The organism is Rhodococcus sp. 14-2470-1a, assembly GCF_002259425.1.
Lineage (GTDB): Bacteria > Actinomycetota > Actinomycetes > Mycobacteriales > Mycobacteriaceae > Rhodococcoides > Rhodococcoides fascians_E.
In genome coordinates, this window is the sequence record NZ_NPFZ01000016.1 from 230687 (window position 1) to 271934 (window position 41248).

At 65.1% G+C, this 41248-nt stretch carries 34 protein-coding genes (1 of these 34 only partly in view); 22 read left to right on the top strand and 12 right to left on the bottom strand.

Features of this window, described 5'->3' with window-relative positions; genetic code table 11:
* Window positions 1-488: the 5' portion of a histidine phosphatase family protein gene (locus CH292_RS09340; RefSeq protein ID WP_019665319.1), read on the bottom strand. It extends 79 nt beyond the left edge of the window; the window shows 488 of its 567 coding nt (coding positions 1-488); the start codon lies at window positions 486-488; its stop codon lies beyond the left edge, outside the window.
* A 77-nt stretch (window positions 489-565) separates the two neighbouring features.
* Here CH292_RS09340 and CH292_RS09345 point away from each other — a divergent pair, with 77 nt between their 5' ends.
* Window positions 566-1741, top strand: a complete 1176-nt coding sequence (locus tag CH292_RS09345; protein WP_019665318.1) for an acyl-CoA dehydrogenase family protein — start codon at window positions 566-568, stop codon at window positions 1739-1741.
* 10 nt (window positions 1742-1751) lie between these two features.
* On the top strand, window positions 1752-2849 hold the full coding sequence (locus CH292_RS09350) for an acyl-CoA dehydrogenase family protein (RefSeq protein ID WP_020113079.1): 1098 nt from the start codon (window positions 1752-1754) through the stop codon (window positions 2847-2849).
* A 54-nt stretch (window positions 2850-2903) separates the two neighbouring features.
* Here the strand turns inward: CH292_RS09350 and CH292_RS09355 are convergent, their stop codons facing one another.
* Complete coding sequence (locus CH292_RS09355) at window positions 2904-3698, bottom strand: alpha/beta fold hydrolase (protein ID WP_019665316.1); 795 nt, start codon at window positions 3696-3698, stop codon at window positions 2904-2906.
* A 190-nt stretch (window positions 3699-3888) separates the two neighbouring features.
* Here CH292_RS09355 and CH292_RS09360 point away from each other — a divergent pair, with 190 nt between their 5' ends.
* Complete coding sequence (locus tag CH292_RS09360) at window positions 3889-4794, top strand: phosphodiesterase (RefSeq protein ID WP_094654537.1); 906 nt, start codon at window positions 3889-3891, stop codon at window positions 4792-4794.
* Between the two features lies 1 nt (window position 4795).
* Here CH292_RS09360 and CH292_RS09365 read toward each other — a convergent pair whose 3' ends face one another.
* The 3 genes from CH292_RS09365 to CH292_RS09375 form a co-directional block, all read right to left on the bottom strand.
* Complete coding sequence (locus CH292_RS09365; RefSeq protein ID WP_094654538.1) at window positions 4796-6226, bottom strand: stealth family protein; 1431 nt, start codon at window positions 6224-6226, stop codon at window positions 4796-4798.
* A gap of 229 nt (window positions 6227-6455) precedes the next feature.
* Window positions 6456-6815, bottom strand: a complete 360-nt coding sequence (locus CH292_RS09370) for a VanZ family protein (RefSeq protein WP_094654539.1) — start codon at window positions 6813-6815, stop codon at window positions 6456-6458.
* A 10-nt stretch (window positions 6816-6825) separates the two neighbouring features.
* The gene (locus CH292_RS09375) at window positions 6826-7458 is read right to left on the bottom strand and encodes a trans-aconitate 2-methyltransferase (RefSeq protein WP_019665312.1); all 633 of its coding nucleotides are present in this window, start codon (window positions 7456-7458) and stop codon (window positions 6826-6828) included.
* Between the two features lie 85 nt (window positions 7459-7543).
* Between CH292_RS09375 and CH292_RS09380 the strand changes: the two genes are divergently transcribed.
* Window positions 7544-8023 carry a phosphoribosyltransferase gene (locus CH292_RS09380; protein WP_094654540.1) on the top strand — a complete coding sequence of 160 codons (480 nt, stop codon included), beginning with the start codon at window positions 7544-7546 and terminating at the stop codon, window positions 8021-8023.
* Between the two features lie 40 nt (window positions 8024-8063).
* Here the strand turns inward: CH292_RS09380 and CH292_RS09385 are convergent, their stop codons facing one another.
* A complete protein-coding gene (locus CH292_RS09385) occupies window positions 8064-9128 on the bottom strand; it encodes an NADPH:quinone reductase (RefSeq protein WP_094654556.1) in 1065 nt (354 codons plus the stop codon).
* A gap of 33 nt (window positions 9129-9161) precedes the next feature.
* On the opposite strand from CH292_RS09385, the gene CH292_RS09390 reads away from it, so the two are divergent.
* Window positions 9162-9674: a DUF664 domain-containing protein gene (locus CH292_RS09390; protein ID WP_094654541.1), complete on the top strand. Its 513-nt coding sequence runs from the start codon at window positions 9162-9164 to the stop codon at window positions 9672-9674.
* Between the two features lie 29 nt (window positions 9675-9703).
* Here the strand turns inward: CH292_RS09390 and CH292_RS09395 are convergent, their stop codons facing one another.
* Window positions 9704-10204, bottom strand: coding sequence for an SRPBCC family protein (locus CH292_RS09395; protein ID WP_094654542.1), 501 nt, complete (start codon window positions 10202-10204; stop codon window positions 9704-9706).
* Complete coding sequence (locus CH292_RS09400; protein WP_094654557.1) at window positions 10201-11022, bottom strand: SDR family oxidoreductase; 822 nt, start codon at window positions 11020-11022, stop codon at window positions 10201-10203. The genes CH292_RS09395 and CH292_RS09400 overlap by 4 nt, the downstream gene beginning before the upstream one ends.
* Window positions 11023-11094: 72 nt before the next feature.
* Between CH292_RS09400 and CH292_RS09405 the strand changes: the two genes are divergently transcribed.
* Window positions 11095-12117 carry an iron-siderophore ABC transporter substrate-binding protein gene (locus CH292_RS09405; protein ID WP_020113067.1) on the top strand — a complete coding sequence of 341 codons (1023 nt, stop codon included), beginning with the start codon at window positions 11095-11097 and terminating at the stop codon, window positions 12115-12117.
* Between the two features lie 5 nt (window positions 12118-12122).
* Here the strand turns inward: CH292_RS09405 and CH292_RS09410 are convergent, their stop codons facing one another.
* A complete protein-coding gene (locus CH292_RS09410; RefSeq protein WP_020113066.1) occupies window positions 12123-12590 on the bottom strand; it encodes a GbsR/MarR family transcriptional regulator in 468 nt (155 codons plus the stop codon).
* A gap of 35 nt (window positions 12591-12625) precedes the next feature.
* Entirely contained in the window at window positions 12626-14104 is a 1479-nt protein-coding gene (locus tag CH292_RS09415) for a cryptochrome/photolyase family protein (RefSeq protein WP_019665292.1), read from the bottom strand.
* A gap of 57 nt (window positions 14105-14161) precedes the next feature.
* Here CH292_RS09415 and CH292_RS29285 point away from each other — a divergent pair, with 57 nt between their 5' ends.
* From CH292_RS29285 to CH292_RS09460, 10 genes are all read left to right on the top strand, one after another.
* Entirely contained in the window at window positions 14162-14296 is a 135-nt protein-coding gene (locus CH292_RS29285; protein WP_256977988.1) for a hypothetical protein, read from the top strand.
* Between the two features lie 52 nt (window positions 14297-14348).
* Window positions 14349-15089 carry a GNAT family N-acetyltransferase gene (locus CH292_RS09420; protein WP_019665290.1) on the top strand — a complete coding sequence of 247 codons (741 nt, stop codon included), beginning with the start codon at window positions 14349-14351 and terminating at the stop codon, window positions 15087-15089.
* Between the two features lie 62 nt (window positions 15090-15151).
* Entirely contained in the window at window positions 15152-16822 is a 1671-nt protein-coding gene (locus CH292_RS09425) for an alkaline phosphatase (RefSeq protein WP_037182497.1), read from the top strand.
* Window positions 16823-16914: 92 nt separating this feature from the next.
* Entirely contained in the window at window positions 16915-17757 is an 843-nt protein-coding gene (locus tag CH292_RS09430) for a rhodanese-related sulfurtransferase (RefSeq protein WP_020113064.1), read from the top strand.
* Window positions 17750-18646, top strand: coding sequence for a pseudouridine synthase (locus CH292_RS09435; protein WP_094654543.1), 897 nt, complete (start codon window positions 17750-17752; stop codon window positions 18644-18646). The genes CH292_RS09430 and CH292_RS09435 overlap by 8 nt, the downstream gene beginning before the upstream one ends.
* A gap of 95 nt (window positions 18647-18741) precedes the next feature.
* Window positions 18742-19101 (top strand): hypothetical protein, encoded by a 360-nt coding sequence (locus tag CH292_RS09440; RefSeq protein WP_094654544.1) that lies wholly within the window; start codon window positions 18742-18744, stop codon window positions 19099-19101.
* A complete protein-coding gene (locus tag CH292_RS09445) occupies window positions 19091-20620 on the top strand; it encodes an ATP-binding protein (protein ID WP_256977989.1) in 1530 nt (509 codons plus the stop codon). The genes CH292_RS09440 and CH292_RS09445 overlap by 11 nt, the downstream gene beginning before the upstream one ends.
* Complete coding sequence (locus tag CH292_RS09450; RefSeq protein WP_019665284.1) at window positions 20617-21276, top strand: response regulator transcription factor; 660 nt, start codon at window positions 20617-20619, stop codon at window positions 21274-21276. The genes CH292_RS09445 and CH292_RS09450 overlap by 4 nt, the downstream gene beginning before the upstream one ends.
* Window positions 21273-22772, top strand: coding sequence for an SLC13 family permease (locus CH292_RS09455; protein ID WP_094654545.1), 1500 nt, complete (start codon window positions 21273-21275; stop codon window positions 22770-22772). Before CH292_RS09450 ends, CH292_RS09455 begins: the two co-directional genes overlap by 4 nt.
* A 28-nt stretch (window positions 22773-22800) precedes the next feature.
* Window positions 22801-24021 (top strand): glycerate kinase, encoded by a 1221-nt coding sequence (locus CH292_RS09460; protein WP_019665282.1) that lies wholly within the window; start codon window positions 22801-22803, stop codon window positions 24019-24021.
* A gap of 146 nt (window positions 24022-24167) precedes the next feature.
* Here CH292_RS09460 and CH292_RS09465 read toward each other — a convergent pair whose 3' ends face one another.
* On the bottom strand, window positions 24168-29636 hold the full coding sequence (locus tag CH292_RS09465; RefSeq protein WP_094654546.1) for a carboxyl transferase domain-containing protein: 5469 nt from the start codon (window positions 29634-29636) through the stop codon (window positions 24168-24170).
* Between the two features lie 801 nt (window positions 29637-30437).
* Here CH292_RS09465 and CH292_RS09470 point away from each other — a divergent pair.
* The 3 genes from CH292_RS09470 to CH292_RS09480 all read left to right on the top strand — a co-directional run bounded on the left by CH292_RS09470 (window position 30438) and on the right by CH292_RS09480 (window position 37043).
* Window positions 30438-35135, top strand: a complete 4698-nt coding sequence (locus tag CH292_RS09470) for an AAA domain-containing protein (protein WP_094654547.1) — start codon at window positions 30438-30440, stop codon at window positions 35133-35135.
* Between the two features lie 71 nt (window positions 35136-35206).
* Window positions 35207-35857 (top strand): NAD(P)-dependent oxidoreductase, encoded by a 651-nt coding sequence (locus CH292_RS09475; protein WP_026347816.1) that lies wholly within the window; start codon window positions 35207-35209, stop codon window positions 35855-35857.
* Window positions 35850-37043, top strand: a complete 1194-nt coding sequence (locus CH292_RS09480; RefSeq protein WP_094627444.1) for a metallophosphoesterase — start codon at window positions 35850-35852, stop codon at window positions 37041-37043. Before CH292_RS09475 ends, CH292_RS09480 begins: the two co-directional genes overlap by 8 nt.
* On the opposite strand, the gene CH292_RS09485 is transcribed toward CH292_RS09480, so the two are convergent.
* Window positions 37040-37915: an aldo/keto reductase gene (locus tag CH292_RS09485; protein ID WP_094627443.1), complete on the bottom strand. Its 876-nt coding sequence runs from the start codon at window positions 37913-37915 to the stop codon at window positions 37040-37042. The genes CH292_RS09480 and CH292_RS09485 overlap by 4 nt on opposite strands.
* A gap of 46 nt (window positions 37916-37961) precedes the next feature.
* On the opposite strand from CH292_RS09485, the gene CH292_RS09490 reads away from it, so the two are divergent.
* From CH292_RS09490 to CH292_RS09500, 3 genes are all read left to right on the top strand, one after another.
* Window positions 37962-38837: a Cof-type HAD-IIB family hydrolase gene (locus tag CH292_RS09490; RefSeq protein WP_094654549.1), complete on the top strand. Its 876-nt coding sequence runs from the start codon at window positions 37962-37964 to the stop codon at window positions 38835-38837.
* Window positions 38834-39364 carry an LpqN/LpqT family lipoprotein gene (locus tag CH292_RS09495; RefSeq protein ID WP_094654550.1) on the top strand — a complete coding sequence of 177 codons (531 nt, stop codon included), beginning with the start codon at window positions 38834-38836 and terminating at the stop codon, window positions 39362-39364. The genes CH292_RS09490 and CH292_RS09495 overlap by 4 nt, the downstream gene beginning before the upstream one ends.
* 69 nt (window positions 39365-39433) lie before the next feature.
* On the top strand, window positions 39434-40762 hold the full coding sequence (locus CH292_RS09500) for a hypothetical protein (RefSeq protein WP_094654551.1): 1329 nt from the start codon (window positions 39434-39436) through the stop codon (window positions 40760-40762).
* Window positions 40763-41248 lie beyond the last annotated feature (486 nt).

Consider the following 41248-nt stretch of genomic DNA (forward strand, 5'->3'; position numbering starts at 1 on the left):
CCCGCGTTGAGGATCCGTGGGGACGTGACGCCCCGGATGGCGTCGAGAATGCCGCGGATGACTCCGCCGTGCGCGACGGCGATGACCGAGGACTCGGGATTCGCGGCCGCGATCTCGTCGACCGCGCGCACTCCGCGGACGATCATGTCGCGTCGTGGCTCGAGGCCGGGATACATCCCGTGCGGCCAGTGGGAGTACGCGTCGTAGTCGGTGAACCCCTCCGCGGCGCCGAAGTGACGTTCGGCGAGATCGGGGTAGGTGGCGGTGCGGGAGATACCGAGGTGCGAGCCGATGATGTCGGCCGTCTCGGCCGCACGCGAGAGCGGTGAGGAGACCAGCAGGTCCCACGAGTGTTCGGACAGTTCGTACACGGCTTCGCGGGCCTGTGCGCGTCCGGTGTCGTTGAGTGGGATGTCGGAACTGCCCTGGAGACGGCCGTGAAGATTCCAGTCGGTTTCTCCGTGCCGGACCAGTGCCAGAAAAGTCATAGTGAAGAGAAGATTATCGCAGTTACCGCAGAGTACGGTCGAAGAGGACATACGTGGTCGATATCGGAGGCACCCCTATGAATCTTGCCCTGACAGAGGAGGAAGCCGCATTTCGCGACGAGATGCGGACGTTCTTCACCACCGAGATTCCCGCGGAGATCCGCGAGAAGAACCGGGTGGGCATCGAACTGAGCCGTGAGGACATGGTGACGACGATGCGAATTCTCAACGCCAACGGCCTCGCGGTCCCGCACTGGCCCAGCGAGTTCGGTGGCAGGGATTGGACGGCAGTACAGCATCACATCTGGCTCGACGAGATGCAGCTGGCATCGGTTCCCGAGCCGCTCGCGTTCAACGCGTCGATGGTCGGGCCGGTCATCGCGACGTTCGGTTCGCAGGAACAGAAGGAGAAGTTCCTCCCGAAGACCGCGAATCTGGACATCTGGTGGTGTCAGGGATTCTCGGAGCCGGAGGCAGGTTCGGACCTCGCGTCGCTGCGGACGACGGCACTGCGTGACGGAGACGACTACATCGTCAACGGGCAGAAGACGTGGACGACGCTGGGGCAGTATGCGGATTGGATTTTCGCGCTCGTGCGGACGAATCCTGATGCGCCGAAGAAGCAGGCAGGTATTTCCTTCCTGTTGATCGATCTGCAGACGCCGGGCATCACGGTGCGCCCGATCAAGTTGATCGACGGCAGCGTCGAGGTCAACGAGGTGTTCTTCGAGAACGTGCGCGTTCCCGCGGAAAACCTTGTGGGCGAGGAGAACCAGGGCTGGAGTTACGCGAAGTTCCTGCTGGGGAACGAGCGGACGGGTGTCGCCCGCGTCGGCCACACCAAGGTTCGGCTCGAGCGCGCGAAGGAGTACGCGGCGGCGACGAAGGTCGGCGAGGGTACGTTGCTCGAGGACCCGCTGTTCGCGGCGCGGTTCGCGGAGCTGGAAAACGAGGTTCTGGCACTGGAACTGACTCAGCTGCGATTGGTGTCGAGTTCCGCCGACGGCAAGCCCAACCCGGCGTCGTCGATTCTGAAACTCCGTGGTTCGGAATTGCAGCAGTCCGCGACGGAGGTGTTGATGGACATCGCCGGTCCGGATTCGTTGCCCTACGAGGCCGGTGACGACATCGAGAGTCCCGGCTGGGCTCAACGTTCGGTTCCGACGTATCTGAACTATCGCAAGGTCTCCATCTACGGTGGCTCCAACGAAGTTCAGCGGCAGATCATCGCGTCGACGATTCTCGGACTGTGAGGGTAGGGCAATGGATTTCGAACTGAACGAAGAACAGAAACTTCTCCGCGACACCACGCGTGAGGTGCTCACCCGCGCGTACGACACCGAGAAGCGCAACAAGATCGTGGCCGCTGATCCGGGGTGGTCGACGGACGTGTGGAAGCAATTGGCCGAGGTGGGGTTGCTCGGGTTGAGCTTCAGCGAGGACGACGGCGGCATGGATGCCGGTCCGGTCGAGATCATGGCCGTCATGACCGAGGTGGGTCGACGGCTCGCCCCGGAGCCGATTCTCGACGCCGTCCTCCTTCCCGGTGGGCTGATCTCCGCGGTCGGTTCTGCCGATCAGCGCAAGCGGGTGCTGCCGGGGGTTTCGGAGGGATCGACGTTGCTTGCGTTCGCGCACAACGAAACCGGCAGCCGGTGGCCCGACGTCGAGGTGAAGGTCGCTGCGACGGAGGACGGTGGATCCTGGTCTTTGAGTGGGGTCAAGAATCCGGTTCCGCACGGCGGTTCGGCGAACGTGATCGTGGTCAGTGCGGCGCTTCCGGGCGGCGGAACGGGACTGTTTCTGGTCGACGGTGACGCAACGGGTCTCGAGCGGAAGAGCTACGTGACGCACGACGGCGGCCGGGCGGCGCAGCTGTCCTTCACCGACGTCGCGGCCGAGCCGTTGGGTGACGGATCGGACGCGAGTGCTGCGATCGTTGCTGCCGAGGTCAAGGCGCAGGCTGCCCTGGCGGCCGAGGCTGTCGGCGCGATGGAGGAAGCGCTGCGTCTGACCACCGATTATCTGAAGCAGCGCAAGCAGTTCGGCGTTCCGCTCGCCAAGTTCCAGGCCCTCACGTTCCGCGCCGCGGACATGTACGTGCTGCTCGAACTGGCGCGCAGCATGTCGCTGTACGCGACGATGAACCTGGCCGACGACGTGGTCGATCAGACGGTGGCGTCGCGCACGAAGCTGCAGATCTCGCGGTCGTCGCGCAAGATCGGGCAGGAAGCGATCCAGTTGCACGGTGGTATCGGCGTGACCGCCGAGTACCCGGTGGGTCATTACGTGTCGCGGTTGACGGCGATCGAGCACACCTTCGGTGGTGCGGACGAGCACCTGCGCATTCTGTCTCGCTGATCCCTACGTGCGCGGAAATGCAGGCCCTGGCCTACATTTCCGCGCACAGCGGAGTCAGGACGCGTCGACGATCAGGTCGACGACTGCACCCGGGTTGGACACGAGGATCGCGTGCGAGCCCGGGACCTCGGTGATCTCTGCGCCTGCGCGTTCGGCCATGAACTTCTCCGAGGCCGGCGGAATGATCTGGTCCTGCTGGGGGATCAGTGCGTAGCTCTTGGTGTCCGCCCAGGACGGCGGTTCGCTCGGCTCGATCAGGGCGGTGGCCGCGATCGACTTCTGGCTCGCGATCATCTTCGCCGCCTGCTCGTCGCTGACGTCGGGAGCGAAGTACTGCTTGAACAGACTCGGCGAGATGTAGCCGTCGACGTTCTTGCCGAGGATGTTGGTCGAGTCGTCGACGATGCCGAGGCCGAGCACCGGCGGCAGCAGCGATGTCAGACCGAAACGGAACGGGTCGAGTGCCAGCGCGGCGGGTTCGCCCGCGGCGGGTGCGAAGGCCGCGACGTACACCAAGGATTCCACGTTCGACGCGTGCACGTTGGTGATGACCGAGCCGCCGTAGGAATGCCCGACGAGCACTACGGGCCCGTCGATGCCCTGGACGACCTTCTCGACGGCTGCGGAGTCGTAGCCGGGCCCACGGAGCGGGTTGTCCGGAACGACGACGTCGTATCCCCGAGCGCGTAGGTCTGCTGCGACGCCGTCCCAGCTGGAGGTGTCGGCGAAGGCGCCGTGGACGAGCACGACGGTGGGCAAGTCCTGCGCAGCTGCGGTTCCTGTGCCGAGCAGCAGGCTTGCTGCCAGTGCCGCGGTGGCAGCGGCGACTTTGGATCGAGTGAACTTCATGGGCGGGATCCTCTCGTAGGGAGTGGACCCAAATCTAGGCCACTGCGCCGGTGCCGGGACTCCCGGCAGATGTTCGTTCCATGTTGGTGTGACGTACCCGCGCTATTTTCCTCTGGAGTCTTGGCTAGGGTTGAGGAAGAGGACCACGCGATCAGCGTGCCCACCACGGCCGATCGGAAGCGAGTTACCGATGAAGGCTCGGACGGCGGAGTATCCACGCCCGAATCACTGCTTGTTGCACGTCAGCGATACCCATCTGGTTGCCGACGGAGATCTGTACGGCGCAGTGGACAGTACTGCCAGGTTGACCCGTCTTCTCGCCGACGTCGAGGCGTCCGGTGTTCGCCCCGACGCGTTCGTCTTCACGGGGGATCTGACCGATCGAGGGGAGCCGGGCGCGTACGACACCTTGCGCCGCCTCGTCGAACCCGTTGCCGACGCCTTGGGTGCGACGGTCGTCTGGGCGATGGGCAATCACGACGATCGGGCGACGTTTCGGTCGCGGCTGCTCGATCAGGAGCACGCGTCGGGGTCGGTCGATCGTGTCCACGACATCGACGGCCTCCGCGTGATCACCCTCGATTCGACGGTCCCCGGCGCACATCACGGTGAAGTGACGGCCGCGCAGTTGGATTGGCTCGCCGATGTTCTCGCCACCCCGGCCGAGTTCGGGACCATTCTCGCCATGCATCATCCTCCGGTTCCGACGGTGCTGGATCTGGCGGTGCTCGTCGAACTGGTCGATCAGCACAGGCTGGCCGACGTGGTCCGCGGCACCGATGTTCGGTCCATCATCGCCGGGCATCTGCATTATTCGACGACGGCGACGTTCGCCGGAATTCCGGTGTCGGTAGCGTCGGCGACGTGTTACACCCAGGACTTGAGTGTGGAGCCGGGCGCGATCCGCGGCCGGGACGGGGCCCAGGCGTTCAACCTGGTGCACGTCTACGACGACACCGTCGTGCATTCGGTGGTGCCGATAGGCTCGTACGACACCGTCGGCGAGTACGTCTCGGCCGACGAGGTCGCAACGCGGCTCGACCGCGCGGGCGTGACGATTGCCGACAGCACTCGCCACTCGAGAGTGGACGTCTAGTTCACTCGGCCCGAGCCGAACTTTCCCACGGCGCGACGATGGGGAAGTAGCGGTCGAGGAACTCGGTGACGCGATGGGTGCGCACTTCGAGATCGACCTCCGGAAAGCTGCCGTCGTTGAGACAGAAGAAGTCGACTGCGCGTTTGGGCAGCATCGATTCCATCCGGTGGAGACCGGCGTATGCCGTGGTGTCGATGTAGGTGACCTTCGCGTCGCGTTGCACCACCGCTCGGCCGCTCATCAAGGCGTAGTAGTGGTAGAGCGAGTTCGTCACCGAGATGTTGGTGCTCGCACGGAACACGCTGGCCGCGGTGGACGCGAACTCGTCGGGAAACTCGTTCTCCATCTCCTGCATGACGCTCTTGCGCAACGGGGTCGCTGCGTGTTCGAGGTGGCGGGTGGTCGTCATGCCGAATCGGTCCTGTAGGAGCCGACGGTTGACGCGGGCGGCGTTCTCGAATCCGCTCCGGTCGGCGTCGTTGTAGCCCAGTCCGATTCGGATGGGGGCTTCGATGAACATGCTGATGCCGCCGGGGGAGAAGAACATCTGCGGTCCGACGGGTCGACCGAAGAACATGTCGTCGTTGGAGTAGAGGAAGTGCTCGGACAGTCCGGGGATGTGGTGCAGCTGGCACTCGACGGCCTGTGAATTGTGGGTCGGCAGTACGGACGTGTCGACGAAGAAGGTCTCGCTCGGCACGAACGTGACGCGTGGATCGTCGGCGAGCCACGACGGCCGGTCGGAGTCGGTTGCGACGAAGATTCGCCTGATCCACGGTGCATACATGTGGATCGATCGGAGGGCGTACTTCAGCTCGTCGATCTGACGGAAGCGTGCGGCGGACGCGTCCCCCTCGCCGACGACGTAGTTCTGCATGCGCTTCGCGCGTTGAGCCTGGAATTCCGCCGACGAACCGTCGACCCAGGAGAACACGATGTCGATGTCGAAATTGATGTCGGACGCGTGGTCGGCGAACATGTTCTCGATGGTCGGCCACGTCTTGCCGAACCGGTCGACGGTGCCGCGTACCGCTTCCTCCGGTTTGATCGTTCGGCGGGTCAGAGAGTTCTCGACGGGCAGAACGATGTCCGACGCCGAGATGTCCCACAGTTCGATCTGTACCGCGGTGGACGCGCCGTAGTTCAAACCGCTCGTCGGTTCTGCGCGGGGTCGGAACAACCGGAAGATTCGTGCGTAGGGTGAGTCGTCGAGTCCTCCGTCGGCGACGAGCACTGCCTTGCCGCGTTTGAGGTCGACGGTCTTGCAGTAGAACGGCTCGGCGGTGCATGCCGCCACCAGAGCGTCCCGAAGAGCAGAGCGACGCGAATCGTCGATGGCGACGACCGGCCGTTCGTCGTTTCCTCGCACCAGGAGGTACGGGATCGCTGCGTCGTCGAGCACGGCCCTGACGAACAGAAGATCCTCGACCATCGCCTGGTGAGGCGTCGTCGAGGTGATCTTCAGTGCGAACCGACCGCCGAACGGAACGATGTCCGCGCGGCCGGTGAGGCGTGCAGTCGTATCGGCCGACGCGCCGAGGACGGGTTCGTCCGAGTCCTGCTCGGGAGGAACGAGGTAGATATCGTGCGGAGCGGACGTCGAGGTGATGGTGAACCTTCCGGAGGTGGCGTGCGAGCCGAGGACCCCCGGAGCAGTGTGCTCAGTGTATAGCCGACCGGGCCGGAAGGACGCGGACGGCGATCAGCAGGCCTGCGCAGACGCCGAGGACGTCGAACACCGCGTCGAGTGCCGACCCGCTGCGCCCCAGTGGAAGCAGAGCCTGGAGGACCTCCGACGCCGCCGCGAACGCCACCGTCCAGGCGAGGGTCACCCGCACGGTGATACCGGCGAATCGCGACGAGTACGCCAGCGCCGCGAACAGGAGGAAGTGAATGACCTTGTCGCTGTGCTGAAAACCACTGGGCACGCCGGACGCCGGTGTGAACAGGATGATCATCGCCGCCGACAGCGACACGGCCAACGGGGCGTAGTACTTCAGCGGCATGTACTTCAGCGGCATTCGGTCGAGTCTAGGTGCGTTCCGTCGGCTGGGAGCGACGCAGGAGGACCACCGTGTCGGTGCGCTCGGCGGGTGTGCCGTCCGGGTCGATTCCGGGACGGGCGCGGTCCTCGGCGACGACCGTCGTCCACTGGTCCTCGTCGAAGAGGGCAGTGATGGTGTCGACGTCGAACAGCATCTGCGCGTGCTGGTGGTGCGACGCGAGGTGGTCGTTGGGGCTGTGCCCGACGATCAGCAGGTGCCCGCCGGGGGCCACCGCGGTACCGAAACGCTGGAACGCGGGGCCGACCTGATGGGGAGGCAGTTGGAAGAAGTGCGCAGTGACGAGGTCGTACCGTTCCTCGGGCTCCCACGTCAGCAAATCGCGGTGCAGCCACGTGATGGTGCGGTCGCCTTGTGTCTCTCGGGCGCGCTCGATGGCAACCGCCGAGATGTCGGCGCCGGTCGTCGTCCACCCGTTGTCGGCCAGCCAGCGTGCGTCGCCGCCCTCGCCACTGCCGATGTCGAGCGCAGTTCCCGGGATGAGCTCGGAGGCCTCGGTGATCAGGACTGGGTTGGCGTTCCCGCTCCAGCGCTGCGCCTGCTCGGTGTAGAGATTGTCCCAGAAGGCCTGATCGAACACGGGCTCGTCATGTGTGTGCATGGGTCCAGGATGCAAGCCTCCTTGTCATTTCGCAACACTGTTTGCTGTTTCGGCAAGACTTTGTCGATCGGCCTACGCTTCGTGCATGACAGACGGAGGACGCGAAGTCCTGACCTGGGAGACGTTCGGAACCGCATCTCGTGAGCTGACGCGGTCGATTGTGGACAGCGGGTTCGAGCCCGAAATCGTGATTGCGATCGCTCGCGGCGGTTTGATCCCTGCAGGCGCCATCGCGTACGCGATGGGCGTCAAGGCCGCGGGCACGCTGAACGTGGAGTTCTACTCCGACGTCGAGGAGACGCTGCCGGACCCGGTGGTTCTGGAGCCGCTGTTGGACACCGATGCCATCGTCGGCAAGCGATTGCTCGTGGTCGACGACGTCGCGGATTCCGGTCGCACACTCGCACTCGTCGTCGAGCTGCTGAAGAAGCACACGGACGAGGTGAAGTCCGCGGTGATCTACACCAAGCCGCAGTCGATCATCGCGCCGGATTTCTCCTGGCGCGAGACGGACCTGTGGATCAATTTTCCGTGGAGCTCGTTGCCCGTCATCACCCCTACGTGAGTGGAATGTAGGCCCTGGCCTACATTCCACTCACATAGGCTCAGAGGTCTATCAACACCTTTCCGACGGTGCCGTTTTCCACGGCATCGTGGGCAGCTGCGGTGTCTGCCAGGGAGAAGCGGTGCAGAGGTAGGCCCGCGTCCTCACCCACCTCGAGGACGCCGGCTGCAGCAGCGGCTGTGACGTCTTCTTCGGCGGCTTTCAGCGCGTCTGCACCGACGGTGTAGAGCAGCACGAACTGGTAGCGGGCGTTGGTCACCATGTTCGGCCGAATGTCGAGGGTGAAGCTGTCGCCGCCGTTGTTGGCGTATATCGCGATCGATGCGCGGTTCGCGGCGACGGCGGCGTTCAACTCCGCGTTCTGCGCGGGCGCGACCTCGACGATCAGGTCCACTCCGTTCGGTGCGATCGCGCGGATTTCGGAGGCGGCGTCGCCGGTCTTGTAGTTGACGACGTGGTGGGCTCCCGCGGCTGTCGCGAGGGCGGCCTTCTCGGGTCCGCTGACGGTGGTCACGACGGTTGCTCCTGCCCATCGGGCCAGCTGGATCGCCGCGTGCCCGACGGCTCCGGCGCCACCGGCCACGAGGACCGTCTTGCCGTCGAGGGCGGAGGGGTGCAGTCGTGTCGGTCCGTCCTCGGAGACCGTCAGGGCGCGGTGAGCGGTCATCGCGGGTACGCCGAGGGATGCGCCGACGTCGAAGGAGACGTTCTCGGGTAACCGGACGACGTGGTCGGCGGACACGACGGTGTACTCCTGGGCGGTGCCGGAGGGGCGTTGGTACTGGGAAAGATAGAGCCAGACGCGGTCGCCGTTGGCGAGGCCTTCCACTCCCGGTCCGGTGGCGTCGACGGTGCCTGCGCCATCCTGGTTGGGGGAGACCTCGTCGAAGGCGAGTTCGCCGGTCGCGCCGCTTCGGTTCTTCCAGTCGGTGGGGTTGACGCCGGAGACGGCGACCTTGACGCGCACTTCGCCTGGTCCGGGTTCGGGGATGTCGCGGTCCTCGAGGGTGAGTACGGATGAGTCGCCGGTCCGGGTGTACCTGATTGCCTTCATGCTCGGTGCAACGGGCGCACGGGTGACGGAAATTCCGGCGACAGAATTCATCGTGGGGTATGCATGAGATGTGCCGACGAAAGGATGCTCGTGAATCACGCCGAAGTACTGGTGGACGCTTTCGAACGCGTCAAGGGTGTCGTGCACGACACCCTCGACGACATCCCGGAGCATGCTCTGATGTTCCGTGCCGACTCCGAGGCCAACACGGTCGCCTGGTTGATCTGGCATCTGACGCGCGTGCAGGACGACCATGTAGCTGGAGTGGCCGGTTCCGAGCAGGTATGGACCGCCGATGGGTGGAGCGACCGGTTCGCGCTGCCGTTCGACGACGGTGCGATCGGCTACGGACAGTCGTCCGACGATGTCGCAGCGGTCACGAGCAGTGCTGATCTGCTGCGCGACTACCACGACGCCGTCCATGCGAAAACCGTTGCGTACGTGCAGTCTCTGTCCGTCGAGGATCTCGATCGGGTGGTCGACGACAATTGGGATCCGCCGGTGACCCTCGGTGTTCGTCTCGTTTCGGTTGTGTCCGACGATCTTCAGCACGCAGGCCAGGCTGCCTACGTTCGGGGGCTGGCGGACAGAGCCTGATCGGCAGCCGTCGAACTTCTGCTCGGCGGTTACTTGGCAGCGAAGTGAGTCTGCAGATTCTCCAACGTCTTCCGGATGTTACGACGCTGGAACTCGGGGAAGGTCTTGCCGCTCGTGACGATCTTGTCGAACACGAATGCCACTGCGTCGGGCCATTTCCGGCGATCGTCGGTCCAGGTTTCGGTGACTTTCGTTCCCTGAGGCGTGGGCTCGAAATCGTATCGCCACGTCGCGTTCGCGCCCTTCAGGCGAGGAGATTTCACGCCGATCGCGAAGACTCGAAACTCGAACGTCTTCCCGGGGTCGGCGACGGTCACCGTCGAGCGTGTCACCCACTGCGCCCGGCCCCGCTTGTTGCGGCCGTCGAATTGCATTCCCACGTAGGTGGAGTCGCGCGGGTCGAGCACGACGGCGCCGAGGTTCTCGGGACTCCACGATCCCATGTGTGTGGGGTCGCTGATCGCGTCGTACAGTTCCTCGGCGGTGGCGTCGACGACGATGCTGTCGGAGACGGCGAATTCGCGCGTCATGACGACGTTCCCTTTCGAAGGCCCGGATGGCTGCGGGCGAGGACGGGTACCAGCAGTGTTCGCGGCGTGACTGCCGCGAAGATCGATGCGACGCGGTTGATCAGTCCTGGGATCGCCACCATCTGCCCCTTGGCCATTCCGTCGACGGCGGTCTTCGCGACGGCATCCGCAGGCACCCACATGACGGGCGGCAACGCTGCTTCGGCGTCTTCCTTGGCGAATCCGGCGGCTTCGCCGAAACCGGTGTCGACGGGGCCGGGGCACAACGCCGTCGCGGTGACACCGGTCCCTTTCAGTTCGCCGCTCAGGCTCTGGGTGTAGGAGAGCACGAAGGCTTTGCAGGCGCCGTATCCGGCCTGTCCGGGGAGCGGCTGGAACGCTGCGGTGGAGGCGACGTTGAGCACGGCCCCGCGTCGCCGAGCGGTCATTCCGGGGAGGAATCGACTGCACAGGTCGGCGACGGACGCGACGTCGACCTCGATCATGTTCAGCTCGGCGTCGGGATCCGAGGCGGCTACGGGGCCGAGGGTGGACAGGCCCGCGTTGTTGACGAGGATGTCCGGGACGAGCCCGAGGTGCTCGATCCGCTGCAGCAGGTCAGCCCGGTCGGACCTGACCGACAGATCGGCAGGAAGAACCTCCACGCGGACCCGAGCGCTCAGTTCGTCCGCCAGCTCCCGTAACTTCTCCGCCCGCCTCGCGACGAGGGTGACGCCGTGGCCCCGCGAGGCGAGTTCGCGTGCGATGGCTTCGCCGATGCCCGACGAGGCGCCGGTGACGACGGCAGTGCGGTCCGGGGCAGGACGGGGAAGGCTCATGTGCACCACCGTAGCGTCTGCGAACTTTCATTCGATTTGAAAATTCGAGATAGGTTAGCCTATGGTCAATTGATGATCATCGCCTCTCGCCGGCGCGCTGCGGCGCTGTCCGGACTCGTTGCTACAGCGTTGGTTCTCGCTGGGTGTGGGTCGACCGAACCCGCCGACTCGGACACCTCGGGCGATTTCGCCGCCGTCACGATCGATTCCGCGCTCGGCCAAGCCGTCATCACCGAGAAACCGGAACGCATCGTGACACTCGGCATGGGATCGGCCGAGACGGCGATCGCGCTGGGCACCGTTCCCGTCGGAGTCGAGGAATATCCGTGGGGAAGTGACGATTCCGGGTATCTGCCCTGGATCGACGAGGCGCTGGACGACGACCGGTTGCCGCAGCAGTTCACCGGCGGAACCGAGCTGAACATCGAGGCGATCCTCGCACTCGACCCGGATCTGATCCTGGCGCCGTGGTCGGGAATCACGCAGCAGCAGTTCGACGCACTCAACGGCTTCGCTCCCGTGGTCGCGTACGAGGAGCAGCCGTGGACCATCACCTGGGAAGACCAGATCTCCGTGATCGGCAAGGCCATGGGTGAGCAGGAGCGCGCGGCGGAGGAGATCGACAAGATCAAGAGCCGGTTCGCCGACGCCACCGCCTCGCATCCGGAGTACGAGGACGTCTCGTTCTCCTACATCTACAACACCGGCCCCGGCACGCTCGGTGTGTTCCTCGCGGAGGAGCAGCGGGTCGCGATGGTCCGTGCACTCGGACTCCAGGTCGATCCCGTGGTCTACACCCTCGACGAGACCGAGGGCACCGATTCCGCGGTCATCGGGCTCGAGAACGCCAACCTGTTGAACGATTCGGATCTGATCTTCACATTCTACTCGGACGCGCAGAACCGCAGCGACACCGAAGCGCAGCCGGCGTACAACCAGATCCCCGCGGTGAATCGCGGATCGGTCGTGGCGCCCACCGAGCAGCCGTTCGTCACGGGCTCCTCGATCATCAACCCCCTGACCGTTCCGTGGGCGCTCGAGCGATACGTCCCGATGATCGACGAGGCCATCGCGAAGCTGCCCGCTCGGGGTTGACCGAGCTAGGAATCCCGTTCTTCCTTGAACCGATTCCACTCGCTGCGCAGCATCCGGTTGTCGATGATCCACCCCATGTAGTCACGCATGTTGAGCACACGGAGATACGCCGGCCCGCTCGGGTCGGCGTATTTCAGTGCTTCGGTGGCCAGTGCGCGCTGATTCTCGAGGTAGGCATGTTCGGTTTCGAGGAATCCGCCCCAGACGTCCGCGTCCATGACGTAGTAGTGCGTCCGATCCTTCGGTCGCCGAACCTGTTTGACGAATCCGCGCGTGATGAGGCGTCGGATGTAGTTCGATACCGATCCGCGTGAGGTGTTCAGAGCCTCGGCGAGTTCGGCAGCACTCACACCCGGTGTCTCGTCGATCAGCAGATACCCCATGATCCTGCCCTCGATGCGCGACGCCCCGCCGGACTGCCAGTAGTCGGCGAAGCGCTCGACGAACCACTCGGGGAATCGACCGTCGTTCATCGATGATTCTCTCGTTCCAGCACGGAACGATTGTGTCAGAATACCTCTCGCTGTGCCTCCTGCTCGAGGACCTGGTCGAGGTCGGACAACCTGTTCATCGAGGACACCTGGCGTGCGGTTCGGTGGTTGTGAGACAACCGATCTCGATGTCGGTGCACGAACGCCCAGTACCCGGCCGTGAACGGGCACGCGTCGCGCCCGAGTCGCTTCTTGGGGTTGTACTCGCATCCACCGCAGTGATCGGTCATTCGGTTCAGATAGGCGCCGCCGGATGCATACGGTTTCGTGGCGATGAGACCGCCGTCGGCATGCTGGCTCATGCCGATGACGTTGACGGGCATGACCCACGCGAACCCGTCGACGAAGGCGGTGGCGAACCACTCGGTGAGGGCGCGAGGGTCGTAGCCGCGCTGCAGTGCGAAGTTGCCCAGGATCATCAACCTCGGGATGTGATGCACCCAGCCGCGGTCGCGGAGTTCGGACAGCGTGTGCGCCAGGCAGGCGGCGATCGGCTCGTCACCGTCGAGGTCGGTGAACCACTTCGGCAGCGGGACGTGAGCATCGAGTTCGTTCCGATCGATGTACTCGGGTCCGAAGTGCCAGTACAGATGCCACACGTACTCACGCCATCCGAGTATCTGCCGGACGAACCCCTCGACCGACGCCAGCGACGCGTCGCCGTCGCGCCAGGCCTTCTCAGCGGCCTCCGCCACGTCGATCGGCTCGAGCAATCCCATGTTCAGCGGCACCGACAACAACGAATGCGCCATCGTCCAGTCCTGCGTCATCACGGCGTCCTCGTACTTGCCGAAGTCCTGAAGTCGGTAGGACACGAAGTGCTCCAAAGCCTTTCGTGCCTCGGCTGCAGTCACCGCGAACAGTCGGGGGCCGTCGTTGCCGACGGTGTCCAGCTCCATCGCGTCCAGATCTGCGCGTACCTGCTCGTCGATGTCGTCCTCGGTCGGCCACCACGGCGGGTCGACGCCGAGCGTCGCCTGCTTCTTCGGTGGTGGCTCACGGTTCTCCTCGTCGAGATTCCAGACACCCTGCACCGGTTCGTCACCGGACATCAGGATCTCGAAGCGTCGCCTCTGATCGCGATAGAAGGTTTCCATCCGGAACTGGTGACGATTACCTGCCCACTCCGCGAAATCCGCTCGACTCAGCGCGAACATCGGCGTCGGCAACACGTCCTCGACGAGACCTTCCTGGAACAACCCGTCGACGAAGGCCTCGGCTGCGTGCGATGTCGGCTCGAAGACCACGACGGGCTTGCCGAACTGTTCGAGCGCCTCCCGATAGGTCTCGGTTCTGAGATAGGTCGCGCGGTCTCCCAGCTCGTCGGCCAGGTGCCTCATCCCGGACAGCACCAGGTGGAGCTTCTGCCGGTGGAAAGGCCGTCGTCGGAGCACGCGTGCACTCTCGATCAGCAGAACCTCGCGGTCACGGAAGTCCGGCGTGGAATGGAAATGCGGACCGAGTTGATCGCCGAACAGCCAGAGCGGGGAGTTCATGCACGGCAGAATGCTCCCATCCATAGGCCTGCAAACCCGCTCGCTGTGTGCGGAACTGTGCGCGATACAGGGAAGTGGCCTGCACTGGCGACTGTCATCGCCACGATCGATCCGAATGGCGGCGTCGGGAAGTCCACGACGACTGCCGCCGTGGCCGAGCGCATCATCGCGACCGCCGGTGTGTATCCGTAGTCAGAATCTTGCTGATCGCAACCGGTGACGGAGGCAGCGGCGGCTCCTAGCCTTGGTCGACGTGACCGTCGATCTACCCCGGAATCCAGGATCAGCAGTACGTGAGAGCGCACATCCGCTCGACGACGCCGTGCGGGAAGCGCTGCTCGGCGAGCATGCGCGTTTCGCGCAGTGGCGAGGCCGAATCGGTCGCTATCACCCTGATGTCGCGGGACACCTCGGGCACCCACAGCAGCTGTCGACGCAGGACTGGGACGACCTGGCCGGCATCGTCGGTCCCGGTGAGGAGACCTCGGTCCGAGGGTTCGGTCACGAGGTACCGGCAGGGTGGGAGGTCGTCGGCGGGTTCGATTCGGTCCAACTCGACGGGTCCGCGCTCGCCGTCGACCACGACCCCGACGCCGTCGTCCTCGGCGCCGACGACGTCCCGGACATCCTCGACCTCGTCGGCCGCACCAACCCCGGCCCGTACCGCATCCGGACCGTCGAGATGGGTCGGTACGTCGGAATTCGGGTCGACGGTCGTCTGGTCGCGATGGCAGGAGAGCGACTTCACCCACCGGGATGGACCGAGATCAGTGCTGTCTGCACGGACCCGGCCTTTCGTGGTCGAGGTCTGGCCACGAGGTTGGTGCGCGACGTCGGTGCAGGCATCGTCGACCGCGGCGAGACCCCGTTCCTGCACGCTCTCGCGTCGAACGTGACGGCGATCAGCCTCTACGAGACGCTCGGTTTCAAGCTGCGCAAGCGCTCGTATGTCACTCGGGTACGCACACCGGCAACGGATCGGTGAATTTTCCGCCGCTGTGGCCAGCCCGACTTGACCGGGGCCCGAAGTTCGCATGAACTGGCTCGGTGATCGTGAACGAGGGCGTGTCCAGACGAGGGTTTCTTCGATCGTCGACGGTTGCGCTCGCAGCTGCGGGTGCAGCGTCGGCGTTGCCTGCCGTGGCGCACGCTCAGGGTGAGGATTTCGTACCGTTCCAGCACGGCGTCGCGTCGGGGGATCCGACGCCGGATGCGGTGATTCTCTGGACTCGTGTCACTCCGGAGCCCGGTGCAACCCCGGGCTCGGGCCTCGGCCCGGCCACGACCGTGCGGTGGCGCGTGGCCACCGACGCTCAGTTGACGAACCTCGTCCGCAGCGGCGCTGTGACGACCGACGCCGGGGTCGATCACACCGTCAAGGTGGACGTCGACGGGCTGACGGCGTCGACGACGTACTACTACAGCTTCGAGATCGCCGACGGTGACGCCGCGGGTGTGCAGTCGGTCGTGGGTACGACGTCGACGGCTCCGGCGAACGACGCGGACGTCGAGCGAATCAGGTTCGGTGTCGTGTCCTGCTCCAACTGGGAGTCCGGGTACTTCGGTGCCTACCGACATCTGTCGACGCGGACCGATCTGGACGCGATCATCCACCTGGGCGACTACATCTACGAGTACCGCACCGGCGAGTTCGCCGGGAAGAACGGCGTCATCCGCGTCCACGATCCGGTCCACGAGATCGTGAGTCTCGCGGACTACCGGACCAGGCACGGCCAGTACAAGAGCGACCCCGACCTGCAGGCCGCGCATCTGGGGGTGCCGTGGATCTGCACCTGGGACGACCACGAAAGCGCGAACGACGCCTACGACGGCGGCGCCCAGAACCACCAGCCGGAGACCGAAGGGCCTTGGAACGTCCGCAAGGCCAACTCCGTCCAGGCCTACTACGAGTGGATGCCGGTACGAGCGGCGGGAACACCGCAGAATCGGCACCTCTATCGCAGACTCCGCTTCGGCAATCTGCTCGAGTTGTCGATGCTCGACCTGCGGACCTACCGATCCAAACAGGTTTCGCCGACGGCGGGAGCCGAGGTCGATTCACCCAACCGCACCATCACCGGTGCAGACCAGATGCAGTGGCTCACCGACGGCCTGATCAGCTCACCGACCCGCTGGAAGATCGTCGGCAATCCCGTCATGATCACCCCGGTGCTGGTCCCGCCGCTCGAAAGCGAAGCTGCGCGGGCGTTGACCGGGCTGCTCGGCATCCCCGAAGGCGGAGTGCCCTACATGGCCGACCCCTGGGACGGCTACACCGCCGACCGCAGGAAGCTGCTCGCCGCCATCGCGGACAACGGCGTGAACAACACCGTCTTCATCACCGGCGACATCCACTCCGCCTGGGCATGCGACATCCCTCAGGACGCTGCCCGCTACTTCGAAACCGGTGGCGTCGCGACGGAGCTCGTCGTCACCTCCGTGTCCTCGGCCAACGTCGACGACCTCACCAAGACCCCGCCGCATACCCTGGGCCGAGTCGCGGAGGCCGCGCTGACCACCCTGAACCGACACATCCGATACGTCGAACTGGACAGCCACGGGTTCGGAGTCTTCGACGTCACCCCGTCGGGCGTCCAGATGGACCACTGGTTCCTCGACGCCAAGGAGGACCCGCTCACCGGAGTGTCCTGGGCAGCAGGCTTCACCGTCGGCGACGGCATCGCCCGCGTCGACCCCGCTCCACTCCCCGTCCGCTAGCCGACCCCTCTTTTTTCGGACCGAACGTACCGTTCGGTCACTCTGAGTGAGCGAATGTGCCGTTCGGTCACCACGGGCGGCATACTTGCACCATGGCTGTACCGAAGATTGTGCTGTTCTACGTGTTCACTCCGCTGCCGGATCCCGAGGCGATTCGGCTGTGGCAGCACACCTTGGCAGCGTCGAACAACCTCACCGGGCGCATTCTGATTTCGGAGCACGGCATCAATGCGACGGTCGGCGGTGATGTGGAGGACGTCAAGAAGTATGTCCGCGGCACCCGAAGCTATGCACCGTTCAAGGCAGCCGACATCAAGTGGTCGGAGGGGCTGGGGGACGATTTTCCGCGCCTGTCGGTGAAGGTTCGGCCGGAGATCGTCACGTTCGGGGCGCCGGAGGAGTTGAAGGTCGACGAGAACGGGGTGGTGGGCGGGGGAGTGCACCTCAGTCCGCAGCAGGTCAACGATCTGGTTGCCGAGCGCGGCGATGACGTTGTGTTCTTCGACGGCCGCAATGCGTTCGAAGCGCAGATCGGCAAGTTCAAGAACGCCGTCGTCCCGGATGTGGAGACGACGCGGGATTTCGTGGCGCAACTGGACTCGGGCGAGTTCGATCACCTGAAGTCCAGCCCGGTGGTCACGTACTGCACGGGCGGCGTCCGCTGCGAGGTGCTGTCGTCACTCATGCGTTCCCGCGGATTCGAGGAGGTCTACCAGATCGACGGTGGAATCGTCCGGTACGCAGAGACTTTCGGCGACGATGCATTGTGGGAAGGATCGTTGTACGTGTTCGACAAGCGGATGACGGTCGACTTCTCCGACCACACCGAGGTGATCGGGAGATGCACGGTGTGCAGCAACCCGACCTCGAGATATCAGGATTTCGACGGCGACGACGGGCGGGGCCTTCGCTTGGTATGCGTGGACTGTGCCTGAGCATTCACAGCCTCCTCTGCCGTATCGGGACGGTCTCGCGCCGTTGAGAATCCGCCTTCCGCACGACGACTCGTCCGTACTCGTTCTCGACTACCTGCAGCGTGAGCATCCCGGAGACGACTGGGTGACGATGTTGACCGGCGGCGAGGTGGTCGACGAGAAGGCTCGGCCTTGGACCGTCGAGAGTCGTTACGCACCAGGGAGGTTCGTCCACTTCCATCGCGTGCCGGCACCCGAGACTCCGGTGCCGTTCGAGCTCGACGTTCTGTACGACGCGGAGGGCATCGTCGTCGTCGACAAACCGCATTTCCTCGCGACGATTCCTCGCGGAATGCACGTCACCGAGACCGCGACCGTCAGACTGCGTCGCCTCCTCGGTTGCGAGGACCTGACGCCCGCTCATCGTCTGGACAGAGCGACGGCAGGAGTGTTGATCTTCACCCGCTCGCGGGAGCTTCGGCGTCCGTACCAGGAACTGTTCTCCTCGCGGGCAGTGCTCAAGGAGTACGAGGCAGTCGCTAAATTCGATCCGTCTCTGGAATTCCCCCGGGTGGTGCGCAGCCGGATTCTGAAGGATCACGGTGTGATGGTCGCCCGCGAGGAACCGGGGGAGCCCAACAGCGAGACCCGCATCGAACTCGTCGAACGGTTCGGTGACACTGCTCGCTACCGGCTCTTCCCGCACACCGGCCGTACTCATCAGCTTCGGATTCACCTGTCCTCGTTGGGTATTCCCATCAAGGGCGACTCCTATTATCCGATCTACACCCGGACTGCAGCCGACGATTTCGACTCGCCGTTGCAGCTGCTCGCCCGTGCGGTGGAGTTCGACGACCCCATCACCGGTGGGCGTCGCAGATTCGTGAGCCGGCGGACCCTCGCGGGCTGAGCCGGAGTCGAACCGCCGCAAGAACAAGACACAGATGAAGAAACCTTCATGTGCGTCTCATGGGTACGTCATGGATTCCCGGCATAGTTCTACCCATGCACTCCTCCCGACCGCTCGCCGTCGGCGCGATACTCGCAGCCGCCGCGTTCGTCTTGGCGGCAAGTTTCCTCCTCACCCGCGCCCCTGATCCGGAGTTGGATCCGGCGCCGGTGGTGGTGAGCGTCGTACCGACTGCAACCCAGCCGACTGCAACCCAGCCGACTGCGACCCAGCCGACCACGACCCAGCCGGCCCCGCAGCCGCCGACCGAGCTGCCGCCACCGCCGCCTGCCCCTGCCCCAGCCCCAGCGCCTGCTCCCCAGGCTCCCGCGCCGGCTCCTCAGGCACCGGTGATTCCGTACGACGACGACTGGGACGACGACGGCGACGACGGTGGGGACGACGATGACGACTGATACGACAGCTCCCGACTCGACTGCTCCCGATTCGACTGCAGTGACCAGGCGCGGATCCTCCCTTCCGGCTCGCTGGAAGATCACGGCCTGGATCATGCTGACGACGCTTCTGCTTCTGGTCGTCGTTCTGGTCACGGCTCGTAATCTGCTGCTGCGTGACGTCGACGTGCGAGCCAACGACGACATCGTGCAGGAGGCAGACGAGTTCAGGACGTTCGCCGCGGAAGGCGTCGACCCGACGACGACGCGCCCGTTCGTGTCCGTCGAGCGGCTGCTCGAGGTCTATCTGGCGCGGCAGTCGCCCAGCCTCGGTGAGGTGATGATCGGAGTCGTCGGCAACGACGTCGTCGGACAACCTCGTGGGGATGTCCCGGACGCGTTGATGCAGGATCCGGGACTGGTGCGTTCGTCGATCGACTCGGCGCAGCCTGCCGGCGTCGTCGAGACGGTGTCGGGTCAGATGCGCTGGGGACGAGTCGATGTCGACGACGTCGCCGGGACGGGCGGAACGTTGTTCGTTGCGGTGTTCACCAAGTCCGGACGCGACCTCGTGGGCCGCACGATGCAGACGATGGCTCTCGTCGGCATCGTCGGATTGTCGCTCACGGCAGGCGTCGCGTATCTGGTGGCAGGCCGCATCCTGGCACCGGTGCGCACCGTGCGTACCGTTGCCGCGGAAATCGGTGAGACGGATCTGACCGCGCGGGTGCCGGTGCACGGTCGTGACGACATCGCCGACCTCGCCGAGACGTTCAACGCGATGCTGGATCGGCTCGAGAGCGCCTACACGACACAACGCCAGTTCGTCGACGACGCCGGCCACGAATTGCGGACCCCCATCACGATCGTCCGCGGGCACCTCGAGCTGATGTCCGACGACCCCGACGAGCGGCGCAAGACGTTGGCGTTGGTGGACAGCGAGCTCGGACGAATGGGCCGGATCGTCAGCGATCTGCTCATGCTGGCGAAGGCGGAGCAACCGGACTTCGTCGTCCGCAAGACCGTGGACGTAGCGCAGTTGGTCCTCGACATCGAGTCGAAAGTGCAGACGATCGGCGATCGGCAGTGGTTGCTGATGGAGGTCGCGGAGGGAACGTGCAGTCTCGACGCGGAACGTGTGACGCAGGCGATGGTGCAGATGGCCGCCAACGCGGTGGGACACACCGCGGTCGGGTCTCGAATCCGGCTGGGGTCGCGCTTCGACGGCGACGGAGACGGAAGGGTCCTCTCGTTGTGGATCACCGACGACGGCCCCGGTGTCCGGCCCGAGGACGCGCCGCTGATCTTCGAACGATTTCAGCGAGGGTCTCCGGCCGATCGGACGACGCCGCAGCAGCGCTCGGGTGCGGGACTCGGCTTGGCCATCGTCCGAGCCATCGCCGACGCGCACGGCGGGTCCGCCTGGGTGCGCAGTGTGCACGGCGAGGGCGCGACCTTCGGCCTCGACCTGCCGAGCCCGGGACACACCGTCATCACCGAACAACAGTACGACGACACCGCCACGAAGGAGATCTCATGAGCCGCATACTCATCGCCGAGGACGATGTGCACATTGCGTCGTTCGTCGGAAAGGGCCTGCGCGCCGCTGGATACAGCACCGAGCATGTCGCCGACGGTGAGACGGCGCTCATGATGGCCCGCGAGGGCGGGTTCGACATGGTGGTGCTCGACATCGGGCTCCCGTCGATGGACGGCTTCACTGTTCTTCGTCAACTGCGGGGTGAGGGCGTGAGCACTCCGGTCGTCGTCCTGACGGCCCGTGACAGTGTCCGAGACACCGTGGCCGGACTCGAAGGCGGCGCGAACGATTACATGACCAAGCCGTTCCAGTTCGCGGAATTGCTTGCACGCGTGCGCTTGAGATTGCAGGACGACGTGTCGATCGGTGCGGAGTCGTCGCTGGTGCTGCGGGATCTGAGCTTGGACCTGCGGTCTCGCCGAGCGCAGATCGGCGATCGGGTGGTCGATCTGACGGCACGTGAGTTCGCGTTGCTCGAAGTCTTTCTCAGACACGCCGACCAGGTGCTCTCCCGGGAGCAAATTCTGGGTCAGGTGTGGGGTTACGATTTCGATCCTGCGTCCAACGTCGTCGACGTCTACGTTCGGGCGCTGCGCTCGAAGATCGGTGCCGAGCGTGTGGAGACGGTGCGCGGCATGGGATATCGATTGCGATGACCGAGACACGTTTCGCAACAACCCCGCCCACCAAGCTCGGCCGCACCGGGCCCAGTCGCCCGAGGATGCGGATCCCCGCGCCGACGCTGCCCATTGCGCTCAGCGGTGTCGTCGTCCTGCTTCTCTGCGTTCGCGTGGTGTTCGCCGGTGTCGCCGGGGACCTCTCGTTCGACGGAACGGTCACGGTGCTTGTCTTCCTCGTCGCGGTGTGGATGTGGATTTTCGCGCCGGTGGACGACACGTACGTCGCTCTCGGCGCGGCACTCACTCTCGTCCTGGCAGGTCCGGTCGACGCCGAGACGTTCACCGGCACCCTGGGCGACACCGTTATCTGGCTGTTGGTCGGATCCTTCGTCATCGCCGCAGCAGTCACGGCGAGCGGACTGGCGTCGTGGGTCGCCGCGCGGGTGTTGTCCGCGGCACGCACTCCGCGCCAACTCGTCCACCTCGTGACCATCGTTCTGCTCGTCACCACCTACGCGATTCCAGCGACGTCGGGGCGGGCCGCCCTCGCACTCCCGGTGTTCCTGGCGTTGGCCGCGGTCCTGCGGCACCGTCCGAAATTGGTGCTGGCCTTGGCGATCGTATTTCCGTCGGTGATCCTGTTCTCGGCCGTCGGTTCACTGCTCGGTGCAGGAGCGCATTTGATCACCAGCGAAATCCTGCGGACCGCCACGGGCTCGGGAATCGGCTTTCTGCAGTGGATCCTCCTCGGTCTTCCTCTGGCGATCGTGTGGTCCCACATCGCGGCCGAGATCGCGCTGTCGCTCTTCACCGACCGATCCGAGCGTACAAATCCGATCACGCTGAGCACGAACGCATTCGGTGTCAGCTCGGCCGCACCCCTCACCAGGCCGCAGCGTCGGCTCGTCGCGTTGCTCGGCGTCGTGATCGTGCTGTGGTCGAGTGAACCGCTGCATGGCATCGACCCGGCGATCGTGGCGATGATCGGAGCGCTGTTGGCGGCGGCTCCGCGCCTGGGTGCTACCACGCTGCCTGCCGCGCTCAAGACCATTCCGTGGTCGCTGTTGCTGTTCATGGCGGCGACGCTGTGTCTGGGTGTCGCCCTGACCACCAGCGGTGCCGCCCAGTGGTTCGCCGACATTGCGTTCGGCCCGGTTCGCGGAATGGGCGGGTCGGCAGCCACGTCGTTGGTGGTGGTCGTCGTTCTGGTGTCGCTGGTGTCCCACTTGGTGATCCAATCGCGTTCGGCTCGGTCCGCGGTGCTCGTCCCCATCGTGATCGCCACGGCACCTGCCTTCGGAATCGATCCTGCTGCAGCGGCATTCGCATCGACCGCCGCCGCGGGATTCTGTCTGACTCTCACCAGTTCTGCCAAGCCGGTTGCCATGTTCGCTGCCTCGGACACCGTCCCCGGCTACTCCGGATCACATCTGCTTCGGATGTCCGCTGCCCTCGCTCCGGTATCGGTGGCGCTGATCCTCGCCTGCGCGTTGTGGGTCTGGCCCGCACTCGGGCTGTCCCTGCATTCCTGATCGTCCACGTCCCCAGAGGAGAACCGCCATGTCCAATCGCGTCCCGCAGAGAATTCTCGTTGCTCCCAGCGGTTTCAAGGAAAGCCTGTGCGCAGAGTCGGTGGCGACCGCCATCGCTGCAGGTGTGCGACGCGTACTGCCCGGGGTGCGCGTCGACACCGCGCCGATCGCCGACGGCGGGGAAGGCACTGCACGCACTCTGGCCGCCGCGACGCGAGGACAACTGCACGACGCGGTGGTGACGGGACCCGTCGGACAGGCGGTGACCGCGCAGTGGGCAACCCTCGGTGGTTCGGCGACCGGCGTTGCCGTCGTCGAAATGGCTGCGGCCGCTGGGCTTTCGCTCGTACCGGCCGACATGCGTGACCCGGGGGCGACGACGACGTACGGCGTCGGGCAGCTCATTGCGGCCGCACTCGACGCCGGGGCCGAGCAGATTCTCGTCGGCTGTGGGGATTCCGGGACGTGCGACGGTGGGGCCGGAGCACTGCAGGCGCTCGGTGCTCGGATTCTCGACGCCGAGGGGATCGAGATCGGCCTCGGAGGAAACGAACTGACCCGAGCCGTGTCGATCGACCGGAGCGGACTACATCCGAGGTTGGCCGACGTGGAAGTGGTGTTGGCCTGCAACCCGCACAACGTCCTGTGCGGTTCGGGCGGGGTGGCACGCGTGTTCGGGCCACAGAAGGGCGCGTCCACGACGCAGGTGGAACGCTTGTCCGAGGCCCTGGAGAACTGGGCCGACGTCCTCGAACGCGACGGAGTCCACGACGGCGACATCCGGCACGGCCTCGGTACAGGAGCGTCGGGAGGGCTGGGCGCCGGTCTCGCAGCCGGTGTCGGGGCCGCCCTCCGGTCTCGATTCGACGCCCTTCTCGATTCGGGACTGTCCGGAATCGACCTCGACCGCCGAATTCGCAAGGCGGACCTGGTGATCACCGCCGAAGGGTCGATCGACTTCCAGACCCCGAAAGGCAAAGTCCCCGCCGAAGTGGCGCGGCGCTGCCAACGACTCGGCGTACCTCTCATCGCGCTGGCAGGATCGCTGGGACAGGGTGCGCCGGCTGTCCACGACGTCGGCATCGCAGCCATCGCATCGATCATCACGGTCCCCATGCCCCTGGCCGAAGCCGTAGCCAATGGCGAGTCCCTGCTCACCGATGCAGCGGAGCGAACGATGCGGATGATTCTCCTCGGCGGCGCCGTCTCCGCACGGTCCGGTGGCAAACGACGCAAGGGTGCCGCCTAGCCACCGCGCACCCCCTTTGGGTGGGACCGAATGAACCGTTCGGTCACTCCAAGTGACCGAACGTCACGTTCGGTCCGGAAAATGGAGGCCAGCCCGGACACGACTGCGCCCCCTGACCAACGGTCAGGGGGCGCAGCGGTTGGAGGTTATGCCTGTGCGCGGGCGATGCCTCGTTCGATGGCTGCGATGATTTGTGGTCGCAGTTCGGAGGCGGGGACGATGTGGTCCACGGATCCGACTTGTTGTGCTCGCTGGATGTTGTGGATTGCTTCGAATTCCGCGGCGACTTCGCCGAGTTTGGCGTTGCGGACGTCGGCCTTGGTCGAGGCCAGTTCGACGCGTAGGTGTGCGCGTTCGGCGTCGGTGTCGGCTGCGGTGAGCCGGGCTTCGAGTTCCTTCACCGCGTCGTCGGCTGCGGTGCGGGCGTTGACGTCGCGGGTGAAGACGACGGCTGCGGCGGGTGCACCACCGAGGACGGAGGCGAAGGAGCCTTCGACGGCGAGAACTTCCATGTTGTCGTTGAGTGCTCCGGAGAACACCACGAATGCGCCGCCGTGGTAGCGGGAGACGACGCAGAACACGATGGGTCCGTCGAAGTTGACGATGGCCCTTCCGATTTCGGCGCCGTATTCGAGCTGGATGTTGCGCAGCGACTCGGGTGAACCGTCGAAGCCGGACAGGTTGGCCAGCACCACGATCGGACGTGATCCGCTGGCGGCGTTGATGGCTCGTGCGGTCTTCTTCGACGAGCTCGGGAACAACGTGCCCGACGTCCACTGGTCCGGTCCGTCGGCGGGGAACCAGCCCTTACGGGGGATGGCCCGGGATTCGATGCCGATGACCGAGACGGGGATTCCGGCGAGGTGTGCATCGAAGACGACGGAGGTGTCGGCGTCGGCCATGTCGGCCCAGCGCTCGAGGACCGAGTGATCCTGGTCGACGACCGCGCGCATGACGGTGCGGATGTCGAACGGCTTCTTGCGGTCCGGGTTGGTTGCGCTGGAGAAGATGTCGCCGACGGTGGTGAAGTCGCTCGACGGGTGCACGTGCGGGTAGCTGCGCACGTCGCGGTCGGTCGGGTCGGCGGTGACGGCGCGGCGTGGGAAGCGTTCGCCGGGCAGCGCGTATGCGTGGTCGTAGTGCGCGAACAGAACTTCCACGGCGGCACGCAGGTTCGGCGCCCAGTACTGGGCCTGGCCGTTCGGTCCCATGACGCGGTCGTAGCCACCGATGCCGAAGTTGTCTTCGGCGGAGACTCCACCGGAGTAGTCCAGGGACTGCTTGCCGGTGAGCACCATGGCGCTGTCCGGGGTCATCACGAGGATGCCCTTGGTGTGGGCGAGCATGGTCGCTTCGGCGTTCCAGTACGGCTGGGCGCCGACGTTGATGCCTGCGACGATGATGTTGATCTCGCCGCCGCCCTGGGTGAACGTGATGATCCGGCGCAGGCCGCGCGAGACCCAGTCCATGTTCTCGGTTCCGGTGGCCATCGAGATGGTGGCGCCGGAGGACAGGGCGAACCATTCGACGGGTGCGCCGATCTTCTCGGCGAGGTCGATGGCGGCGACGATACGGGAGCATTCTGCTTCGGCGACGGTGCCGAGCGCCTTGGTCGGGTCACCGAACAGGGCGACGCGGGTGATGCCTTCGGGGTAGCGCTCGCTCGGTGTGGTGACGACGCCGGCGATGATGCCCGCCTTGTTCTTTCCGTACGGACGGTCGACGGCGCCGAACGTGCCTGTTTCGTCGAAGTCGTATTCGGTGAACGTTCCGCCTGCTTCGGTCAGCAGAGGGATCAGCTCGTACGGGTACACGGTGCCGCGTGCCTGCGAACGCTGAACCTTCTGGGTGTACTCGTCGATCGGGCGCAGCGGCTCGGTCGGCTTGTCGGTGACCTTGGCGACGATGCCTGCGCCGGAGCGGTAGGAGAAGCGGACTGCGACGTCGCGGGGGACGGAGTTGACGCCATCCTTGAGGCGCGCGATCAGGGTGATCTCTTCCAGGCCTGCGCCGATGGTCGACGGCGCGATGTGGCGTGCGATGGTCGCCAGGCGGTCCTCGGGTACGTCGAGCACAGGCCAGACGTAGAGGGTGACGCGGTTGGCGTCGAGGCGCTTCTTTCCGCGCTGTGCCTGGAATCGACGGATGCCGTCGAGGCATGCTGCGACGGTGCGCTCGATTTCGGGGACGGCGACGACTTCGCCGTTCTCGTCGAGTTGGGTGGTGACACCGCGGATTTCGGCGAGAGCCATGAGGCGCTCGTCGGACGGGTTCTCTTTCGCCTTGAGCTGGAAGAGGTACGTCCCCGGCGTGGCAGGCAGACGCTTGCCGTCGAAGTTCTTCAGGCGCCACAGATCCAGTCGCTGCCCGGTGAGCGGGTGCATGTCGCGGATGACGATGTCCTCGGCGAGCGGTTCGGAGCCGTCGACGTTGGGTCGGCGGAACGTCACGTTGCGAACGTCGTCGCCGCAGACGGTGATGGTGATGCGACGCCATCCACGTGTGCGGGGATGCTCGGACAGCACGGCGTGAATGGTCGACGAGATCTCGTCGCCGTCGGCGGGAGCGTCGGGCCAGGAGAGGTAGAGGTCGACGGCGAGGTGCTCGGGGGTGGGGCCTGCGATGTCGTCGATGGCGTCGAGAGTCGCGCGGAGTTCCGCGAACGACGTTGCGGTGGAGACCAAGTGGAGACGCTCACCGGCGAGTTCGAAGTTGCCGGTGACGAAGTGCTTGCCTTCACGGTCGAACGCCTTGACGTCCTCGAGCGTGCGGATCTCGTAGAACTGCCTGGTGATGACCTCGAGCAGGGCGCCGGGGTTCTCGATACGGGATGCGAGGAGGTCGATCAGTGGTTCCGGCGTCGAGACCAATGCGTCGATACGTGCCGCGTAATCGTGGGCGTCGGGGTTCTCGGCGAGGTACTGCAGGCTGCCGCGAACTCCGTCGTAGACCTGGTCGCGTGCACGTGCGATCTGCGGGGCGTCGAACAACCGGAACCGCAGGTTGCGGGCGACGTCGCCGATGACCGGGTAGCGAGCCTGGGTGGCGACGATGAGTCGCTCGAGCACGTCGCCGATCGCGGATTCGCTGGCTTGCTGGGCAGCGGAGTCGGTCAACCAGTGGTCCAGCAGAGCAGCGACGACGGGAACCTGGTTCTCGATGCGTTGGAGTGCGAGGAAGACGCGGTAGACGGCCTCTTCGAGCTCGGGGCCGCGTTCCAGATCGCCTGCGTCGTAGTGTCGAAGTGCACGAGAGAGCTTGCTGCGGAACGCATCCGGCAGTCCTTGGACGTCGGCGTCGAGTGAGCCGAGGAACGAGTGGAAGTGCTCACGCGGGGAATGGACACGCTCGTCGGTGTTCTCCTCGTCCATCGTCGGACGATTACGGGAGAGCTCGCAGATGTCGGCGAAGGTGTTGAGCAGAACCAATTCTGCATCGACGACGCTGCGGTCGTCGCGTGGAACGTCGGCACGCAGGGTTTCGTACTCGGTCAGCAGGGTGCGCGCACGCGATGCGCTGACGTCGAATCCGGTGATCAGGGCGGACAGTTCCTCGAGTACGCCCAGCGCCTGGCAGCTCGCCGACGCACCGGATGCGAGGTCCGCCGTGCGGAATTCCACCCGTGCCGTCTGGCTGGCGGCCTTCTGCTCGCCTGCCTGGTCGACACGCAGCAACGCGGCGCCGGAGTCGACCTGGCCGTTGACCGAGGCGAGTACCTCGCGGACCTTGCCGGCGTAGGGGGAGCGGACCGCGGTTTCCATCTTCATGGATTCGAGTACGACGAGGGTCTGCCCTGCCTCCACGTCGTCACCCACGGCGACGGGGACTGCGACGACGACGGCAGGTGCGGGGGCGCGGACGAGGCCCGCCTCGTCCTGGCTGATCTGGTGGCTGATGCCGTCGACCTCGACGAGGAAGTGCGCGGCCTGCGCGACGGTCACGACGGAGTATCGGCGGCCACCGAGGACGAGTCGGCTCTCGTATGCGCCGAGGCGTTCGACATCGACCTGCAGGTCTCCGCTGTCACCGTCGACGCGGTAGCTGTGCGGTCCGGTCTGGCCGACGGTCAGCTTGTAGGCCTGACCCTGGTAGCTCAGTTCCACGGTACGGCCGACGGTGTGGCTGGCGCGGGGGCGTCCGCCGCGGGCTGAGGTGAGGAACGACGCACGTTCGTGTGCTTCCTCGGCGTCGTAGGCGTCGATGGCCGCGGCGATGATCGCGATGTCGGCTGTGGCCGTCGGGCCTGCGGGGGTGCCTGCGTCGGTGCGGTCGAGCCAGCCGGTGTCGGCGGAGGCGGTGATGACCTCTTCCTTGTCGAGCAGGCCGAGCAGGAACGACTTGGTGGTGGTACCGCCGTCGATGACGACGGTGGTCTCGCGCAGTGCGTTGCGCAGGCGGGCGAAGGCCTCGCTGCGATCGCGGCCCCAGGCGATGACCTTGGCGACCATGGAGTCGTAGTCCGGGGGAATGACGTCGCCCTGGGCGATACCGGTGTCGACGCGGATGCCGGTGCCGAGCGGGAACTTGAGCAGTTCGACGCTGCCCGGTGCCGGTGCGAAGCCGTTGTCGGCGTCCTCGGCGTTCAGGCGTGCCTCGACGGCGTGACCGAACTCGGCTGGGCAGTCTCCTTCGAGGCGGTGGCCGCCCGCGACGAGAATCTGCAGCTTCACCAGGTCGATTCCGGTGGTGTACTCGGTGATCGGGTGCTCGACCTGCAGTCGAGTGTTGACCTCGAGGAACGTGAAGATCTTCTGCTCGGGCTGGTACAGGTACTCGACCGTGCCTGCGCCTGCGTATTCGGCTGCGCGGACGAGTTCGGCGGACACGGACCGCAGGTGGTCGGACTGTTCCTTGGTCAGCAGCGGCGAGCTGGACTCTTCGATGACCTTCTGGTTGCGGCGCTGGATCGAGCAGTCGCGTACGCCCGGAGCCCAGACATTGCCGTGGTTGTCGGCGATGACCTGAACCTCGACGTGGCGGGCGTCGGTGACGAGACGTTCGATGAACACGACCGGGTCACCGAAGGAACGCTCGGCCTCGCCCTGGGTGCGCTCGAGTGCGAGTTCGAGTTCGTCCTCGTGGAAGACCTTGCGGATGCCGCGGCCACCACCACCGGAGCGGGCTTTGATGATCAGCGGGTAGCCGATCGCCTGGGCGTGACGACGAGCGTCGGCGCGGGTCTCGACGGGTCCGCCGGACCACGGTGCCACGGGGACGCCGACTTTCTCGGCGAGGAGCTTGGCTTCGACCTTGTCGCCGAGCAGGCGCATCGCGCTGGACGACGGACCGATGAAGGTGATGTTCAAGCGAGCGACGATGTCGGCGAACGCCGGGTCCTCGGCGACGAATCCCCATCCGACCCACACCGCGTCCGCGCCGGACTCGACGAGGGCGGCCTCGAGCACCTCGTAGTCGAGGTAGGCGGAACCGGACGCGGGCTTACCCAGGGTGACGGCCTCGTCGGCTTGGCGCACGAACATGGCCCGACGCTCTGCTTCGGTGTGCAGCGCGACCGTCCGGATGCCGTAGTCGTGCTCTGCGTTGAGTTCCTTGACGGCCCTGATCAGGCGTACTGCCGCCTCGCCTCTGTTGACTACTGCAATCCGCTTGAACAACGTGTCTCTCTTCGTCTCGGGTGAACTCGGTCTGTCTCACGTCGGGCACTACTTTTCGAGCCCGTCGGGTTCTATCAGATCTTCGGTCGGCGCCAGGGCCGATTCGGGGAATCTGCTTCGTCGTGGTCGGTCGAACGGTGCTGTTGGGTGGTCACACTGTGCCGATGTGTCCTTGCGGTGGCGACCACGCCCGATTCTCCGATCTCGACGGCTTGTACTCGTGGCCCGTCGATATCGGATGGGCCTGTCTGAATGTCGACTTATTCTAGCCGCTCACAGCACGTTTGCGATGTCAACTTCCGACTCGGTGGATGTGACAGATATCGCGTTGTTCAAACCTCAACCACCGCAGGGCATTTCACGAGCTATTCGCGATTCCTCTATGAATTGTCACGGAAGACTTGACGGCATACTGGCGAGTAGCGTTGGCAGAGGCCGACTTTCACGTTGTGGAACGTTCCCGGTTACCGGCCGGTACATTACCAGCGGGTAGGGGTGTCGGTGGGTCCCGCCCGACACTTCGACGCGGGCTCGATCGCCCTTGGTTGGCCTGTGAGTGCGGCCGACGTCGAACAACGCGCGTTGTGAACTTGCACGATAGACCGGGCAACCGGTTCGGAGACCATGACCATTACCGTCCCGGAGACTATTCTGGCGGTCCAGTGCAAGCATCCGACCTGTTCCAGGATGGCCGTTTCGAAGAGTGCAGAGGTAGTGGCAGTGTCGACTTCATCGGTTCCGGGCCGCGGTCATACGGGCCTCGGTCACGCAGGCCTCGATGGTCAGAATGTGGAAGGCCGAGTGCTTCGGCTGCTGCAGTTCCTGCGGGAGATCGTCACGGCACGTACCGAGCCGACGCTGGATTACGAGGATCACCTGCGGGTTCAGTGGATCGACGGCGAGACCGGTGCGCTCCGGCTCGACAGGAACGCCAGGGCAGGTGGCGTGGTGTTCCGAGCGGGACGCGTCGACGTCTCCGAGCCACCCGAGCTGCCGGCTCTGCTGAAAGGGCTCGTCGACCCGGCGATGATCGGCGACAGCCGCTACCGCGCGCTCGACCTGGAGGAATCGAAGGACACCGAGGCGGGTTACAGCGACACCGATGCGGATTTCGACATCCGCCGGGCGTACGAGATTCGCCAGGAGTTCGCGTCGTATTCAGCCAAGTGGCGTGTCTGGGCGGAGAACGATCGCAAGGTCAGGCCCCAGGCGTCTCTCTACGAGTCGCTGCAGCTGATGATGCAGGAGGTCGCCTCGCGGCCGGAGTCGGTCGAAGTCGTCGTCGCATCCGGTCTGCTCGGTCTCGCCGCGACGGATTCGTCGGCCGCGATCCGCACTCACGTCCTGACGCAGTCGGCGACCATCGAGAGGGACGTACGCACCGGGGACCTGCTGGTCACGCTCGCCGCGCACGCTCAACCGCATCTGGAGGATTCCAGATTGCTCGCATCCCACCCTCGATTCGACGTCTCGGGGTCGGTCGAGCTGCAGCAGACCCTCGCGTCGTCGGTGTCGTCTCCTCTCGCACCGCCGGTTCGGGAGTATCTGGTGGACTGGGCTCGGCGCACTCTCGACGTCGACCTGGAGGTGCGGGCCGAGCTGGACCGCCCGGCGACGTTCGGGGTCTCGGACAAGCCGACCCTGACGCTGTCTCCGGCAGTGGTGATGCGCAAACGAGACTCCTACGCCCTGCTGGACTACTACGAGCAGATGATCGCCGAGCTCGGACGAGACGGCGCGACGGCACCTCTCGGTCTCGCTCAGCTGGTCGAGCCCATCGAGCCGGCGGATCGGTTGGCGTGGCTGGAGCGGTCGGGCGCGGCGGACCCCCGCGAGATCGCCGAGGACCCGATGTTCCCGCTACCGGCGAACGCGGAGCAATCCCAGATCGTGCATCGCCTCGGACGTGACAGTGGGGTCGTCGTGGAGGGCCCACCGGGAACCGGGAAGACGCACACGATTGCCAACCTGATGTCCTCGCTGCTCGCGCGGGGGCAGAGGGTTCTGGTCACTAGTGAGAAATCACAAGCATTGCGTGTGCTGCGGGACAAGCTTCCTCCTGATCTACAGGAGTTGTGCGTGTCCATCACCGACCTGTCGCGCGGCGGGTCCGAGGAACTCAGTCGCAGCGTGGCTCGCATCGCGGATCGAAAAGCGGCCTACAACGACATCGACGACGCCGAGAAGATCGATTCCCTCGTCGCACGTCGCGCCGAAGCTCTCGCCCGACGCGATGGGTTGTTGGATGCGGTCGCCGAGGTGAGGGCAGCAGAAACCGTTGTACACCCGTATATCTCGGATGGATTCGAGGGGACAGCTGCGACCGTCGTGCGCAAGGTGAGTTCGCTCGAAGGAGCCCACGAGTGGCTGCCGGGCCCCCTGTTCGGTGAGCGCCCACCACTGAGCGGGACCGAGGTCGATCGGCTGCGCCGCTTGATCGCGACCGCACGTCAGGGCAGGGATGCCAGGACTGGACAGGCTCTTCCCGCGCTCGAGACGATGCTGCCCAACTCGGCCGAGCTGAGAGCCCTGTGCGAGCGCGCGAGCGCGACGGCACCGACGACGTCCGATCAATCCGCTCAGCTGGTCGAATTCCTCGGTGGGGTCGATCCGGCGGCTGCGTTCGACATCCGCAGACTCTGCGAGGAGCTCGACGCTCGTGTCCGCGATGTCCAGGAGCTCGACGCCGTGTATCGGCAGTTGACCGATTCCGTTCTGTCCGGCGAAGCCGCTCATCTGTGGTCGAGAGTCAGCGGAACAGTGTCGACGGTCGACGTCGCGGCGCAGTCGGACCGTTTCGTCGGCGCGCACGACGTGCGCAGTTCGCTGACGTCGAACGCTGCGTTCCAAGCTCTCGAATCCTTCGCCGTGGCACTGGAATCGGGCTTGGAATGGAAGGGGAGATTCCGCAAGAGCGAGCAGCAGAAGGCCGTCGAGCAGCTGGGCATCGTGGCGGAGGTGGACGGGACGGCTGCTGCCTCGGCCGCGGCCGTGCGTCTCGTGGCCGAGCATGTCCGTGCTCTCGACATCGTTCGTACTGCGTCGGTTCTGTTGGCCGACTTGGGAATCGAGGTGTCCACGGACGGATCCCGGTCACGACAGGTCAACGATCTGCAACTCGTCGCCAGCAAGCTCGTTCGCGTGTCGGGTGTTCTCCATGCACGTGACGCCCTGGTCGAGCGTTTGTATGCAGTGTCTCCGTCTGCCCCGTGGATCCGAACCCTCGACGACGCGCAGAAGTTCGCGGGGTCCGCCGGTGCCATCGCGACTCGTATCGATGCGGACGTCGCTCGCGCCGAGTTGGAGCGGGTGCTGTACGGCGTTGCGGTCCAGATCGACAGTGGTCCGTCTCCGGAGGGTAACGTGCTGGTCGCCGCGATCAGCTCGGCCGACGCCGACGCGGTTGCCGCCGCGTGCGATTCCTACCTTCTCGCCTGCGCCGAGCAGAAGGATCAACTCGAACAGGATGCGTTGTCCGCGAGGCTTATCGCGACCGCACCAGCGTTGCACGAGCTCGTCGTGGAGACTGCGGCCGACCCTGAATGGGACGAGCTGAGTTGGCAGATGTCCAAGGCGTGGGCGTGGCGCCGGGCGCGTGAGTGGGTGTCCGAACAACACGACTCGGGCCTCGAATACCGTCTCGACGCCGAGCTGAACGTGGCCGAGGCGGACCTGTCCTTTCTCACCGCCAAGCTCGGTGCGGCCATGGCGTGGCGTGACTGCCTCGAACGGATGACGGCCGTGGAAGTTCGTGCCCTGCAGACCTATCGGGAACACATTTCCGCGATCGGCTCGGGTGCGGGAAAGTACGCGGAGACCTATCGAAGTGCGGCTCGATCGGCCATGCGCGACGCACAGAGTGCCGTGCCGGCGTGGGTCATGCCTCTGCAACAGGTCCTCGCGTCGGTGCCGCCGGTCGCGGACAGCTTCGACGTTGTCATCGTCGACGAGGCCAGTCAGGCGGACATCAGCAGCCTGTTCCTGCTGTACCTGGCTCCGCGCGTCATCGTCGTCGGTGACGACCGTCAGTGCGCGCCGGCGGATGTTCCGCAGACCGGGACCCTGGAGGACGTCTTCACCAGGTTGGACGTCTATCTTCCCGATCTGCCGGAACACGTTCGCGCAACTCTGACGCCGCGATCGAGTCTGTTCTCGATGCTCCGGACGAGATTCGGCCAGGTCGTCAGGCTGCGGGAGCACTTCAGGTCGATGCCGGAGATCATCAACTGGTCTAGTCAGCAGTTCTACGGTGATTCCCCACTCGTCCCGGTGCGGCAGTTCGGGGCGGACAGGCTTCCACCGTTGCGGCACACGTACGTGCCGGATGCCACCGTCGTCGGCAAGGGCGCGACGCTGGTCAATCGCGTGGAAGCGTTGGCCATCGTCGGCCAGATCGTGAAGTGTCTCGCCGATCCCTTGTACCACGGCAAGACATTCGGAGTCGTTGTACTGCAGGGGAGTTCGCAGGTCGACGAAATTCGCAACGAGCTCATCAAACGTATCGGCATCGACCAGTGGGAGGATCGCCGACTCCGTGTCGGCACGCCCCCGGACTTCCAGGGAGACGAGCGCAGCGTCGTGTTCCTGTCCATGGTCGTCTCGCCGAGCCAGCCGTTCGTCGCGTTGACGGCAAATCAGTACAAGCGTCGGTTCAACGTCGCGGCGTCGCGTGCGCAGGACCAACTGTGGCTGTTCCATTCGGTCACCGTGGACCGGCTCAAGCGCGCGGACCTGCGTAACAGTTTGCTCGGGTACATGACGTCGGTGTCGCCTGCATCGGTTGTTCCGATGCCGCTCGGAGTGGACGCCGAATCACGCCACACAGATTTCGCGTCGTTGTTCGAGCAGCGAATCTTCGTGGAACTTCGCGATCGGGGTTACCACGTGACTCCGGGAGTCGAGGTGAACAACCGTCGGATAGATCTTGTCGTCACCGGGCAGGCCTCGCGGCTGGCGGTCGAGTGCGACGGTGACACGGTCCTGGACAGTCCGGAGCGGCTACGGGCAGACCTCCAGCGCGAACAGGAACTGAAACGGTGCGGCTGGACGTTCTGGCGAGTGCGCGAGTCGGAGTACTACCTCGACCCCGAGGCCGCCATGAGCACCCTGTGGTCGACGCTCGCCGCCGGTGGTATCGAACCCGATTCGGTGCGCGCCGACCCGGACCCGATCCGGACGATGGAGTGGACACCGTTGGACCTCGAACCGCGCAAGGAGGACATCGTCACCGAGGTGGCGTTGCCCGGTCGGGCTCCACGGCCGGCGGACGAGAATTCGTCGTGGAACGGGTGGCTCGGGCGATCGCGGGAGGACGAGGACGTGGACGTGCCGGCGGAAGCCGTCACCGAGGTCTGGACGATGCCCGCGGATGTCCGCGCGAGTTCCCCCGCGGATGTCCGCGCAAGTTCCCCCGCGGATGTCCGCGCGAGTTCCGAGGACGACGGCATCGTCGACGTTGAACTGCCGATCAACGGATTTCACGGTCGACGACGGTCGTAGCGGCAGGACCGGCGCGTCCGTGGCTGTGCGTTAGCGTGGAACACGACCTGTTTTCATTCGAGGGAGTGTTCATGTCCAGAGTTGCCATCTTCGGAGGCCACGGCAAGATCGCACTACGTCTGGCGCCGTTGCTCGTCGCACGGGGGCACGAGGTCGGAGCGATCATCCGTAATCCGGAACACGTGAACGACGTCGCGAATGCCGGTGCCACTCCGGTCGTCGCCGATATCGAGACTCTCGACGTCGAGAAGATCGCTGCGCTGATCGACGGTTTCGACGCAGTCGTCTGGTCGGCAGGCGCGGGCGGCGGAGACCCGAAGCGCACCTACGCCGTGGATCGCGATGCAGCCATTCGATCGATGGACGCGTCGGGCCGCGCGGGTGTGTCGCGATACGTCATGGTGTCGTACTTCGGTGCGGGGCCGGACCACGGCGTGGATCCGGACAATTCTTTCCACGCGTATGCGGACGCCAAAGCCGCAGCCGACGAATATCTGCGAACGACGTCGCTCGAGTGGACCATTCTCGGTCCGAGTGCCCTGACTCTGGAACCAGGTACCGGTTCCATCACGACGCGTGACGCCGGTGCGACGGGTGCGTCCGTGACCCGTGACGACGTCGCAGCAGCGATCGCAGCGGCATTGGACGACGAGTCCACCGTCGGCCGTTTCATCGAGTTCGACAACGGTGACACCCCCATCGCCGACGCGTTGCGTGGGTGACCGGACCGGGCGGCCGGTAGAGGCGCCGAACCGGCCACCGCTCGTGCGTCGGTTGACGGTGTCGTCCGTCGTTCTGTTGGTCGTGGTGCTGCTCTTCGGCGTTCCGTTGTGGACGCTGTTCTTCGCGGGTACGGATTGGCCGGCGGCCGTGTCGGTCGCGGGATGTGTCGGAATCCTCCTGGCTGGGATCACTCTGCCCACGGCCATGGTCCTGGGGCACGCGCGAGGGGACGACCGTGCGGCGCGAGTCGGCGACACGGTGCTCGGCGCTGTGTGGGTGCTGTTCGTGTGGAGTGTTCTGGGCAATCTCCTCGGCGCGGTGCTGGCTGTCGCCGGGATCGAGGATCCGTTCCGCTCCAGGCTCGTCGCGTGCGCGGTGGTCGTCGTCGTGGTCGCGCTGCTGGTGTGGGGGCACTACGAGGCGATGAAGGTGCCTCGCGTCGTCGAGAAGGACGTTCATCTCGAGCGACTCGGCGCGGACCTGGACGGGTTGCGAGTGGTGATGATCACCGACACCCACTACGGTCCTATCGACCGCGCCGGATGGTCGGCCAGGGTGGTGGAGAGAATCAATGAGCTCGACGCCGACGTCGCGTGTCACATCGGTGATCTGGCCGACGGGTCGGTCGCCGCGCGCCGGCATCAGGTGGAACCGTTACGGCACGTTCGTGCTCGGTACGGGCGGGTGTACGTCACCGGGAATCACGAGTACTTCGGCGAGGCTCAGGCCTGGCTCGATCACATGGGATCGCTCGGGTGGACAGCGCTGCACAACGAGCGCATCGAGATCGGTTCCGGGAGCAGCGCTCTGGTGATCGCGGGCGTCGACGATCGGACGGCGTCGGGCTCGGGGACGGGCGGGCACGGCGCGGATCTGGATCGGGCCTTGGACGGGGCGGACCCGCAGGTGCCGGTCTTCCTGCTTGCCCACCAGCCCAAACAAGTCGACGACGCGGTCAGGCGCGGAGTGGATCTGCAGGTGTCCGGGCACACTCACGGTGGGCAGATCTGGCCTTTCCGGTACCTGGTTCGGCTGGATCAGCCCACCGTGCGAGGTCTCAGTGCGCACGGTGAGCGGACCCAGCTCTACACCTCGCCCGGTACGGGCTTCTGGGGTCCGCCGTTCCGGGTGTTCGCGCCGAGCGAGATCACCGTTCTGGTTCTCCGTGCTCGGACTGCGGGCTAGTCCGGCGCGCCGAGATTCAGCTCGTCGGGGTGGGCTCCGACGCGTGCGTTGTCGTCCAAGGTGGCAATCTCGCTGAGGTCCTCAGGCGTGAGCTCGAAGTCGAACACATCGATGTTCTGTGAAATCCGTTCGTCGTGAACGGATTTGGGGATCACGATCAGGCCGTTCTGCAGGTGCCAGCGAATCAACACCTGTGCTGCGGATTTGCCGTGACGCTCGCCGATGGTCGTGATGACCGGGTCGGTGAGCAGGGTGTTGGGCTTGGATGCCTTGCCCCACCCGGAGTTGCTCGTTCCACCGAGCGGACTCCACGACTCGACAGCGATACCGTGCCGAGCGGCCGTGTCCTTTATCGCCTGCTGGGTGAGATGGGGGTGTAACTCGACCTGATCGACAGCGGGCAGCAGGCCGCCGCGGTCGATCAGCAGCTGTAGGTGGCGAGGCTCGAAGTTGCACACTCCGACTGCTTTCGCCTTGCCGGATTCTGCGATCTTCTCGAACGCTTCCCAGGTTCGAAGCAGTCGATCGTCGTTCTGCAGGGGCCAGTGGATCAGGTAGAGGTCGACGTAATCGAGGCCGAGTTTGCTCAGGCTGGTGTCGAAGGCTGCCAACGCGGGCTCGTAACCCTGATCGGCGTTCCACAGCTTGGTGGTGACGAAGATGTCCTCACGCGCGACGTCGGCCGACGAGATGCCTCGACCGACGGCTTCTTCGTTGCCGTACGCCGCGGCGGTGTCGATGTGGCGATAGCCGGCTTCGTCGAGCGCGTACCGGACAGCGTGCTCGGTCTCGCTGTCGGCTGCCTGCCAGACTCCCAGGCCGAGCTGGGGGATCGTGGTTCCGGAATTGAGGGTCAGGTTCGGAGTGCTCACACGTTCAAGGCTAGCGCCGTCCACCGTCCACCATGCCCGCATTGCCGTGGCCGGTGCGAGCGCTGGCATCATCGTGGGTGTGACGGTTCGTTTGCTTGCCACAGACCTCGACGGGACTCTGTTGAATTCGGAGCGTTCTGTTTCGGCACGAACTGCAGCGGCGATGGCCGCCGCCCGGGCCGCCGGGATCGAGGTTGTCTGGGCGTCGGCCCGGGCCAGGCACTCCATCCACGAGTTGGCCCAGTCCTGCGGATTCACGGGCAAGGCGATCGGCGCCAACGGAGCTGTTGTTCTCGATCTCGCCGACGGCACGCCCGTCATCTCCGGGACGACGTCCATCGACGCGACTGCGGTCGCGACGGCGATGAAGAGGGTCCGTGACGTCGTGCCGGGGGTCGTCTTCGCGACGGTCGGTGCGACTCGATTCGTCGCCGAGCGCGGATACGCCGCTCTGTGCGTGTTCGCCGACCATCATCGGCACCCCCACGAGATGGATGTCCGGTCGACGGTTCTGTCCGACGAGCCGACGGTCAAGATCGTTGCTCGTCACCCTGATCTTCCCAGCGTGGAGCTGTACCGAACGGTGTTGGCCGCAGAGGTCGACGGTGTCGAATTGACCCATTCCGGCGCACCGTACATCGAGATGTCGGCGACAGGTGTGTCCAAGGCCAGCGCGCTGGCGCGGTTGTGCGAGGAGTTGGGCATCGATCGGACCGCCGTCGCAGCCGTCGGTGACGCGTTCAACGACGTCCCCATGCTCGAATGGGCAGGAACCGCTCTGACCACCGAGAACGCGATGCTGGAGATCAAAGAGATCGCGGACAGAATCCTTCACTCCAACGACGACGACGGGGTGGCTCGGTACCTGGAAGAGCTGACAGAAGACCGTGCAGGACATTCGACAGAAGGAGCCCCCTCATGACTTCCGGCAGCGGTGACTTGACTGTCGCCCAGTACCTTTCGTCGAACGGCATTCAGGTGACGCCGGTCGGGCGCGACGCTGCGGCCGCCCTCGGGGTGGTGGCGCACACCCCGGCCGGGTGGGAGGCGGCACCTGCCGAGCAGTTCCCCGGCGCGACGGCCGTGCTCGTCGAGACTTCGCTCGTGGAGAACGGCTTCGCGCCGAACGCCGTGCTTCTTGTCGGAAAGCTTTCCACGGCAGTCGATTCCGGTCCGTTACTCGACTGCAGCTTCACCGATGCTCGACTGATGCCGGGGTGGTCCGAGGCATCGACAAGCGTCGAAGACCTCGGGCCGTGGCCGGCACGGTTCCTTGCTGGGTCGTTCACTGCGGAGCAACTGGAGTTGAACGTCACGACGCGGTACGCCGTTCTCGGTGTCGACGAGCAGTATCTGGTGCAGTTGACGGTCACCATCCTGGCCGGCCAAGCCGAGAAACTCGCGTTCGACGTCGCCGCGATCAACGACGGACTGTTCGATTTGGGATAGCTCACCCGTTCTGATCGGACCCGATCGGTGCGACGCACAGTCACCGCACAGTTCACTACAGTCGGACACATGCCGAATCGCACCGGACGCGCACGGCATCTGACGCTGGTGCCGGACCTCCCGACCGAGCCGCGTCGGGAACTCGAGTTCGCACGAGCCGTACGCGACGTACCCGCCGACGGGGCGTCGGGGATCGTGCAGTTGACGCTGCACGTCGAGCTTCTGTCGTACGTCCCGACGGTGTGGCGACGCTTGAGACTTCGGTCGGACTTGTTACTTCCTGAACTGCATGCGCTGATCCAGGCCGCGATGGGCTGGCACGACGAGCACTACCGGCTGGACTCCGCGTCGGACACGTTCGTTCCCGCTGGCTTACGAGACGGAACCGACGCGGCGGGCGATCATGTGCGCGTGGACGCGGTACTGGCCCGCCCAGGCGATCGTGCTTACTACCGGTTCGATGAAGCGCGTGGCTTGTCGGTGCAGGTCATGGCGGTGGACATGGACATCGACGACCTACGGCCGACGTGCCTGGGCGCCGAGAACATTTGCCCCGGCCACGGGGCCGACGCGGATGCAGTATCCGGCAGATCCTCGACGCCGACAGTGGACGAGATCAACACACGTCTGCGCGGAGCCAGAGAAGTTCGCTCGTCGGAGACCGAAAGCGCAGCTGCATCGGCACTGGTTGCGAGGCTGTTCAGTCGAAGCGGTGCCGTCCCGAAGCCTCGTTTGCTGGAACTACTGCCTCGATGCGAGCTGACCATCGAGAGTTCCGTCGACCTGCCGGTAGCTGACACCGCCATGACGAAAATGATGTGGCTGCTTCGGAAAGTCGGTGACTCCGGCATCGCACTGGCCGGCGGCAGATTGCCGCCCCGTGTAGTGGAAGCCGTCCGCGACGAGCTGGACTGGGGAATCGGCTGGGTAGGCGACAGTCTTTTCGAAGCCGACCACCACCAAGCAACGGACCTGAGGGAAGCCGCGAAGGCGCTGGGTCTCGTTCGCGTGTTCAAGGGGGAGCTCGTTCGAACCAGAGTCGGCACCGCATTGGTCGACGACCCGGTCGGGCTCTGGCACCACTGCGCAGCTCGGCTGCCTCTCGGAAAGCAACCTCATGAACAGGACGCCGGAACGCTCTTCCTGATCGCGCTCGCCGCCTCGGCTTCACGCGCCCAACGGGACGCGATGATCGTCGAAGTCACGGGTGCACTCGACTGGGTGACCGGAGACCACGGCGCATTCGAAGCGCAGAAGATCGCGCACCCGACCGTTGCATTTCTGGATCTGATCGGTGCACACGGGCCGTTGTTCTATCTCGGCGGAGGGGGAGCGGAGTCCCCGATCTGGGCTCGACGGTTCGCTCGGGACGCGCTTCGGACTAGCCGACGCCTCTGACCAGGCGATTTGGAGTTCGGCGAGTCGTCGCGTAACTTTTGTCGAGTCAGAGCGACACGGACACCGACTCCAGCCGAGAGGTTGGAGACAACGAGGTTGTACGGTAGCTTTTGATTGGTTTGTCCCCCAAGAGTCGGAGCTTGCCTCCGAGACCAAGCTGGGATAGACTGGAACAGTTGCCCTTGATGCTGGTAGGCGTGAGTCTGCGGGTGGAAAGTGTGTGCGTGTTCTTTGAGAACTCAACAGTGTGTCGATGAATGTCAGTGCCGAATGTTTTTGGTGCTCATGCCTTTTGGGGTGTGGGTGTGACATCTTCTTGCTTCATTCTTCCCGTCTGGGGTGAGAAGATTTTTTTGTAGTGCTAGTTGAGTTTTTTTGCTAGTGATGTGGACTTGATGTCATTTGACTGATTCACGATCTTCGGATTGTTGTTTCTAGAGTCTTTTACGGAGAGTTTGATCCTGGCTCAGGACGAACGCTGGCGGC

Coding starts and splice junctions, on each gene's coding strand:
- CH292_RS09345 (WP_019665318.1), top strand. CDS start 566: ATGAATCTTGCCCTGACAGAGGAGGAAGCCGCATTTCGCGACGAGATG.
- CH292_RS09350 (WP_020113079.1), top strand. CDS start 1,752: ATGGATTTCGAACTGAACGAAGAACAGAAACTTCTCCGCGACACCACG.
- CH292_RS09355 (WP_019665316.1), bottom strand. CDS start 3,698: ATGAAGTTCACTCGATCCAAAGTCGCCGCTGCCACCGCGGCACTGGCA.
- CH292_RS09360 (WP_094654537.1), top strand. CDS start 3,889: ATGAAGGCTCGGACGGCGGAGTATCCACGCCCGAATCACTGCTTGTTG.
- CH292_RS09365 (WP_094654538.1), bottom strand. CDS start 6,226: ATGGTCGAGGATCTTCTGTTCGTCAGGGCCGTGCTCGACGACGCAGCG.
- CH292_RS09370 (WP_094654539.1), bottom strand. CDS start 6,815: ATGCCGCTGAAGTACATGCCGCTGAAGTACTACGCCCCGTTGGCCGTG.
- CH292_RS09375 (WP_019665312.1), bottom strand. CDS start 7,458: ATGCACACACATGACGAGCCCGTGTTCGATCAGGCCTTCTGGGACAAT.
- CH292_RS09380 (WP_094654540.1), top strand. CDS start 7,544: ATGACAGACGGAGGACGCGAAGTCCTGACCTGGGAGACGTTCGGAACC.
- CH292_RS09385 (WP_094654556.1), bottom strand. CDS start 9,128: ATGAATTCTGTCGCCGGAATTTCCGTCACCCGTGCGCCCGTTGCACCG.
- CH292_RS09390 (WP_094654541.1), top strand. CDS start 9,162: ATGCTCGTGAATCACGCCGAAGTACTGGTGGACGCTTTCGAACGCGTC.
- CH292_RS09395 (WP_094654542.1), bottom strand. CDS start 10,204: ATGACGCGCGAATTCGCCGTCTCCGACAGCATCGTCGTCGACGCCACC.
- CH292_RS09400 (WP_094654557.1), bottom strand. CDS start 11,022: ATGAGCCTTCCCCGTCCTGCCCCGGACCGCACTGCCGTCGTCACCGGC.
- CH292_RS09405 (WP_020113067.1), top strand. CDS start 11,095: ATGATCATCGCCTCTCGCCGGCGCGCTGCGGCGCTGTCCGGACTCGTT.
- CH292_RS09410 (WP_020113066.1), bottom strand. CDS start 12,590: ATGAACGACGGTCGATTCCCCGAGTGGTTCGTCGAGCGCTTCGCCGAC.
- CH292_RS09415 (WP_019665292.1), bottom strand. CDS start 14,104: ATGAACTCCCCGCTCTGGCTGTTCGGCGATCAACTCGGTCCGCATTTC.
- CH292_RS09430 (WP_020113064.1), top strand. CDS start 16,915: ATGGCTGTACCGAAGATTGTGCTGTTCTACGTGTTCACTCCGCTGCCG.
- CH292_RS09440 (WP_094654544.1), top strand. CDS start 18,742: ATGCACTCCTCCCGACCGCTCGCCGTCGGCGCGATACTCGCAGCCGCC.
- CH292_RS09445 (WP_256977989.1), top strand. CDS start 19,091: ATGACGACTGATACGACAGCTCCCGACTCGACTGCTCCCGATTCGACT.
- CH292_RS09450 (WP_019665284.1), top strand. CDS start 20,617: ATGAGCCGCATACTCATCGCCGAGGACGATGTGCACATTGCGTCGTTC.
- CH292_RS09455 (WP_094654545.1), top strand. CDS start 21,273: ATGACCGAGACACGTTTCGCAACAACCCCGCCCACCAAGCTCGGCCGC.
- CH292_RS09460 (WP_019665282.1), top strand. CDS start 22,801: ATGTCCAATCGCGTCCCGCAGAGAATTCTCGTTGCTCCCAGCGGTTTC.
- CH292_RS09475 (WP_026347816.1), top strand. CDS start 35,207: ATGTCCAGAGTTGCCATCTTCGGAGGCCACGGCAAGATCGCACTACGT.
- CH292_RS09495 (WP_094654550.1), top strand. CDS start 38,834: ATGACTTCCGGCAGCGGTGACTTGACTGTCGCCCAGTACCTTTCGTCG.
- CH292_RS09500 (WP_094654551.1), top strand. CDS start 39,434: ATGCCGAATCGCACCGGACGCGCACGGCATCTGACGCTGGTGCCGGAC.